Origin of the sequence: Paenibacillus rhizophilus (assembly GCF_003854965.1) — a bacterium.
Lineage (GTDB): Bacteria > Bacillota > Bacilli > Paenibacillales > Paenibacillaceae > Paenibacillus_AQ > Paenibacillus_AQ rhizophilus.
This window is the reverse complement of record NZ_RQPI01000006.1, coordinates 230687-287910: the sequence shown is the minus strand read 5'-3', so window position 1 is coordinate 287910 and position 57224 is coordinate 230687. Positions and strand designations below refer to the sequence as shown.

The 57224-nt window shown below is 54.1% G+C and carries 47 protein-coding genes, 1 tRNA gene and 1 pseudogene (1 of these 49 cut by a window edge); 37 read left to right on the top strand and 12 right to left on the bottom strand.

The genetic code is table 11. The features are described from left to right. Positions 1 to 302 precede the first annotated feature (302 nt). From EH198_RS13535 to EH198_RS13475, 13 genes are all read left to right on the top strand, one after another. Positions 303 to 1631, top strand: a complete 1329-nt coding sequence (locus EH198_RS13535) for an ABC transporter substrate-binding protein (protein ID WP_246014282.1) — start codon at positions 303 to 305, stop codon at positions 1629 to 1631. Positions 1632 to 1826: 195 nt separating this feature from the next. Beyond that, positions 1827 to 3608: a cache domain-containing sensor histidine kinase gene (locus tag EH198_RS13530; RefSeq protein WP_124696049.1), complete on the top strand. Its 1782-nt coding sequence runs from the start codon at positions 1827 to 1829 to the stop codon at positions 3606 to 3608. A 5-nt stretch (positions 3609 to 3613) separates the two neighbouring features. Further along, on the top strand, positions 3614 to 5230 hold the full coding sequence (locus EH198_RS13525; protein WP_124696048.1) for a response regulator transcription factor: 1617 nt from the start codon (positions 3614 to 3616) through the stop codon (positions 5228 to 5230). Between the two features lie 223 nt (positions 5231 to 5453). Further along, entirely contained in the window at positions 5454 to 7322 is a 1869-nt protein-coding gene (locus EH198_RS13520) for a glycoside hydrolase family 32 protein (protein WP_124696047.1), read from the top strand. A gap of 195 nt (positions 7323 to 7517) precedes the next feature. Then, a complete protein-coding gene (locus EH198_RS13515) occupies positions 7518 to 8366 on the top strand; it encodes a carbohydrate ABC transporter permease (RefSeq protein WP_179035215.1) in 849 nt (282 codons plus the stop codon). 11 nt (positions 8367 to 8377) lie between these two features. Then, positions 8378 to 9217, top strand: coding sequence for a carbohydrate ABC transporter permease (locus tag EH198_RS13510; protein ID WP_124696045.1), 840 nt, complete (start codon positions 8378 to 8380; stop codon positions 9215 to 9217). 215 nt (positions 9218 to 9432) lie between these two features. Further along, positions 9433 to 13236 (top strand): GH32 C-terminal domain-containing protein, encoded by a 3804-nt coding sequence (locus EH198_RS13505; RefSeq protein ID WP_124696044.1) that lies wholly within the window; start codon positions 9433 to 9435, stop codon positions 13234 to 13236. 251 nt (positions 13237 to 13487) lie between these two features. Then, complete coding sequence (locus EH198_RS13500; protein ID WP_124696043.1) at positions 13488 to 15515, top strand: methyl-accepting chemotaxis protein; 2028 nt, start codon at positions 13488 to 13490, stop codon at positions 15513 to 15515. Positions 15516 to 15710: 195 nt separating this feature from the next. Then, a tRNA-Leu gene (locus EH198_RS13495) sits at positions 15711 to 15795 on the top strand. Positions 15796 to 16045: 250 nt separating this feature from the next. Next, positions 16046 to 16645 (top strand): RNA polymerase sigma factor, encoded by a 600-nt coding sequence (locus tag EH198_RS13490; protein WP_124696042.1) that lies wholly within the window; start codon positions 16046 to 16048, stop codon positions 16643 to 16645. Next, a complete protein-coding gene (locus EH198_RS13485) occupies positions 16581 to 17366 on the top strand; it encodes a hypothetical protein (RefSeq protein WP_124696041.1) in 786 nt (261 codons plus the stop codon). Before EH198_RS13490 ends, EH198_RS13485 begins: the two co-directional genes overlap by 65 nt. Before the next feature lie 52 nt (positions 17367 to 17418). Beyond that, positions 17419 to 18312: an ABC transporter ATP-binding protein gene (locus tag EH198_RS13480; protein ID WP_342772036.1), complete on the top strand. Its 894-nt coding sequence runs from the start codon at positions 17419 to 17421 to the stop codon at positions 18310 to 18312. 12 nt (positions 18313 to 18324) lie between these two features. Continuing rightward, positions 18325 to 19563 (top strand): ABC transporter permease subunit, encoded by a 1239-nt coding sequence (locus tag EH198_RS13475; protein WP_124696040.1) that lies wholly within the window; start codon positions 18325 to 18327, stop codon positions 19561 to 19563. A gap of 179 nt (positions 19564 to 19742) precedes the next feature. Here EH198_RS13475 and EH198_RS25350 read toward each other — a convergent pair whose 3' ends face one another. Continuing rightward, a complete protein-coding gene (locus EH198_RS25350; protein ID WP_185702880.1) occupies positions 19743 to 20129 on the bottom strand; it encodes a hypothetical protein in 387 nt (128 codons plus the stop codon). A 283-nt stretch (positions 20130 to 20412) separates the two neighbouring features. Between EH198_RS25350 and EH198_RS13465 the strand changes: the two genes are divergently transcribed. Beyond that, entirely contained in the window at positions 20413 to 22338 is a 1926-nt protein-coding gene (locus EH198_RS13465) for a methyl-accepting chemotaxis protein (protein WP_185702879.1), read from the top strand. A gap of 222 nt (positions 22339 to 22560) precedes the next feature. Beyond that, on the top strand, positions 22561 to 26052 hold the full coding sequence (locus EH198_RS13460) for a PAS domain-containing hybrid sensor histidine kinase/response regulator (protein WP_185702878.1): 3492 nt from the start codon (positions 22561 to 22563) through the stop codon (positions 26050 to 26052). 85 nt (positions 26053 to 26137) lie between these two features. Here the strand turns inward: EH198_RS13460 and EH198_RS13455 are convergent, their stop codons facing one another. From EH198_RS13455 to EH198_RS13445, 3 genes are read right to left on the bottom strand one after another with little or no spacing between them, the layout of a single operon-like run. Further along, positions 26138 to 27004, bottom strand: coding sequence for a TIGR03943 family putative permease subunit (locus tag EH198_RS13455; protein ID WP_124696037.1), 867 nt, complete (start codon positions 27002 to 27004; stop codon positions 26138 to 26140). A 59-nt stretch (positions 27005 to 27063) separates the two neighbouring features. Further along, complete coding sequence (locus EH198_RS13450) at positions 27064 to 28053, bottom strand: permease (RefSeq protein WP_124696036.1); 990 nt, start codon at positions 28051 to 28053, stop codon at positions 27064 to 27066. Positions 28054 to 28073: 20 nt separating this feature from the next. Next, complete coding sequence (locus EH198_RS13445) at positions 28074 to 29090, bottom strand: CobW family GTP-binding protein (RefSeq protein ID WP_124696035.1); 1017 nt, start codon at positions 29088 to 29090, stop codon at positions 28074 to 28076. A gap of 225 nt (positions 29091 to 29315) precedes the next feature. On the opposite strand from EH198_RS13445, the gene EH198_RS13440 reads away from it, so the two are divergent. Continuing rightward, entirely contained in the window at positions 29316 to 29954 is a 639-nt protein-coding gene (locus EH198_RS13440) for a class I SAM-dependent methyltransferase (RefSeq protein WP_124696034.1), read from the top strand. A gap of 124 nt (positions 29955 to 30078) precedes the next feature. Here EH198_RS13440 and EH198_RS13435 read toward each other — a convergent pair whose 3' ends face one another. From EH198_RS13435 to EH198_RS13425, 3 genes are all read right to left on the bottom strand, one after another. Then, positions 30079 to 30885: an MBL fold metallo-hydrolase gene (locus EH198_RS13435; RefSeq protein WP_124696033.1), complete on the bottom strand. Its 807-nt coding sequence runs from the start codon at positions 30883 to 30885 to the stop codon at positions 30079 to 30081. Between the two features lie 150 nt (positions 30886 to 31035). Continuing rightward, the gene (locus tag EH198_RS13430; RefSeq protein ID WP_124696032.1) at positions 31036 to 31221 is read right to left on the bottom strand and encodes a hypothetical protein; all 186 of its coding nucleotides are present in this window, start codon (positions 31219 to 31221) and stop codon (positions 31036 to 31038) included. Positions 31222 to 31302: 81 nt separating this feature from the next. Then, the gene (locus tag EH198_RS13425; RefSeq protein WP_124696031.1) at positions 31303 to 31896 is read right to left on the bottom strand and encodes a helix-turn-helix domain-containing protein; all 594 of its coding nucleotides are present in this window, start codon (positions 31894 to 31896) and stop codon (positions 31303 to 31305) included. 172 nt (positions 31897 to 32068) lie between these two features. Between EH198_RS13425 and EH198_RS13420 the strand changes: the two genes are divergently transcribed. The 10 genes from EH198_RS13420 to EH198_RS13375 all read left to right on the top strand — a co-directional run bounded on the left by EH198_RS13420 (position 32069) and on the right by EH198_RS13375 (position 38965). After that, entirely contained in the window at positions 32069 to 32356 is a 288-nt protein-coding gene (locus tag EH198_RS13420; protein ID WP_124696030.1) for a Dabb family protein, read from the top strand. 182 nt (positions 32357 to 32538) lie between these two features. Beyond that, entirely contained in the window at positions 32539 to 32976 is a 438-nt protein-coding gene (locus tag EH198_RS13415) for a DUF86 domain-containing protein (protein ID WP_124696029.1), read from the top strand. 53 nt (positions 32977 to 33029) lie between these two features. Beyond that, entirely contained in the window at positions 33030 to 33671 is a 642-nt protein-coding gene (locus EH198_RS13410; RefSeq protein WP_281278010.1) for a helix-turn-helix transcriptional regulator, read from the top strand. A gap of 112 nt (positions 33672 to 33783) precedes the next feature. After that, on the top strand, positions 33784 to 34179 hold the full coding sequence (locus EH198_RS24670; protein WP_185702877.1) for a YtxH domain-containing protein: 396 nt from the start codon (positions 33784 to 33786) through the stop codon (positions 34177 to 34179). 354 nt (positions 34180 to 34533) lie between these two features. Continuing rightward, on the top strand, positions 34534 to 35355 hold the full coding sequence (gene racE, locus EH198_RS13400) for a glutamate racemase (protein ID WP_124696070.1): 822 nt from the start codon (positions 34534 to 34536) through the stop codon (positions 35353 to 35355). A gap of 281 nt (positions 35356 to 35636) precedes the next feature. Then, positions 35637 to 36839: a M14 family zinc carboxypeptidase gene (locus EH198_RS13395; RefSeq protein WP_124696028.1), complete on the top strand. Its 1203-nt coding sequence runs from the start codon at positions 35637 to 35639 to the stop codon at positions 36837 to 36839. 137 nt (positions 36840 to 36976) lie between these two features. Beyond that, the gene (locus EH198_RS13390) at positions 36977 to 37228 is read left to right on the top strand and encodes a hypothetical protein (RefSeq protein WP_124696027.1); all 252 of its coding nucleotides are present in this window, start codon (positions 36977 to 36979) and stop codon (positions 37226 to 37228) included. Between the two features lie 92 nt (positions 37229 to 37320). Continuing rightward, on the top strand, positions 37321 to 37623 hold the full coding sequence (locus EH198_RS13385) for a HesB/IscA family protein (protein ID WP_124696026.1): 303 nt from the start codon (positions 37321 to 37323) through the stop codon (positions 37621 to 37623). Between the two features lie 51 nt (positions 37624 to 37674). Beyond that, complete coding sequence (locus EH198_RS13380; RefSeq protein WP_124696025.1) at positions 37675 to 37914, top strand: YuzB family protein; 240 nt, start codon at positions 37675 to 37677, stop codon at positions 37912 to 37914. 226 nt (positions 37915 to 38140) lie between these two features. After that, positions 38141 to 38965, top strand: a complete 825-nt coding sequence (locus EH198_RS13375) for an aldo/keto reductase (protein WP_124696024.1) — start codon at positions 38141 to 38143, stop codon at positions 38963 to 38965. A 161-nt stretch (positions 38966 to 39126) separates the two neighbouring features. Here EH198_RS13375 and EH198_RS13370 read toward each other — a convergent pair whose 3' ends face one another. Further along, the gene (locus EH198_RS13370) at positions 39127 to 40284 is read right to left on the bottom strand and encodes a THUMP domain-containing class I SAM-dependent RNA methyltransferase (protein ID WP_124696023.1); all 1158 of its coding nucleotides are present in this window, start codon (positions 40282 to 40284) and stop codon (positions 39127 to 39129) included. A 215-nt stretch (positions 40285 to 40499) separates the two neighbouring features. On the opposite strand from EH198_RS13370, the gene EH198_RS13365 reads away from it, so the two are divergent. Next, complete coding sequence (locus tag EH198_RS13365) at positions 40500 to 41147, top strand: O-methyltransferase (RefSeq protein WP_124696022.1); 648 nt, start codon at positions 40500 to 40502, stop codon at positions 41145 to 41147. A gap of 27 nt (positions 41148 to 41174) precedes the next feature. Here the strand turns inward: EH198_RS13365 and EH198_RS13360 are convergent, their stop codons facing one another. Then, positions 41175 to 42401 (bottom strand): MFS transporter, encoded by a 1227-nt coding sequence (locus EH198_RS13360; protein ID WP_221621520.1) that lies wholly within the window; start codon positions 42399 to 42401, stop codon positions 41175 to 41177. Positions 42402 to 42608: 207 nt separating this feature from the next. Here EH198_RS13360 and hemE point away from each other — a divergent pair, with 207 nt between their 5' ends. The 10 genes and pseudogenes from hemE (at position 42609) to EH198_RS13310 (ending at position 54629) form a co-directional block, all read left to right on the top strand. Further along, positions 42609 to 43676 (top strand): uroporphyrinogen decarboxylase, encoded by a 1068-nt coding sequence (gene hemE / locus EH198_RS13355; RefSeq protein ID WP_124696021.1) that lies wholly within the window; start codon positions 42609 to 42611, stop codon positions 43674 to 43676. A 39-nt stretch (positions 43677 to 43715) separates the two neighbouring features. After that, positions 43716 to 44672 (top strand): ferrochelatase, encoded by a 957-nt coding sequence (gene hemH / locus EH198_RS13350; protein WP_124696020.1) that lies wholly within the window; start codon positions 43716 to 43718, stop codon positions 44670 to 44672. Next, positions 44669 to 46150, top strand: coding sequence for a protoporphyrinogen oxidase (hemG, locus tag EH198_RS13345; RefSeq protein WP_124696019.1), 1482 nt, complete (start codon positions 44669 to 44671; stop codon positions 46148 to 46150). Before hemH ends, hemG begins: the two co-directional genes overlap by 4 nt. Positions 46151 to 46446: 296 nt before the next feature. Next, positions 46447 to 47859 (top strand): CapA family protein, encoded by a 1413-nt coding sequence (locus tag EH198_RS13340; protein WP_124696018.1) that lies wholly within the window; start codon positions 46447 to 46449, stop codon positions 47857 to 47859. 173 nt (positions 47860 to 48032) lie between these two features. Beyond that, on the top strand, positions 48033 to 48764 hold the full coding sequence (locus tag EH198_RS13335; RefSeq protein ID WP_124696017.1) for a glycerophosphodiester phosphodiesterase: 732 nt from the start codon (positions 48033 to 48035) through the stop codon (positions 48762 to 48764). A gap of 38 nt (positions 48765 to 48802) precedes the next feature. Beyond that, positions 48803 to 49426: a fumarylacetoacetate hydrolase family protein gene (locus tag EH198_RS13330; RefSeq protein WP_124696016.1), complete on the top strand. Its 624-nt coding sequence runs from the start codon at positions 48803 to 48805 to the stop codon at positions 49424 to 49426. 34 nt (positions 49427 to 49460) lie between these two features. Further along, on the top strand, positions 49461 to 50264 hold the full coding sequence (locus tag EH198_RS13325) for a DUF92 domain-containing protein (protein WP_124696015.1): 804 nt from the start codon (positions 49461 to 49463) through the stop codon (positions 50262 to 50264). Between the two features lie 39 nt (positions 50265 to 50303). Further along, positions 50304 to 52244, top strand: a complete 1941-nt coding sequence (locus tag EH198_RS13320; RefSeq protein ID WP_124696014.1) for an ABC-F family ATP-binding cassette domain-containing protein — start codon at positions 50304 to 50306, stop codon at positions 52242 to 52244. Between the two features lie 27 nt (positions 52245 to 52271). Next, the gene (locus EH198_RS13315; RefSeq protein WP_124696013.1) at positions 52272 to 53453 is read left to right on the top strand and encodes a MalY/PatB family protein; all 1182 of its coding nucleotides are present in this window, start codon (positions 52272 to 52274) and stop codon (positions 53451 to 53453) included. 162 nt (positions 53454 to 53615) lie between these two features. Then, positions 53616 to 54629: pseudogene (locus EH198_RS13310) on the top strand (aldo/keto reductase). Positions 54630 to 54753: 124 nt separating this feature from the next. Here EH198_RS13310 and EH198_RS13305 read toward each other — a convergent pair. The 3 genes from EH198_RS13305 to pepF form a co-directional block, all read right to left on the bottom strand. After that, positions 54754 to 55800: a M42 family metallopeptidase gene (locus EH198_RS13305; protein ID WP_124696068.1), complete on the bottom strand. Its 1047-nt coding sequence runs from the start codon at positions 55798 to 55800 to the stop codon at positions 54754 to 54756. Between the two features lie 27 nt (positions 55801 to 55827). After that, entirely contained in the window at positions 55828 to 56160 is a 333-nt protein-coding gene (locus EH198_RS13300) for a LapA family protein (RefSeq protein ID WP_124696012.1), read from the bottom strand. 132 nt (positions 56161 to 56292) lie between these two features. Next, positions 56293 to 57224, bottom strand: the 3' portion of a protein-coding gene (gene pepF, locus EH198_RS13295; RefSeq protein ID WP_124696011.1) for an oligoendopeptidase F. Its footprint extends 859 nt past the window's final position; 932 of the gene's 1791 nt are visible here — the last part of the coding sequence; the start codon falls outside the window, past its right edge — the gene reads right to left on this strand; it ends in the stop codon at positions 56293 to 56295.

The window sequence follows — 57224 nt, the reverse complement described above, 5'->3', positions numbered from 1 at the left end:
ACTTCCCTACTCAGTACGAGCGTCTACGTCAATTGCACTTAAACGGTTGAACCGCCGTATACCGAACGGTACGTACGGTGGTGTGAGAGGTCGGCTACTCAACTAATGGGTAGCCTCCTACTCGATTATGAAGCCTGCTCTATATTCCGTAGTTATTCCTTCGCCTTGGACTTATTGTCTGCCCAGGCATTATTCCCGAATATTTTATAAAGACGAAGCAGAAAATAATGAATTTTATGATGAAGAGGGTCTGCTATGATTGCAATGTAAGGGTATTCAATAACAGAAAGGGGAGAACAGTATTGAAAAAGAAAACAAAATTGGCTATAAGCGCAATGCTCATTACCGGTCTGCTGGCCGGATGTGGAAATAGCGGAGGAGGCAACAGCTCGGCGGAGGGGAATTCTTCCGGGACAAAAAGCGAGAAGGTAACGCTTACCTTCTGGAGAAACTCCGGCAACGATTCCGAGAACTCGGCGTACGATAAATTGGTGGCATCCTTTAATGAGAGCCATCCTGACATCAAAGTGGAGATGAGCCCGATCCCGTATGCGGATTACGATACAAAGCTTAGAACGTCCATCGCTTCGGGCAACCCGCCGGATATTATGGCGATCGATGCGCCGAACATGGCTTCCTATGCGCAGGCGGGCGCTCTACAGCCGCTGACGGAATACTTTAAAAAGGATGGCAATCTGGAAGATATTCCGGAGTCCACCATCAAAACGTATACTTACAAGAACGAGATTTACATGGCGCCGCTGACCGAATCATCGATCGCCTTGTTCTACAACAAGAAGATGTTCGAAGCAAAGGGCATTCCGCTTCCTTCCAAAAATCCGGATGAGCCGATTACCTGGGATCAAGTGCTTGAAGCGGCCCAAAAGCTGAACAATCCGGATGGCGGTGTCTACGGCATCGACCCTGCTCAAGGCTTCGGCAACGCGGGCGGAACGGCTTACTTCAAATACCCGATCATCTGGCAATTCGGCGGCGATATCATGAGCCCGGACGGAACGACCTCCAAAGGCTATCTGGATAAGCCGGAAACGAAAAAAGCGCTGCAATTCTTCTCGGATCTGTATAACAAGTCCAAGGTATCCTCTCTGGAATACCCGCCGGACCCGTTCCCTAACAATCAGCTTGCTATGACAATCGACGGGTCTTGGTCGCTGGGCAACTATGCCGAGAAGTTCCCGAACTTCAAGCTGGGCGTCGATTACGACATCGCCCCGCTGCCTAAAGAAACGCAGCAGGCCGTTGCGAACGGAAGCTGGTCGCTGGCCGTCTCCGCGAAGAGCAAGAACCCCGAGGCCGCTTGGCAGTTCGTCAACTATGTAACGGGAGCGGAAGGCTCGAAGACTTATTGCTCGATTACCAAAGACATTCCGGCCCGCTATTCGGTAGCCAAGCAATTTCCGGAATTGAACGAATATCCGAAGAACATCTTTGTCGTGCAGAACCAAAAATACGGCAGACCGCGTCCGATTACGCCGATCTTCCCGCAAATGTCTGAAGCAGTTAACAAGATGATTGAGGAAGTGACGATCAGCGGACGGAACGTCGACGCCGCCGTTGCCGATGCCATCACCAAGATCGACAAGGCTTATGCCGATCTGCCGCAAAAATAAACGCCTTCCCGGGATAAGCGGGGGAGCAGTGAATACGATTGAAGAGAGGCGTCCGGAAATCCGGCCGTCTCTTTTCGGACTTCGGAACGGAAAGAAGATGGAGCACATTTCTTTTTGGGTAAAAAGCGTCTATACTGATTAAAGTTTGCCGGCCCGAAAGCGCCAAGCGGGGCCTTTAGATAGGAGCTGTAATGGATGCCGTACTCGCTGCGAAGCCGATTGATGCTGACTTTTTCCATACTGCTGATTATTCCTTTTACTGCGGTAGTCTTCATTCTGAGTAAGGAGTCCGCGAAGCTGATCCAATCTTCCATTGAGACTTCAACGCTTCAGACGATTGACCAGTTCGCTTCCCATGCCGATACACTGCTCATGCAGATCGAAGACACGGGCAAGCAGGTGCTCAGCAGCACGTTCACCCAGCAATGGATTACAACCCGATTAAACAGGGGCAGTTCAACCGGGGAACGATATTTGGCGATGCAGCAGCTGCGGAATTTTTTCTCCTCCTATGCCATCAATAACTCCAACATCATCTCCATTTCCGCGTTTAAGGAAGATGGCGGGGGAATCTGGACGCAGGATCGAAGCTATGAAGGCAGCGAATGGTATAAGCAATACAAGCATATGAATGTCCGCTGGACCGGGGCCCACAGTGATCCCGATCAAAGCGATGCAAGCATGCGCGAGAGCGAAGTGAACAGCCTTATCGTTCCGCTCGTTCAGCTTCAATCGCTGAGCAACATCGGACTTCTCAAGATCAACTACCCGACCAGCCTGCTGCGCGGAGATATTGACAAGATCCGGTTCGGCAGCAGCGGAAGAGCTTTTTTGCTGACCGAGGAAGGAACCAGCGTGCTTGACCAGAACCTAGGGAGCAGCAAGCAGGTTCTCAGCGAGGGATTGGATTATGTGAAGGCGCATTCGGCCGGACTAATCAGCGGAATCATTCCGCTCCGGCAGAAGGATAGGGATTATCTGCTGTTCTACCGAAAGCTGCCGGCGCAGAACTGGATTATTATCGGCGAAGTGCCCGAAGCCGAGCTGTATGCGAAGATCACCCAAATTAAACAGACGCTGCTGCTGGGAAGCCTTGGTCTGCTGGTAGTTGTTATCGCGGTAGCCCTCTGGTTGTCTATCGGGATTACAAGGCCGCTGAGCGCCATGGCGCGGGCGATGAGGCATGTCAAGCACGGGCGGTTCGATCTTGCCCTGCAGCATATGCCCAAGGCCGGGAAACGGCAGAGCGAGGTCAATTATGTCGCCAGCGTATTCGAGCAGATGACCCACCGGCTTAAATATTTGATCGAGACCGAATTCGAGACGGACCTGCGGCGCAAAAATGCCGAATACAAGGCGCTGCTGCTGCAGATCAATCCGCATTTTTATTACAATACGCTGGAGATTATAGGCGGGCTGGCGGCGATGAAGCGGGAGGATCTCGTCATGGACGCGACGGAAGCGCTCGCCAAGATGATGAGATATTCGCTCAGGCTGGACAGCGACCTCGTGAAGGTAAGCGAGGAAATGGGCTATATCCGCGATTATTTGTTCATTTTGCAGCTGCGTCATCAAGACAGTCTGACCGTCTCCATCGACTGCGATCCGCAGACCGAGTCACTAAATATTGCGAAGTTCATTTTGCAGCCGCTGGTGGAGAATGCGGTGAAATACAGTCTGGAAAAAGGAAACATCGCCGAAATTACGCTTACCTCCGAGCTGCGGGACAACTTACTGTGGCTGACGGTCCAGGATAACGGAATCGGCATGTCGGAGGAACTGATCCGCAGCGTGCTTGCGGATACGGAGCTGAGGAGCGGGGTCGGCATATTGAACGATAAAGGAAACAGCATCGGTCTGCGAAATGTGCTCTCCCGCTGCCGTTTATATTATGGCGATCTGTTCGAAGCGAATTTGAAGTCCGAATTGGATGTAGGTACTTCCATTACGCTGAAGCTGCCGCCTGTAAGGAGCTGAATGCAATGTATACGATTATGCTGGTCGATGACGAAAAGGGCATCCGCGACAGCATCAAAGCCAAGATTAACTGGGAGGAAGCCGGTTTTCGGATTGCATATGAAGCATCCGGCGGCGGAGAAGCGCTGCAGCTGCTGGAAGAAGGGCCGCTGCCCCATCTTCTCATCTCCGATATCCGAATGCCGAAAATGAACGGCATCGAGCTCATCACGATCTGTAAGGAACGGTATCCGGGACTGCGCACGGCTGTGCTGTCGGGTTATTCGGACTTCGAATACTTGAAAGCGGCTATCCAGTTGGGCGTTAAAGACTATCTGCTGAAGCCCGTCGCACGCGGCGAACTGACCGAAATGCTAGGCAGAATCGCCACCGACATTCGCGCGGAGCAGGAAAGGCTTCGCGATTCGGAGCTGGAGCGTCATCAGAAGAATGAGCAGCTTCAGATGCTGCAGGAGCATTACTTATTGCAGCTGGTCAAAGACGAATGGTACAGTCTTTCCGCCGTGAAGGAACGGCTGCAGCAGCTGCAGCTCGCCCCTCTGGCTGCGGACGGCTTTAAAGCCCGCTTCGCCGCGGTGGAGATGCGGATTCCGCCGGACAGGCTGGGCGTTACCCGGGAACGCAGGGATCTTATGAATCTGGCCTTCCAAATGCTGTGTAGGGAGACGGCTTCGCGCCGGGATGGCGTCTATCCGTTTCCGGAAATTGCGCATTCCTCCATGATGTATTTTCTAATCGTGATGAAGGACGGGGTGCCGGAGAACAGCGCGGAGAACTTCGTCGCCGAATTAAAACGGAATATCGCCGAATATCTGAATGTGGACAGTGTGGCGGGAATCGGGGAGAAGGCGGAGGGTTGGGACGCCTTGAAGAACGGCTATGCCTCCTGTATGCTGGCCTGGAGCCGGAGCACCGTGCATGAACAAAAAGACAGCGGACAGACCGGGCTGCTGGAGCTGACGAACGCTTTTACGCCCGAGACGGAGCGCAAGCTGGTGCAGGCGATCGAGAACCTCGATATGCCGGCGTTCCGAAGACAACTGCAAGCCGTCTTTTCCGCCGACCGGGATACGCCGGTATTCGCCTTCACCTTTCTGGCGCTCCGGCTGCTGCTGCTGTTCAGTTCGGTGGCGAAGAAGTTCGAGCTGGGCGACTCTTCACTGCAAAAGCATTTATGGAACTGCCAGATGACCATATCGGATTATCAATCCAGGGAAGGCATTATGGGGCAGATCGACGAGCTGGCCGGCCTTGTAATGGAAGAGGTCAAGAAGACACGTTTTTCCAGCGGCCAGCATATCGTGGAGGCGGTCCGTCAATATGTGGAGGAGAACTTCTGTTACGAGCTGAATCTATCCTCCTTGGCGGATATGTTCCACTTGAACGAGACGTATCTCTCGGGCCTGTTCAAGCAGCATGTGGGAGTCACCTTCAGCGATTATGTCACGGGTCTGCGCATCGCAAAAGCCCAGCAGCTCCTGAAGGAGAACGAGCTGAAGCTTACCGATATCGCGATGCTTGTCGGCTACTCCAGCTCCAGTTATTTCAGCACCGTCTTCAAGAAGGCGTGCGGCAAAAGCCCGAAGGAATACAGGGAAGACTATTTGCAGAACGCACGGTGACGCGCTCTTCGCGTTAGCCGACATACTGCCGCTGTCATTTAATCAAAAACCGTACCTTGGCGGGTGAACCGCTTTGGGTGCGGTTTTTTGCTGTCCACAAGCGGGTCAAAAAATTGCAAGTCAATATCCAATGATATTGAAATTTTTAAGCCGGCCGGTCGTCTACAATGATATCACAAGGGAAGAATCTTATATTTTGAACCCAAGGATAGGAGTAGACGGCATGAGCGGAAAAACAAAAAAGCTGTTATGCCTGATGGCTCTGGCGCTAGTTATGGCGGTGTCGGGCTGCGAAAAGGGAGGCCCGTCCAAAGGCGGAGAGGCGGAAGGAGAAAGTACGCCAAATGAAGTGACGCCGGCGCCTTTCACCTTCAGCAAGGACCCGAATTATTACACCGAGCTGTATCGGCCGCAATATCATTTGTCCCCTGAAACGGGCAATATGAGCGACCCGAACGGGATGGTCTTTTTCGAGGGGGAGTATCACCAGTTCTATCAGAACAGCGGACAGTGGGGGCATGCGGTCAGCACGGATCTCATTCATTGGCAGCATCTGCCGGTGGCGCTGCTGCGCGATTCGCTCGGAGAGATTTGGTCGGGCAGCGCGGTGGTGGATTGGAAAGATACTAGCGGTTTTTTTGACGGCAAGCCGGGTCTCGTAGCGATATTCACGCATTTCAAGGGCGGCCAGCAGTCGCAGAGCATCGCCTACAGCGCCGACAAAGGGCGGACGTGGACCAAGTATGAAGGGAATCCCGTCATCCCGAATCCCGGACTTAAGGATTTCAGGGATCCTAAGGTGTTCTGGTATGAACCGTCCAAATCTTGGACGATGGTCGTCTCTGTGGATAACAAAGTCAGGTTCTATTCCTCGCCCGATCTGAAAAAATGGGAAATGACCAGCGAATTCGGAGCGGATCAAGGTTCTCACGCCGCGGTCTGGGAATGTCCGGACCTGTTCGAGCTTCCGGTTGAAGGCACGAAGGATAAGAAGTGGGTGCTGGCCGTGAGCATCGGCAACAATGCGGCTACCAAAGGCTCCACCGCACAGTATTTCGTCGGATCTTTCGACGGCAAGACCTTCACGAATGAAAATGATCCTTCCAAGGTGCTCTGGACCGATTACGGAAAGGATTTCTACGCCGCCGTCTCTTATTCCGACATTCCCGAAAGCGACGGCCGGAGGATTTATACAGGCTGGATGTCCAATTGGCGCTATCCCTTTAATATGCCGACAGACCCCTGGAAGGGCAGTATGTCCGTGCCTCGCGTGCTGACGCTTAAAGAAGTTCCGGGTGAAGGACTGCGGCTTGCGCAGCAGCCGGTCAAGGAACTGGAAGCTCTGCGCGGCAAGCCGGCGGAGATACCGGCACAGGAGCTGAAGCCGGGCTTAAACCCCTTCTCCTCGCTGCTGGGCACATCCTATGAGTTGGATACGGCTTTCATTGTCGGAGACGGGGCGGAATTCAGCATTAAGGTAAGAAAGGGAAGCGGTCAGGAGACGGTCATTTCTTACAACGCCGCATCTTCCACCTTAACGGTCGACCGAACCAAATCGGGGGAGAGTTCGTTCGAGCCGGACTTTGCCGAGAAGGTTGAAGCGCCGCTGAAGCCGGAGAACGGGACCGTCAAGCTGCGCCTCTACGTGGATGAATCCACGCTGGAAGTGTTCTCGGGAGATGGCACCGCGGTAATCTCCAGCATTATTTTCCCGAGCGCCACGAGCAGCGGCCTCGAGCTGGTTCTCTCCAAAGGCAGCGTTAAGCTGGAAAGCGCAACGCTCTATCCGATGAAGTCCGTTTGGCGGGACGAAGCGCCGGATGGTATAACCCCGCTGAGGGTCGTGCTGAACAAGAGCAGCCTGGATGTGCCGGTCGGAGGCAGCGCGCAGGCGATGGCGGCGGTGCTCCCGTATTCCGCGCCACAGAAGCTGGTCTGGGAATCATCCGACGAGACGGTCGCTAAGGTTGTGAGCGACGGAGGAACGTCAGCCGTCATCAAGGGAGTCAAGGAGGGCCAGGCGGAAATCAAGGCGCGTACGCAGGACGGCAAAGTCTTCTCCGTGTTGAGCGCGTTCGTTTACAAGCCGTAGCCTGCCCATGAAAATTGTTTGAGTCAATAAAAATATCCGCCGCACGGGAGCTTCCTTGCAAGCCGGGGGCTGCGTCCCGGAGCGGCGGAAGGATTGGAGATGAGGTAACATATGGCAAGCCCTACAACAACCGCTAAACCCGCGGCAAATATCTTACCGAAAAAGAACCGTAACTCCTTTTTGAGAGGCGAAGAGATGACGGCATGGTGGTTTGTACTTCCTTCGTTCGCCCTCCTGCTTATCTTTGTCTTCTATCCGATGCTGCAGGCGTTCATTATCAGCTTTCAAAATTATAATCTGGTCGGCGGCACCAAAAGTTTTGTCGGACTGGACAACTACAAATCGCTGATGACGGATCATTCTTTCCTTGCCAGCCTCGGGCATTCGTTCTATTTCGCAATCATCGTCATCCCGATTCAGACATGCATTTCGCTCGGTATGGCGCTGCTGATTCAGAAAAAGGTGGTCGCGACCGGACTGTTCCGGACGCTCTACTTCATTCCGGTCGTCATTTCAACGGCGGTGGCCGCGACGGTCTTCAAGCTGATTTACAACAAGGAATATGGCCTGCTGAATAATTTCCTCGAGCTCTTGCATTTGCCGACTACAAACTTCCTGTCCAATCCGGACACGGCGATGAACGGGGTCATTATGCTCGGCATGTGGAAGGCCGTCGGATTTTTCATGATCATTTTTCTCGCGGGGCTGAACAATATTCCCCAGGATTTATACGAAGCGGCTAAAGTCGACGGCGCAAGCAAAATCCAGCAGTTCTTCCGGATTACGCTTCCTATGCTTAACCGCACCACAGCTTTTGTTGTCATCATCACGACGATTGATGCCATCAAGATTTCCGGTCTGGTGTTCGTTCTTACCAACGGGGGGCCCAACGGAGCGACCGAAACCGCAGTCTTCTATATTTATCAAATGGCATTCAAGCAAATGCAAATGGGATACGGAACGGCGGCGGCGTTTATTCTGTTCGCGATCGTGCTCGCCATTTCGCTTGTGCAGATGAGACTGTTCCGGAATCAGGATTACTAGGAGGGATAGCTATGAACCGTTTTGCAAGCTTTGCTAAATATACAATCATGATCATCATCGCCATCGTGTCCATCATTCCGATTATCTGGATGATCTCGGGGGCGTCCCGTCCCTATGCGGAATTGTTCAAATACTCGAACAGCTTTAATATCCATTTGTTCGTGCCGGTGCAGCCGACTCTGCAGAACTTCAAAGATGTCATCTTTAACGAGCGGAATCCGTTCCTCACGTATATCGGCAACACGCTATTCGTCGCTTCCATTGTCACGGTGCTCGTGCTGCTGATCAACTCTATGGCCGCGTTCGCTTTTGCCAAGCTGCGTTTCCGGGGCAAGGCGATCGTATTCGCCCTGTTCATGTCCGCCATGATTATTCCCGGTGAAGTGACATTGGTTCCCAACTATTTGCTCATGCACAATTTCGGTTGGCTTGATTCGTACAAAGCGCTGATTATTCCCTCGATGCTGTCCGTGTTCGGCATTTTCCTGCTCCGGCAGTTCTTCGCCGAGGTTCCGGATGAAATTCTGGAGGCGGCCAAAATCGACGGCGCAACTATGACGCGCACCTTTGCCCGGATTGTACTGCCCGCGGCCGTACCTCCGATGATCACGCTGGGTCTTATGACCTTTCTCGGCAACTGGGACTCCTATTTATGGCCGCTGATCGTCATCAACGACGACAAGAAGCAGATGATCCAGGTCGCCATTGCCGCATTCTCTTCGGCGGAGGGTACGGACTGGTCGAAGATTCTGGCGGCGAGCACAATTTCAACCGTTCCCATTCTGATTCTGTTCCTGTTCCTCCAGCGTTATTACATTCAGGGGATTACCATGTCGGGTGTAAAAGGCTGACCAAAAGCTTCAACCGGGGAGTTGGCCGGACTTAAAAGGATCAGCCGGTACCGGAATGAACTGGCGCAAGCCTTCTGACGGACCGTCCAATTCGAGGCAACTCGATCCATATCGGCAAGACTGAGGATTGCCAAGGGCATGTCCTCGTTGCAATAATGCAAGACCGCGGCGGCAATCCGCCCGGTCTTGCTCATTTGAGTTAAAGGAGCGAATGTATGAGAAGGACGAAAGGTAAATGGGCAGCATTTTTGTTAGCGCTTGCATTGGGGGTTTCCGGTCTGTACACTTCTTCGACCGCCCACGCGGCAGGATTAGTCGGCAACACTCCCGGGTATTTGCCCGTATCGGGGACGTGGACGCAGGATGCAGGCGGACTGAGAGGGGTCAGTTCCGGAGCGGATAACGCCTTCAATATGTCGACAGCGGCTGTGGGGGCGAACTTTGTATATGAAGCCGACGTAAAAGTGGATGCCTCATCGCCATACGGCGTGGCTTCGCTGATGTTCCGGGCTAGCGCAGACGGTTCCAAAGGTTATGTGCTGAGCCTAGACCCCAACATGGACCGCATCCGTCTGTTCGATTATGCCACGGGAACGGACGTGGCGGCGCCTGTTTCCAAGGTGATGAGCGAGGGGACTTCCTATCATTTGAAGGTGGTTGCCGATGGAAGCTCGCTGAAGGTTTACGCAGACGGTACACAGGCCTTTTCTGTAAGCGATTCCAAATACAGCTCGGGACTAACCGGCTTTCATGTCTATAATGGCACCGCCTATTTCCAGAACGTGTTCGTAAATGTGCTGAATACGAATGTGACGGGCTGGAACACTTCAGGAACATGGAATCTTACATCGCAAGGCTGGAAGGGCACGGCCGCTTCCAATCAGAATATTTCGGCCATTTCCGCGACAAGCTCGGACAATTTCACCTATGAATCGGACGTGCTGATTAACGATGCGTACGCCCTCGGCACGCTGCTGTTCCGCTCGAATGCGGACGGATCGCAGGCTTACGGACTGCAAATCGATCCTAACCTTGACCGCATCAGGCTGTATAAGACGGCGGGAGACGTAACTCTGGCGCAGGCGACTGCGCAGATTGTCCCCGGCAAAGTCTATCATGTCCGGATCAAGGCGCAAGGCTCATCAATCAAAGTATACTTGCAGAGCGATTTCATAAACACGAGCGGTTACAATCCGCTGCTTTCGGCCACGGATACTTCATATACACAGGGATTTACGGGTCTGGGTGTTTATAACGGTTCGGCCGTGTTTCAAAATATTCTGATGAGCACGCTGAACACGAATCTGGAAGGCTGGACGTCTCCAAGCGGGACCTGGATTCCGCAGCTTGGAGGCTTCAAAGGGACAAGCGCCGGAAGCACGGACGCTTTTAACGTATCAGCGACGAGCCTGTCCGATTTTGTACTGGAAGGTGATCTTTCGGTTGATGCCGGAACGCCGCTTGGCACGGCGGGCCTTGTCTTTCGGGCCGCATCCGCGTCAAGCGGGGGCTATGTGCTGAATATCGATCCGAATCTGGACCGTATCCGCCTCTTCAACCGCAGCGGGGGAAGCACGATCGCCACGGCCAACATGAGCATAGATTCCGGACATGTGTATCACATTGAAATTAATGTAAACGGTTCCAATATTAAGGTTTATGTTGATGGCTCGGCGTCTCCGGTCATCTCGGCAACCGACACGGCCTATACATCCGGCCAAATCGGGCTGAACACGTTCAATGGCACCGCCTATTTCCAGAACGTCTATGCTACGGATCTGAGCCAATACTATAACGAGACGTACCGTCCGCAGTACCATTTTACCGAAACGAGAAACCGGACGAGCGACCCGAACGGCCTGGTCTATTACCAGGGTGAGTATCACTTGTTCCATCAGCAGGACGGGCAGTGGGCTCATACGGTGAGTACCGATTTGGTCAACTGGAAGCACCTTCCTATCGCCATCCCGTGGAATGACGCCGGGAATGCCTGGTCGGGCGGGGCTGTAGCGGATTTGAATAACGCTTCCGGTCTATTCCCCGGAGGCTCCGGCCTGATTGCCTACTATACTTCATTTAATCCGGACAAGCCGAACGGCAACCAAAAGATCAGCATCGCATACAGCAGCGACAAAGGACGAACCTGGACCGATTACGCGAGCAATCCCGTGGTGCAGAATCCCGGCGGAACCGACGGCGGCTGGGATTTCCGCGACCCTAAGGTAGTCTGGGATGCGGATCACTCGAAATGGGTCATGGTCGTCTCGGGCGGAGACCATATCCGCTTCTACACATCGACCAACCTCCTCAGCTGGACGTTCGCCAGTACATTCGGGTACGGAGCAAAACTTCACGGCGGCGTGCTCGAATGTCCGGATTTGTTCCAACTGCCCGTCGACGGCAGTTCGACCAACAAGAAGTGGGTGCTGATGCTTAGCACCGGCGCAGTCGCCGCCACGCAGGGCTCGGCAATGGAATATTTCGTCGGCAGCTTTGACGGTACGAACTTTTCTAGCGACAATCCTGATTCAACCGTGCTGCGGAGCGAGAAGGGCAAGGATATGTACGCGGCGATGACGTTTGACGGTATTCCCGCAGCCGACGGCCGCCGGATTTCCATCGGTTGGATGTCGAACTGGGACTATCCTTTCAGCTTTCCGACTTCGCCCTGGAACGGGCAGATGTCTATCCCGCGCGAGCTGAAGCTGACCAACATCGCCGGAACCGGCGTCCGGATGACGGAGACGCCGGTTGCCGAAATGAACGCGCTCCGGGGCACGGCAACCTCGCTTAGCAACGTTACCGTCACCCCTTCGAGCGCCAATCCGCTCGCGGCGGTCGCGGGCACGGCTTACGAGATCGAAGCGGTGCTCGAGCTCCCGGCCGGAAGCTCAGCATCCGAATTCGGCTTCCGCCTGCGGGAGGGAGGCAGCCAGAAGACAGTCGTAGGCTACAAGACCGGCACCTCGGAAATGTTCGTGGACCGCACATCTGCAGGGGCAAGCGGCTTCACGGCCGACTTCCATCCCGTACAGAGCACGGTTCTTCCGCTGGAGAGCAATAGGGTCAAGATGCATATTTACGTCGATCAGTCCTCTGTCGAGGCATTCGGAAACGACGGTAAAGCGGTCTTCTCCGATATGATTTTCCCCGGTTCGGCGCGCACCGGACTGAGTTTTTATACAACCGGCGGCAATGTAAAAATCGTCTCGCTCAATTATTATCCGGTTGGCAACGTCTGGCGTTCCGAGCCCGCCTCCGGTTCAACGCCTCAAAAGGTCGTCATGGACCAAACCCGCGTTCAACTGGCCGCAGGCTCCGTCTACCGGCTGTACGCGGATGTGCTTCCTCGCTCGGCAACCAATAAAACGCTGGTGTGGAGCTCAAGCAATCCGGCGGTGGCGTCGGTATCCCAGGCCGATTCCGTCAGCGCGGACGTCACGGCGGTTGCACAGGGCAGGGCTGTTATTACCGCAACGACACAGGCGGGCGGAATTGTAGGAACGACAGTCGTCGAGGTAGGTGCGTTCACGACGAATTTGACTGGCTGGAACAGCCTGCCGGCAGCCTCTTGGACGGTAACGGGCGACGGAATCTCCGGCACGTTCGACAAAGACAGCAATTACATGTCCGGCATCAGCGCCGCCAATTTTACTTACGAGGCTGATGTCAAGCTGGACCGGACTGGAGGAGCGGGCTCCATAATCTTCCGCGCCACAGCCGACGGCTCAAGCGGTTATTTTTTCAATATCGATCCCAATATCAGAGCGCTGAGATTGTTCTATAAACTGAACGGCAGCTTCTCTGATACCCAGGTGCTCGCCAACATTCCGGCAACCCTTACTTCCGGCACGGCGTATCATGTTAAAATCGTGACCTCCGGGTCGAATATCAAGGTGTACTTCGACGGCGCGTCTACTCCGGTCATCGATGTTAACGACTCCACGTTCACCAGCGGATATTTAGGCCTGAATGTATTTGGAGGCACAGCCAGCTACCAAAATGTAATTAAAAATTAGACCTGAAAAAAGCGGTTCCCTAAAAATCCGTCGGACGAATTATATTCGTTTCGGCGGATTTTTTGCTGTTTATAGGCCTTTTGCTTTATCAGCACAGCAATTGTGGAGCTTCCCAGCAGAATTCTCGATTTTTGTCGATTTATCTGTTCATTTTTTATAGTATATATCCGATAAGAATCAATATTAACAATTTGTACATTGAGCGTATTTCGACAGAAGTATCGACCGTGTTGAAAGGGAGTTAGAGAAAAATGAAGATTCGTTCCAAGCTTTCACTTATGGTTCTTGCTGTAACCCTGCTATCCACCGCCCTGATGGGGTACTTCAGCTATTCGAAGTCGGCAGATTCTCTGGCGTCCATGTCCGACGAGTCGATGCTGGGACTTAACAAGAACCGTGGCGAAACGATTAATGCCATGGTCGAGAAAGAGCAGAGAAGCGTGGCTGTTTTCGCCGGGGAGGTTGGGGTTACGGAACTGCTTGCCGCTGAGCGGAACGGGTCCGTGGACGGAGGGACGCATGCGGAGGTCACCGCCAGGCTCAAGAAGCTGGTGAAGGATGCGGGAAATCTGGAGCATATGTTTGTCGTCGGAATGGACGGAATTATTGTGGCGGACAGCGACCCTTCGCTGGTCGGCAAAAACATCAACGACAGAGCGTATGTAAAAAAGGTGCTTGAAACCGGAGAACCCGTAATCAGCGAGACGCTGAAATCCAAATCGACGGGCGCGTTTATTCTCGCCATAGTGCAGCCGGTAAAGACGGGTTCCGAGATGGTCGGCTTTGCGGTTTCCGCGGTTTACGCGGACAGCCTGACGACCTATCTGAAGGGCGCCAAGGCGGTGAACGGAGCGACCAGCTACGCCTACCTGGTTGACGCTCAGGGAACGATGCTCTATCATCCGACTAAAGAGAAGATCGGCCTGCCGGTGGAGAACGAAGGCATCAAAGGCGTTGTGGCCCGTGTCCAAAAAGGAGAACAGCCCGCCGACGGAATCGTCGATTACGATTATTTAGGCAAGGCGAAAAAAGCGGCCTATACCGTTCTTCCGGGCACGAAATGGACGCTGGTTCTGACGGGTGATGTGGGAGAGATCATGCAGCCCGTACGGCAAATGACGATCTTTATTGTCATTCTCGGTCTGATCAGTCTGGCGTTGACCCTGCTGATTGGCATGTTCGTTTCCCAGAAAATTACCGCTCCGATCATTAAACTGACCGAACTGATCAACAAGACGGCCGAGCTGGATCTGAAGTTCGACGACCAATACGTATATTTGCAAAAAAATAAAGACGAGACCGGCACCATCGCCAAAGCGATGTTCCGGACCCGCAGCGTGCTGAGAGATATGGCGGGCAGCCTCATCGGCATTTCCAGCCAAGTGCTGAATAATGCGGAAATGCTTGAACGAGTGGCCGTCGAGGTCAGGGAAAATGCTCACGATAACGGGGCGACCACCGAGGAGCTGTCCGCAGGCATGGAGGAGACCGCCGCTTCCACGCAGGAAATGACCGCCGCGATTCAGGAGATCGACAGCAATGTCGGCGCCATTTCCGAGAAGGCGAAGGAAGGCGGCAGAGTGTCGGCGGGCATTACGAGCCGCGCCTTGTCCCTGCGCAAAGACGCGGTGGAATCGGCGGAGCATGCGCAGGATATTTACAATTCGGTCCGTTCCAAAATGGAGCAGGCGATAGAGGAATCCAATACGATTACCCAAATCAATGATTTGGCGAAGACGATCATGGACATCACGAGCCAGACGAATCTTCTGGCGCTCAATGCCGCGATTGAAGCGGCGCGGGCGGGAGAAGCCGGAAAAGGCTTCGCGGTGGTGGCCGGGGAAATCCGCAAGCTGGCGGAGAAATCGTCGGCGACCGCATCAGGTATTCAGGATATCGTGAAAGGGGTCCATCATTCCGTCGGCCAGATGAAGGACAGCTCGGAGGATCTGTTGTCCTTCATCGACCGGAATGTGCTGAGCGACTACGAGAAGCTGAAAGAGGTCGGAGAGCAGTATAATCAGGATGCGGATCTGATCAATCATCTGATGGGCGATTTTGAAACCTCGGCCGGGCATTTGAGCGAGACGGTCTCGGCGATTACGATCGCGATCAACGAGGTTGCTGCAACGATTACCGAAAGCGCCGCGGGCGTACAGGATATTGCCGAAAAGACCTCCGATATCGTGGAGAAGACGTTCAAGGAAGCCGAAATGGCGGATGAGAATACCCAAAGCGCGAAAGAGCTTCAGGAGCTGGTGGAGAAATTTAAAATCTAGGGGCGGCGTCCCGCACCCGCAGGGAAATTTTATTTTAATAGAGCGTCTCTGCCGGGTGGCAGGGACGCTCTTAACGTGAATTGGATGCGGTCGGTGTTTCAGATCATCGTCAGTCCGCGAAAAAAAGTATTGCTTTTCATATGGAAAAAGTGTATATTCTTAATTACGGCGATTACAGCCGTGATTACATAACATGCGGTCGTGGCGGAATTGGCAGACGCGCACGGTTCAGGTCCGTGTGGGCTAACCCCCCGTGGAGGTTCGAGTCCTCTCGACCGCACTTTCAATAACATCAGCAGGTTCCTAAAATGGCTTGAGAAGCCGTTAGAGGAGCCTTTTTTTTTGTAAATCCAGGAGGTTCAAGCTGCTGCTCATCACCTGGGCTAAAGAAATCTTGATATTAATCTATCCTATGCAGGCAGATTCTTACGAAAACTTATAGGTTAGTGAATTTCACGAAAAAGTCACAGTATGAATTCACTTTTTTGTAGCAAAAAAACAGTTATACATAATAGAGAGGAGGGGATGTAGTGGATGAGAGTGAATGGATTCGGCGAATTCAGGAGGGGGAAACCGAGTATTTGTCACCGCTGATTGAACGCTATTACGCCGGAATCCAGAAGTATTGCTACTGGCGGGTTCGGAGCGAGGAAGAGTCGAAGGATTTGACTCAGGAAACCTTCTACCGCTTTTGCAGGCACATTGAGAATTACAAAAATACCGGAAAATGCCGCGCTTACTTATACACGATTGCCCGCCATCTGTGCAACGACTATCTGCGGAAATGGCCGATCCTGTCCTGGGAGGAAGCAGAGGCGGCAACGGACAAGGCGGCTTTGCAGCAAAGCAGCTCCATAGAGGAGCAGGTGGAAAGGGAGCAAATGGTACATGAATTGCTCCAGTTGTTGCCTGAGGAGCATAGTGAACTGGTGTTCATGCGGTTCTGCCTGGATTTGACCTTTCGCGACATTGCCCGCATAACGGGAGTGAATGTATGTATGGTGCAATATCGGGTAAAGCGTGGGTTGAGTATATTAAGACGCTACTTGGAAAGGAGTGAGTCCGGTGAACAAGAAATCGCAACATGCCATCCTCGCCGCCCTAAGGAACTACCCCTCGCCCCCCATTGACCGTCAGGAGTTGGAGGAAACCGTAAAAGGGGCGGCGGAGGCGCTCCATCGAACACAGTCGAGCCGGAGGACGTCCTTTGGAGAGTTTTATGTGGCCCAGCTTCGCTTTATTAGCTGGAAGGTGTGGGCTGTGCAATTGCTGATTGTTCTAGGGATGGGGCTGCTGCTGCACAACTCTCTTCAGCAATCAAATAGAAATGTTCAGCTTGTTATGTTGACTTCTACCGCTGCACCGTTGCTGGTAATTGCGGGTATACAGACACTGACCCGCTCGCTGAGCTGCCATATGCTAGAGATTGAATTAAGTACCCGCCATATTTTAGAGAAACTGACGCTGGTTCGGATGAGTCTGTTCGGGATAGCGGACCTTATAGGTCTGACACTGTTGGCCGTCATAATGAGTGCCTGGATGCAGATGGAAATTGCGGTCGTGCTGCTCTATTTGCTGGTGCCTTTCAATCTGACTTGTATTGGTTGCCTCTGGCTGCTGAATCGGGTTCGCACCCCAAACTGTGGATATTATTGCCTGTTCTACTGCGGCCTATTGGTGATGATACAGATGATTTTAATGTTTCATCCTTCTCTCTGGCTGTTTGAATCATCGGCAATCGGAGTGTGGCAGGCATTGCTGATACTCACAGTCATAGGAATTGCCTTCGAGGTACTTGACGTGCGGAAGACTTGCCGAACTCTGGAAACTGCATTCAGAATACAGGTATGACATTCCGGAAAAGGATGCAGAAGATATAGGAATTACAGGGAGGAAGCATAAGATGCTGGAACTGACCTTGAATAAAGTGAACAAACATTTTTCCACCAAAAAAGCGGTGAACGGTATTTCGATCCGGCTGAACAGCGGGGTGTACGGTTTGCTCGGGGCTAACGGCGCGGGGAAAACAACGCTGATGCGGATGATCTGTGGCATTCTGAACCCGACATCCGGAACGATTCAGATGAACGGCCAGGAGATCGACCGCATGGGGGAACGATACCGCGATCTGCTGGGCTATCTGCCCCAGGACTTCGGCTATTACCCCGATTTCAGCGCGGAGGAGTTCCTTTGGTATGTTGGATCGCTTAAGGGACTGACGCTGCGAGCATCGAAGGGAAAAGCCCGGGAACTGCTGCGAACGGTGGCTCTTGAGGAAGTGGCCCGCAAGAAAATCCGCACTTTCTCAGGAGGGATGAAGCAGCGGCTGGGTATTGCCCAGGCGATGCTTAACGATCCCCGCGTGCTGGTGCTGGACGAGCCGACGGCGGGACTTGATCCCAAGGAGCGGGTACGTTTCCGCAATCTCATCGCCGATCTGGCCCGGGACAAGATTGTTATTCTTTCGACGCATATTGTGTCGGATGTGGAATACATAGCCGACCAGATTCTGGTGATGAAGCAAGGCGGGCTATTGATGACCGGCACGGTGGAACAACTGACGGCAACAATAGAGGGCTGCGTTTGGTCTTGCCATATTCCACCCCGGGAGGTGGAGGTATGGAACGCACGCTACTGCGTGAGCAATCTGCGGCATGAAGGGGATCGGGTGGAGCTGCGCATCGTTTCCACGGATAAACCGGCGGATCAAGCAGCAGCGGTTCCGCCGACGCTGGAGGACTTCTATCTATATCATTTTCAGGATGAACCTGCTGTAGGAATTGGTGAAAAAAAATAGGGGGCTTGTCCGATGGATACTTTAACCCGGTTTGAGCTGCGCAAGATCATGCGCCGGAGATCATTTTATGCAGGGATTATAATTTTGGGAGTAATGGTCATATTCGCGACAAGTGTATTGGTTACGGGTGCGGATATAACGGGTAAGGACGGTAAGGAATTGAAAGGACTGGCGGCCATCCCTCTGCGTATGGAATACGACCGTCGTCTTGCCGGTCCTCTAACCGCGGAAAAAGTAACAGATGCGGTCAAAAGATACCAAAAAGTGATGCGTGATCCAAAAAATTTGAATGAAAAAGGAGAGATTACCAATGAGCCCTATGCAAAATATATAGTAAAGGATTACCAAATAACGGGTTTGATTCGTTCAGCTTTTTCTCCCGTGAGGGAGTACAATTATTTTATTATCGACAAATTGAAGCCCAATGACGCAAAAACGTTTTATCAGAAACGGATGGAGAAGGTTAACGGTTATTTGAATTATGATTACTCCTACGGCAATTATTCGGATAAGGACAAAGTCTTTTTTATAAAGATGAATGAGAGCATCCCGGTTCCTTTCCAAATGGACTATGTTACCGGTTGGGAAAATGTGTTTGAGAATCTACAGTTTGTCTTTTTAATCAGCGCTTTTGTGATCGCGATCTGCCTTGCTCCCGTGTTTGCCGGTGAATACCAGAGTGGAGCTGACTCTATCATCCTATCTTCCCGCTATGGTCGCAATAAACTCATCGCCGCTAAATTGAAAGCAAGTTTCATCGTTTCTATGGGACTGCTCATCCTATCACTTTCGACCTATACGCTTCTGATGCTCGTGATATTTGGATTTGATGGCGGGAGTGCCAGTGTGCAAATGATTGATCTTTTGGCTCCTGTTCCCTACACGGTTCTTCAAACATATTTGTGGTCGGTTTTCATTGGTGGCCTGGCCTGTCTGCTTGTGGGAGCGGTGACGCTGTGGCTGTCCAGCCGGATGAGGAGTCCATTTCCCGTTATCATTGCAATCGTCCTGTTCCTTATCGGCCCTCTGTTTTTTCCGGCCAGTAAAAGCAGCCGATTGTTTAATCACATGATGGATTTGCTGCCGGGAAATATGATCGACAGTTTTGAAAAGGTAACCGGTTACGAAGTGTTCCATATTCTTGGACAGTTGATTCCGGAGTACAAGGCCATGGCGGGATTTTCAATAATTGTTATAGCGCTGCTATTGCCTCTTTCATATCGAGCATTTAAAAAGCATCAGGTTGTTTGACTGATGAATTCCTTCCACAATTATTGAACGGGATTAAGGATACGATGGAATCTCCGAAATGACCCATCAGCCTATATCCCGTATGTCCATAAAAATGAACACTCCCAACACCTCTACAGATGGTGGGAGTGTTCGATGTTTCAAGATAATCCCATGACATGGGCGGAAGAGATTACTTATTAATATCCTCCACCGTATCCATACCCAGGGGAGTATGGGGAGTATGGGGAGTATGGATAGTAATATGGATAAGGTGCGAAAAATGGAAATGCGAAATAAAAAAATGGGAACTGGCGCCGGCGAAACCGGCGAAATCTCCTTTGACCATAGCCCAATTGTCTGTTGGTATTATCATTTTCCCGTTCTTCACCATCAACCTCTTCAGGAACTAACATAGTGACGCCATTCTCGTCCATACCTTCGATAATTCCATCAAACTGTGCCCCGTCTTTCGTGTGTGCGATGACATGGTAGCTCATATACCTTTGACTTAGTAATTTTACATCGCCCCCCATAGGGTAAGCTGCCTTACATTGACATTGATTAGGATATGTTGGATTGTTCATTTCGCCTAACCTCCTTTACAGCGTTATGATATTCGCCCATTCCGGAAAATGTTACTGGGATACAGAAATAGAAAATGGACATGCAAGCTAAAGTTTCGACATTTATCTTGTTTTCCGGAAAAGTCCTGCCGATATATATTCTAGTGTTTGTATAAAATCAAACCGAAAATGGGGTTTATTGCCTTTAAAAACAGAGAGGATGGGTTTTTTGAAAAAAGTTCGAAGTAGGAAGTTGAATTTTCATTCGGTCAAAAGCAAGCTGATTTTGTCTTTTTTATGCATCTTGCTTCTGCCCAGTCTGGCGATTGGCAGCGCCGCTTATGTTACCGCCAGAAACAAAGTAGATGAGGAGATGAGAAGCTCCGCATCCTCCAACGTGAATCTGCTGAATCAAATGATTGACAAGTACATACGCGAAAAAATGAATGCCATTGATTTTTTGTCCCAGCAGGTGCCGGTCGATAACCTGATTTCGGAATCGGGCGCTGAAAATGCCGAATTAAAAGCGCTGCTTGTCGGCTTCAAAGCGCTCCATCCCGATCTGGAAACGGTATTTGCTTCAAATAATCAAGGGGAAATACTTAGCGCAACAAAATTGAACCTTCCCAAAGGGTTTGATCCACGGACAAGACCTCAATACATCAAGGCTATGGAGAATAAAGACCGGGCGATTATCACGGACACTTACATATCCGCGTCAACGAACAGTACGGTGGTGACCATAGCCAAGGCGACGAAGGACGGACATGGAATCGTCGGGGCCAATTTAAGCCTTGCCGAGCTGAGTGAGTCGGCAAGGGGAGTGAAGATCGGCAGACAGGGTTATGTCATCATGATCGACAACCAAAAGAAATATTTGGTGGCTCCGGGCGTAAACATCGGGGATACGGCTAAATTGGGGATTATCGATCCGATGTTTAAATCCGCTTCGGGCGAGCGGGAATATGTGAACGAAAGGGACGGGAAGTCCAAAAAAATGGTGTTTGTCACCAATGCGCTGACCGGATGGAAATTAGCCGGCACTTGGTACGTCGACGAAGTGAAGGAAGAGGCGGCGCCGATTTTCCGCACGACGCTTGTTGTTCTAATCGCCGCTATGGCAGTGGGTTTAGCCGTTATTCTGTTAATTATCCGCTCAATCACTTCTCCGCTCCGCCTGCTTACGGGGGCGTCCGAGAAGCTTGCCGAGGGAGATTTGACTGTACACGTACAGGTGGAGACCAAGGATGAGCTGGGGCAGCTTGGAGCGACCTTTAACCGGATGACCGAATCGCTACGTGGGGTCCTGAGCGATGTGAGCGAGCTGTCCAATCAATTGGCCGCTTCGGCGGAGCAACTCGCGGTTAGCTCGGAGCAGACCGTCAAGGCTACCGAGCACATTGCCGGCGCGACGGAGAAAATGTCGGATGGAGCTGAGCATCAGGCCGCCACGGTGGAGAAAGGGGCCCGGACCGTCTATGAAATGACCGCACGAATCCAGGAAATCGCCGCCGCCGCCCAATCGGTCGCGGACTCGTCAAGCAAGACGTCTTCTCTGTCGGCGGAAGGGGCTGTCGCCATCGGAAGCGCCGCCGAGCAGATGAATTCCATCGACCATTCAGTGGAACATCTGGCGCGGCTTATTCATGTATTATCCATGACTTCAGAGAAGATCGGCGAAGTGACGGATGCAATCAACAAATTTTCCCGGCAGACGGGAATGCTTTCGCTGAACGCTTCCATCGAAGCGGCGAGAGCGGGGGAGCATGGACGGGGATTTGCGGTAGTGGCCGAAGAAGTGAAGAAGCTGTCGGACCGGTCCTCGCGCTCGTCGCAGGAAATTTCCGAACTGGTTCACAGCATAAGGGATGAAATCGTCAACGTCGAAGCATCCATGGAAGCCTCAACGAGCGAGGTAAAAGGCGGGATGCTCACCGTGGAAACGGCCGGCAGCCTGTTCTCACAGATTGAACGGTTTATCGGCGAGGTTAACGGTCAAATCGGCGAAGTCTCCTCGGCCGCACTGCAAATTTCCGAGGGAGCGGCGGAAATGAACGAGGCGATTGAAGCCATTGCGGACGTTGCCCGGTCGAGCGCGGCCGAAACGGAGAGTATTTCTGCTGCGGCCCAGGAACAACTGGCATCCATGGAAGAAATATCATCGTCATCGGCTGATTTATCCCGGATGGCGGGGGAAATGAGTGATCTCGTCGATAGATTCAAGTTATAAATCACGGCGATCATTGTCGCTCTCAGCTGAGACAAAACGATGTCCTTCATACGGGCCTCCGGGGAAGAGTTCTTCCCCGGAGGCTTGTTTTTGTTAATATTCGAAGTTGAGCGCTCCCCTGTTCCTTTTTGTGGAAAGTTCTTAGATTATTTTGTCGAAACCCGGTATACTTAAGGTAGTATTTCAATATACCGCCGCATGCTTGCAGAGGAGGGCTCCTTTGTGTCAGATATCATATTTGAACAGATTTATCTTCGCTCATCCAGCGGAATAGCCGTGGTTTTGTTGCAAGAAGGGGCGATGATACGTTGTAATCCGGCTCTTTGCCGCATGTTCGGGTATACCGAGGATGAACTGACGGGCCTTCGTTATGGGGATCGTATGATGCCGGGTGGAGAGTACACATCCGATCCCTCTTCCATTGTTACCTTTTTGCTGTCGCTCCCAGGGGAGGAATGCAGCAAAGAAAAGCGGTTCATCCGCAAAGACGGCGGGCTGCTGTGGACACAGCTTCATTTATTCTTGATCCGGGAACAGCCGGACGGCGACCCTTCTTGCCTGGTTGTCGAAATGACCGATATTACGAACCGCAAGCTGGCCGAAGAGAAGCTGCGGGAACGCGAGCATTTATATAGACTGATCACTGAGAACAGCCCCGACATGATTTCCTTAAGCAAGCCGGACGGCACGCTGCTTCATGTTTCCCCTTCCGTCGAGCAGCTTCTCGGTTACTCAGTGGATGAAGTTATCGGAAAGAAGCGGCCTCTTTTCTACCACACAGACGATGCGCTGGATGTAACACAGTACGGTGAGTATAACTCGTTCGGCAAGGTCTTCACCCGCAGGGTCCGCCACAAGGACGGCCGCTATTTATGGATTGAGAGCAGCTGCAAGGTGATGCGGGACGAAGAGGGTGATATGCAGCAGATCATGACCATCGCCCGCGATGTCTCGGAGCGCAAGAAGCATGAGGACATGCTCGCGAAAGCGCAGCATTTGGCCCGCATGGGCTCTTGGGAATGTGATGCGGGTACGGGCCGTTTGACGGTATCAAAAGAGCTGCGGCATATATTTTGGATAGACGAAGAGGAAGGAGGCTCCCTCGGACACGGAAGCAGCGATCCGGATTTGTTCCTGTCCCGTATGGAGCCGGGCGATCGCGAAAGGTTCCTGGAAGTGTTGTGCCAGTCGGTAGAGGATGGAATAAGCGGCCAGATGGTTATCCGCATTATAAACGGCGATAGCCTGAAATACATTGACTGTCACTGGGAAGCGGTAAAGGATGAAAACGGTAGAATGCTTTCTGTCAGCGGTATTATGCAGGATGTCACCGAGCACCACCAGATGGAAGAGAAGCTGCGGATAAGCGAGCGGAACTACCGTCTGATCTCGGAGAATTCACTGGATTTCATATCGCGCAACGCGGTTGACGGATATGCGACTTATCTGTACGCTTCGTCGATCTGCCTGCCGATGTACGGCTATACGCCGGAAGAGATGACAGGGACCCGGGGGATCGATTATATCCATCCGGATGATGTGGACAAGGTGAAGCATTATTTGGAGGAATGCATCGAGGGTAAAGAGAATCTTCCGATTCTGTTCCGCTTTTTATGCAAGGACGGAACCTATATGTGGACCGAGACGACGATCCGCCATGTCTATTCGGAAGAGAGGCAGGACTATGAGATTATTGCGGTTTCACGGGACGCCCGGGAGCGCAAGCAGTATGAAATGAGGCTTGAAGAGAGCCAGAACCGTTATAAATCCTTGTTCGAATACAATCCTTCCGCTATCAGTGCGATGGACCTGCTCGGCCGGACCTTGTCCGTGAATTCCAGCATGGAATATTTGACCGGCTACAGCTACTCCGATCTCCTGATGTCCTTCTTCACGGAAGTAATCGATACGGATGAACTGGAACATGTGAGCGAACGTTTCCGCCGCGCCGCGGGGGGCATTGCCCAGACATTTGAGAGCCGAATCGTTCACCGGGATGGGCATATCGTGGAAGCCAGCGTTATTTTGGTGCCCATACTGGTGGACGGCGAGGTTGTGGGCGTGTTCAGCATTACAAGCGACATTACGGAACATAAACGCCATCTTCGGCAGATCGAGAAGCTGAGCTATGAGCATGCGCTGATCTTGAATTCGGTATCCGAAGGAATATTCGGCATCGATACGGAAGGGCGGACGATGTTCATCAATCCCGCTGCAGCCAGTATGCTGGGGTACGGACCCGGAGAATGGACGGGGCGCAGCCACGGAGGCTCCATTCAGCTGACGCAGCTGAGCGGAGAATATGCGGGCGAGCAAACGAGCCTGATTCGGACCTTTTCGGAAAGCGGGATGTACGATGAGCGGGAAGGCGTCTTCTGGCGGCAGGACGGCTCAAGCTTTCTCGTCAAATACCGTATGACTCCGCTGTATGACAATGGCATAAGAAAAGGAACCGTCGTCGTATTCCGGGACATTACGGAAGAGAAGGAGATCAGACGGGCCAAAGAGTCCGCCGAGCAGGCGGACCGTGCCAAATCGGAGTTTCTGGCGATTATGAGCCATGAGCTGCGCACGCCGATGAACGGCATCATCGGGATGACGGATCTCCTCAAGGATACGGAACTGGATGAGGAACAGCGCGGATATGCCGAGATCATCAGCCAGAGCGGCGAATCGCTGCTGCATATTTTAAATGAAGTACTGGATTTCAGCAAAATTGAAGCGGGCATGATGACGCTCGAACTGAAGGAAGTGGACTTGCGAAGCGTGCTCCAGGGCGTGAGGGATCTGTTCTATCCTAAGGTAACGGATAAGAAGCTGAATCTCAGCTATGACATTGATCCGGCTCTTCCGAATACGCTGATCACCGACGAGGCCAGACTGCGGCAAATTCTCGTCAATCTGGTTGGCAACGCTGTTAAGTTCACGGATAGCGGCAGTATTGACATTGAAGCGAAGCTGGCCGCGGTCCGGGATTATTCACGAATCATCGTACAGTTCACGGTAACGGACACTGGTATCGGCATTCCAGAGAACAGGCATGGACAGCTCTTTCAATCCTTTACGCAGCTCCATCCGTCCATTAACCGGAAATATGGTGGAACGGGCCTTGGGCTTGCGATCAGTAAAAAGCTGGTCGAGCTTCTCGGCGGTACGATCGGAGTGGACAGCCGGGAAGGCGAAGGTTCTTCATTTTATTTTACAGTAGAAGCCTCCCTTCCGGGCGGAGCCCCGGCATCCGGAACGAAGGCGGCTGAGGATAAGAAGAACAAACGGATTGCCGTAAAATTGGCTGCGGAAGGCCTGTATGGTCCGCTGTCCATCCTGATCTCCGAGGATCATCCGGTCAACCGGCATTTGCTCAGAACTTATTTGCGGAAACGGGGATATCAGGCGGATATTGTGGAGAATGGAGAACAGGCTGTGCGAGCCGTCGGCTCAAAGGACTACGATTTGGTCTTTATGGATATTCAAATGCCGGTCATGGACGGACTTGAGGCGACCGCTCTGATCAGGGAGAAGCACGGCTCCCATCCGGTCATTGTTGCGGTAACGGCTTTTGCAAGAAAAGAAGACAGGGAGATGTGCATCAATGCGGGAATGCAGGATTTCATTTCCAAGCCCATCCACGGCGATGATCTGGACAGGGTGCTGAAGCAGTGGGGGGCAGGGAACGCCCTGACCGGCAAAGCGATTTCGAAAGAGAGTGATTGAGACCGATGATCATCATCCCGGATCATGGATCGATGACAGCGATCCGTGCCAGGGACGGCGGCCTCGGTCGACGATCAAAATGCCGTCATTTAGCGGCAGTCTGCAGCTCGTTCCATTCTTCTACGGAATCGGAGCTGGTATATACGTACGGAGTGGAAGGCTGGTTAAGCGGCGTTACAGATTCGGCGTCGATCTGCAGCGTTTCCTTTCCCTTATAGACTACAACTTGAAGCTTGCCCCGAATCTTGATCCAGGTATCCGCGGGCAGGCTTTTTTGCCGTTCGGCGTTTACGAGGATACCCAGCGGCGTTGCATCCGCGGTGCAGCACTGCACCAGAAAGCGGCTTACCACAAAGCGGCCGCCCGAGGAGGCGGAATCCTCACGATACAAAAAGCCGCTGACCACAATTTCCTTATCCTTGAAATCATGTTTATACATATCAAGCGCCCCCAACGTTTCCGAGAAGATTTGCGGATATACGGGAATGACCGGCTGAGTGTACAGCTTCCTGGCCAAGGCGGAGAACTCCGCCGCGAACGGATCGTCGGTCTGAAACTTGGCGGCTTCTTTGGGGCGGTCTGTTGAAAAGGTTAACGAAACTCCCTTGTTGGCCGCGGCGGCGCTTCCAAGCGCGCGGTCCGGCAAAGCGAACCCGAGCAGCAAAGGGAACAGAAAGGTGCCGTAAATCGCGGCGCTGCGGGCCCTTGACCTCGGAAGCTGGTGGCCGCAATCGCATATGGCGCTTCCCCTGCCAAACAAGGCCTGAGCCGCCAGCCCGAGCGCCATGAAGGAGAGCGGGATCGGACAGAGCTTGACCCAGAACGCCAGCCCCGGAGTGACATAATAGTGGAGCGCATCTTGCCGCGACAGGTGTTCGATATAGACGGCGAATGTCAGCAGAACGGCTGCCCGGAATACGTAGTGGCGTTGGATGCTGCCGTAGTTATTCATGAGATTTCCTCCCCAAAAAATACATCGCAAAAACTGGCCGGATCATGGTAATGGGGCCGTCACAGCCACCCGGATAGCAGGATCGCGCCGGTAAACACAATGGAAGCGATCAGAAAGAACAAATAGAATGCAAAACGGGTCTTGAATAGCGACAGCAGCATCATGGCATTTTTGAAATCGAGCATCGGCCCCAGCACCATAAAGGCGAGCAGCGATCCGGATGGGAAGGAATGCAGGAAAGCCGCCCCTACGAAGGCGTCGGAGGTGGAGCAGAGCGACAAAATAAAAGCAAAACCCATCATAAACAGATAGGAGCCAAGCGGTCTGGCGCCGATGGAAGCAAGACTGCTCTGGACAACGAACGTCTGGATCAGGGAGGTGAGCAGACAGCCGAATATCAGGTATTTTCCCATTTCAAAAAAATCATCCGCAGCATGTGTGAACACAGCCGCCAGCTTGCCCCCCCTCATGCCGTCGTGATGCTCAGCCTCGCCGCCGCGCGGAATCGAAAGCCGGAGCGGCGAACTTTTGACAGTAATATATAGGATAAGTCCTATAATGAAAGCCACGGCGAAGGCAAGCCCCATGCGCGCGTAAGCCAGGCTCGGATGACTGCGGAAGGCGGTCAGTGTGGCGGTGAAGACGATCGGATTCAGAATAGGGCCGGACAGAATGAACGCGACCCCGACATGCAGCGGCATGCCCTTGCGCATCAGCCGCCGGACGAGCGGAATCATTCCGCATTCGCAGATGGGGAAGATCACGCCCAGCAGACAGGCGAACAGCAAGGCCGGAAACACTCGCCGCGGAATCCAGCGCGTAATCGCTTCATCCGGCACGAATACGCCGATCAGCGAGGAGAGCAGCGCGCCGGCCAGCACGAAAGGCAGGGCCTCCAGCAAAATGCCGATAAAACCCGTTTTAAACGTATACAGATAAGCATTGTCCAGCAGCTCAAGGTGATAGGGCAGCCACAGGACGACGGGAATGATCAGAAAAGCCGCGGGAAGAAGCAGCGGCAGCATTTTGATCGGCGAAAAGGCGGCCATGCGGCGGCTTCCTCCTTTGCTCAGCGGAACAGGGCGGACCAACGCTCAGCCAGCTGTTCCCTGTCGATGTTCATGCCGATAAATACGAGATAAGGTGTACCCGGATAACTGGAATTTTCCCACGTTGTCCGGGAGCCTGCATGCTGAACAAGCTGCACCGGCTCCCCGCCCGGAAGCCGGACATGCCCTTTGGCGCGCAGCAGCCTGTCCGCCCATTCCCGGAAAAAGCTTTCCAGCACCGCCTTGGGCAGCGCCTTCCCCTGCGGAAAAGCCAGCGTAACTGCGCCAACCTGCGAAAATGAATCGCTGTGCTGGGCTGGCGCCGGGCCCGGTTCGGCTTTTTTTTGTTCCGCAGCCGCTTTTTTAAGCAAGCTTCCCTTGAATTCCGCCGGCGCCCGCTTCGGCAGGGGCTGCTTCTCCCTTGGAGCTATTCCATCCAGCAGCGGGTTCAGCCCAATCCGGCTAAATATGGTGAATTCGATGTCCGCTGCGGCGTTTCGCTTGCGGATCAGCTTTTCAATTTTCCAGAGCGTTTCCTGCTCTACGAGGTCGCTTTTGTTCACGATAATGAGATTCGCGGCAGCCAGTTGGCTGCGCAAAGTCCGGACGAGCTGCTTGTCGGCGGACAGCCGGCTGTTGTAGTCCAGCACATTTTCGGCATCGACCATCGTTACCAAAGAATGCACCGACAGCCTGCTTTCCCAGCAGGGTTCCCGAAGCGCCTGCGCAATTTCAACGGGGTCCGCCACGCCGGTAAGCTCTATATAAATAACGTCGGGGCGCCGTTTGATCAGCAGCTCAAGATTAGCCCCGAGCTCTTCCTTGCGGCTGCAGCATACGCAGCCGTCCAGCAGCTTCTCAACCGCCGCGCCGGTCTGCTCCTCCAGAATATAGCCGTCCACATCCTGTTTGCCTAGCTCATTCATCAGAACGCCCGGCTGCAGACCTCGCGCATAGCTCTCTTTCAGCAGAGACAGCAGCAGGGTCGTTTTTCCGCTTCCCAAAAATCCGCCCAGGACAATAACCGGTATTCTCATACTTCCTTCCGCTCCTTCAATTCTTCGTAAAGATGATATATTCCCGATTCTATCTATACGTGTCCAGCACTCTATAAAGACCGATTTTGTTGTAAACCGCGGAGGGAGAACGGCCTTTTTTCATGCACTGCATAAGCTTAAACTCTTCCTTCAAAGGGAGGATTTGGAAGCCGAAGGGGCGAAATAATTGAGCATAGGGATGCGAAAAAATCAACGGGAGGCTGTATGCGGACTTACGAACAATATTGGGAACGAAGATTCGGCAGCGAAGGCATGATTTGGGGTACGGAGCCCAGCCCAACCGCCTGGAAGGCAAGAGAGCTGTTTCTGCCGCATAACGTACGAACGGTATTTGTTCCCGGGGCCGGTTACGGGCGCAATACAAAGGCTTTTTCACGGGAGTTCATCGTGGAGGGAGTCGAACTTAGCGAAACCGCCGTGAAGCTGGCGAGTGAGTGGGACCCGGACAGCGAGATCCGGTGCGGCTCCGCGCTGGATGACCGGGAGCCAGACGAATTCTGCGACGCGGTATACTGCTATGATTTGCTGCACTTATTTCTGGAGCCGGAGCGCCGGAAGCTGGTGGCGGCCTGTCTGAACCGCCTTCGGCCGGGAGGATTTTTGTATTTCACCGGTTTCTCCGACGAGGACCCATGCAATGGGCGCGGGGAGAGTCTTGAACCCGGAACTTACCGGTATAAAGAGGGGAAGTACGCACATTTTTTCAGCGAAAAAGATTGGGCGGCCCATTTCTCCGGAACGGATATTTTGGAAACCGGCACCTTGCACGAGAGTCTGAACGGTGCGGCTGAAGGCAAGCATGACTATATTCTGAGAACGATGTTCGCGAGGAAAAAAGGCTAGAAGGAGCCGCCGGAGCCCTTGCGGCCAGCCTTCCGGGCCATTGTCTCCCAGCCCAAAAAGACCGCGCCGGATCGGACGACCATCCATCTGTCCGCCGTACGGTCTTGTTCCTGGTCCGATACTGTTACCTCAAATATTTCCCATGATCCGGAACAGCCATTTCTTTAAAATGGACCGCCAAATACTCAAGCCGGGCGGACAGCTCCGCGCCGCTCACCGGCAAGCCGTGGCCGGTGAGTGCAAACTGCGGCTTCAAACCGGCCAGTCTAACGACCGACTTCTCGGCAGCCGCCCAATCAGGTGTAAAATAGGTCGGCGGTCCATGAATTTCCTTATCCTGCCGGACAACCGAGAGCGCGGATTCCTGCTTCACGGTGATAAAGGCGTCCCCGGCAATCAGTGCCTTATCGGCGTCCCGAAACAGAGAAATATGCCCCGGGCTGTGGCCGGGCGTATGCACCCAGCGCCAGCCCTCGGCTCCCGGCACGCTGCCGTCCTCCGGCAGCGCGGCTACAGCGCCGCCCAGATCCATTCCGCGGTGCGGATAGAGAGGGGATATTTCCGCCATCATCCCCCCGTCTACGGAAGGATCGCCCGGAGGATAATCCTGCTTGCCGGTCAAATAGGGGAGCTCCAGCAAATGAGCGTATACGGGGACGCTCCATTCTTCGATCAGTTCGCCTATCGTGCCGACATGGTCGAAATGGCCATGTGTCAGGATAATCGCCGCCGGCGGACGGCCGAACCGTTTCTGTGCCAGCTTGCGGATGCTGCCGGCGAACATCCCGAGCCCCGCGTCCACCAGAATCCAATCGCCTCCTGTCCGTCCAAGGAAGGCGACGTTGACAAACAGCGTCCTGAGTCCGACGATGCCGGAAGCGACTTCCCACGAATCCGTTAAGCCCGTTTTCAGCATACTACCCGATTCCATGACTTACCTCCTACCTCCTGTGATTCTCATTTGGTATGATGAGCTTCCGCTTATCTTTTACCACAGGAAGAAAGATTAACCCTGGATTTCAAAAGCAGCTGCCTCAAAAAGAAAACAGACCGTCCTTGGCAAAGGAATCGGTCTGGCTTATTATGTATTGTCCTTATTCATCTGTGCGGGGACCACGGCTCCGCAGAGGATTCCCAAGAGTGCGCCGAACATCGCGAATTCCAAAGAAACCGGGTCCTGCCAGCTGAATAATACGCCAAGACTGTGACCCAGCGCCGTTCCTGCCATATACCCGAGAGACATTCTCAAAGTTCTGCTTGTTCTCATTCCGATCCACCGCCCTGCTAAAGAATAGGGTATGATCTTAATTAACCGGGTGGCACCGGAATTTAACAGCGGAATTAAAAATTAATTATGTTTCTTGGCAGGAACGCAGTCGGCAAATAAAATGGCGCGAGGTATCCGGAAAAACGCTTCCGCTTTTTCCTGCAGGGATGGAGCCGGAAGCAAGCTCTGGTGCATCCATTTGCGGAAGGTGCCGGGATGAACCCCGATCCAGCGGGCGGCATCGGTCACCGAAAGATCATGAACCATGCATAGTCCGGTCAGAATGTCGCTGCGATGCGGCTGTGCCGCGCTTCGTTTCATAAAGCGGGAAGAAGACGGCTGGCACAGGATCGGGCTCTGCCGAAGCAAAGCTTCGTTAAACAGTACATGCTGGGGGTAACCGAGAAAGCGGCAGGCTTTGTCCATATTCGTCTTGGACGGAATGCGGCTTTCATATACCCAGGCGCTGACGCTCCGCGAAGATACGGAGAGTTCCTCTGCAAGACGGGACAGCTTGATATCCCGGGACATCAGCACGGCGAGCAGCACGCGGTTGCGGATCTGGCTTCTTTGGGGACGGCGGAATCTTTTGATCCGGACGCCCTTTCCCAAATACTTGCGGTTGACCAGAGACCACGCCTGTATCATATAAGGCTCTGACTGATTTGTAGGCATACAATCCTCCGATTTTTTAAAGATATACTACAATACTTGTCCGTTTGAAGGCAATGGATATTCCTTACACTTCACATCCTGGCGCGGATTCCTTTCGGAAAACGGGGGGGTATGATATATTTTAATAAACTTGTAAGCAGCAGCTACAATCCAATTACAGGGAGCGAATGAAATGATAAAGCATATCGTATTTTTTAAGCTAAAGGACGGTTCGGAAGACAGCGTGGCCAAGACTGTTGCCGTATTGCGCAACATGGAAGGGAAAATTCCGCAGCTGCTCTCGCTCGAGATCGGTTCCGACATCCTGCGTACCGAGCGTTCGTTCGATATTGCCCTGACCGCGACCGTGGCCAATCTTGAGGATCTCGAGAAGTACCAAGTACATCCCGCGCACAAGGAAGTCATCACTCATATCAACGAGGTCAAGGAGCTTTCATTGGCCGTGGATTACGAGCTCTAAACGGGATTTCACCCGCCGTAGGCACAGCCATCTCATGACGGAAAGCGGTGACTGGTATGCGTGAGCTTGAATATCCGATGGAAGCGTTAACGTATCTTGTCGTATTTTTTGCGGCTTGTCTGATCATGCTTTTTTGGCTGAAGCGCCGCGGCAAACGCCGTAAATAGGAAGGAGAGCCCCGAATGTACTATGTCAATCGAGAGCAAATTGAGCACATTTTGCGGCAAATCCCCGATATTGCGGACGGGCTGCGAATGGCGGCGTCTTCCTGGGACGGAGGTAAAATCTGGGGAATGGTGCAGGAACGCTGCCTCCATCTCGCGATTGAAGTCGTTACCGATGCCGGAAGCTGTCTCATAGACGGCTTTATTATGCGCGACGCCGGCAGCTACGAAGATATCGTCACTATCATTTACGAGGAGTCGGTATTTCGCGACCAAGAGATGTACGACCGGCTGATCGAGCTGGTGTCGCTGCGGAGGCCGCTTGTTCAGGAATATTATGCCTGGGAGCGGGGGCGTCTGCATCCGCTGACAGCAGTGCTGCCGGAACTGCTGACGCGCTTCGCCTCCGAGGTCGGAAGTTATCTGAATCGAGAGCTAGGGGCTCCCAGCCGGTGAGCTAAGTCCCGCCGAAACCCGGATAGAATCTTTAGCAGAAGGGAGGTCCGAGGGTGAAAAGAGGGCAGGAGAACGGTTCGACCAGGCGAATCATTATGACGCTCCTAAAGATGAAAGGACCGTTGACCATCGGCGCGCTCGCCGAGGAACTCGGCATTACGGAAATGGGAGTAAGACGCCATGTCCTTCAGCTTGAGAGAGAGGGTCTGGCAAGAAACAAGATTGTTCGTCAGGCCATGGGCCGACCGATGCATATGTATTCGCTGACGGAAAGAGCCGAGGATCATTTTCCGAAAAATTATCATAATCTTGCGCTGGAGCTTCTGCGCGAACTGGATCATACCAGCGGAACCGAGGCCGTAAACGTCCTGTTCGAAGGGCGGCGGCGCAGGCTGCTGGCGCAGTACAGTCCCATGATGGAGCGCAGAAACCTCGAAGAGCGAGTGGCGGAGCTGTCCGCCATCCAGAACTCGGGTGGGTATATGGCAGAGTGGGACCGGGAGGCTGACGGTTCATATGTGCTCAGGGAGTACAACTGCCCCATCCGTCAGGTTGCAGTTCAGTACAGTAGAGCCTGCCAGTGCGAGCAGCATTTATTCGAGGAGCTGCTGGGAGCGACGGTCTCGCGCAGCGAGTGCATGGCCGATGGCGGACAGTGCTGCAAATACTCGATCAAACCGAAGAACCCGTCATAAGGGAATCTCACGCTAATCTTTTAAAAAAAGTTCTTCACCAGTCACAGGACAAACTCTCTTTGCTTATGATAAAGCAGGATCTAGGCATTCGCCCGTAAAGGAGAGATGAAAGATGAAGAAGAACACGAAAAGCCTGCTCTGGGGGATCGTAGCCGGCGGTGCGGTCGGTTCGGTGACCGCCCTGCTGTTCGCTCCTAAAGCCGGAAAAGAGCTGCGCAAGGATATTTCGGACGGAGCCTCGGCCACGCTGGATAAAGCCCACGACCTTGTCCAGCAGACTACGGATAAAGGCGCGGAATGGTACGGCAAAGCGAAGGATTCGGTGGATCAGGTGATTCAGGAGATATCCGAATGGAGCAAGCAGTTCACCGGAGCCGAGGATGAAACCGAAGCGGCAACGGTCAGCTCCATTGCTGATACCGAAGCATCTGCCAGCGTGTCTTCGGACGATGAAGCCGCCGCGTCCTCGGCAGATCTTGCGGGCAATGAGGCCGGGAAACAGGCTTAGCGCTTTGGGCCCCGAGCGGCGGTGAAGGCCGGGCTTTTGAAGCCGCTGCATCTTCAATGTCTCTAGCAATCGCTTCCCACAGCCGGACGGTATGCCCTTGAAAGGCCGCTGCTTCGCTCCCCGCGAACAGGCGCTTTTCAAGGGCATTCATCTTTTTCGAAAGGCCCGATGAACGCCCCTGGCATGCTTGAAGACAAAGCTGGACTTTGCAGGATTTTGGCGGAAGGCGCGGTTTCTCCCCTTGAACTGGGAAGCCAAAAGGAGTATTATCTGCAATTGGGACAGGAAGCCCGGTACAATTTGCTTCCGCCTTACATAAGCTACTCAAAACAAGATGAAGGAAGCGGTGTGTTCGTGCAGCAAGCTATTGCAATACTAGATTCAGGCGTGGGAGGATTGACGGTTGCCAAGGAAGTTATGCGGCAGCTCCCGCGGGAAAAAATCATTTATTTCGGAGACACCGCCCGCGCCCCGTACGGACCCCGTTCGTCAGAGGAAGTAAAATTGTTTACCGAGCAAATTGTCGATTACCTTATTCAATTTGATCCCAAAATGATCGTAATCGCCTGTAATACGGCGACCGCGGCAGCACTCGATTATATATCGGCGAAAGTGGACATTCCGGTCATCGGTGTTATTCATCCCGGGGCCAGGGCAGCCATCAGCGCGACAAAGACGGGCCGGGTAGGCGTTATCGGCACCATGGGAACGATCGGCAGCGGGGCATACACCTCGGCGCTGAAGCAGTTGTCACCTTACATTGAGGTTGTCAGCCAGGCATGTCCGGCGCTTGTCCCTCTGGTCGAACAGGGAATGTTCCGTTCGAAGGAATGTGATCAGGCGGTGCGGGACTCGCTGAACGGCATTAAGCTTGAACCTATTGATACCTTGATACTCGGATGCACGCATTACCCGTTTCTGGTCGAACCGATCGGCCGGGCGATGGGACCCGGCGTCAAGCTGATCAGTTCAGCGGACGAGACGGCGCGCGAGATCAGCACCATTTTGTACGATAAGGGAAAGCTGGCTAGCGGGGACGCCAGTCCCGTGCATCAGTTCTTCTGCAGCGGCGACGCCGGCATATTCCAGAAAATCGCTATGGACTGGCTTGGCGAGCAGATCAAGCGCACTCCGGTCGTTTGGCAGGTATCGTCGCTTGAGCCTACGGATGCTTGAGCGGAATCGGGACAACTCTGACAGAATTAATTTTAATATACTTTCCTTTTTGAAACGGCCGGGCTGCCCAAGCCCGGTCTTTTTTTGGTATTGTGGAGGGCCGCAAAGGATTTGGAATAAGCTTCGGGTGCAAGGCTCCGTTTCGTTGGGATCTTGCGCATTTGGGACAAGAGAATCCGCATACAATAAGAGAACTCCTATTGAACTCTTGCCGGATTTGCCGTCCAATTCTTCATATCGTCACAGCCATCATAAGAAAAGCAGCGGAGAGGATGAGGGGTATGCTTCAATATATTGTCCGTAAAGGAGATACCGTGGCGCGGATTGCCGCCGCGCACAGACTTACTCCGGGGCATGTGATCCAGGGCAATCCCTGGGCGGCGGACCAGCCTTATCTCTTCCCCGGACAGGTGCTGTTTCTGCCTACCGTCCAGCGCAGACGGCATGTCGCGCAGGAAGGGGAATCTGCGCGGGAGGTGGCGGCTTTATATGGAGTCGGCATGGAATCGCTGATAAAGCTTAACCCCGGAATATTTCCGGACGGGTTCTGCGCGCCCGGAACAACGCTGGTTATCCCGCCGTCCGAAGGCGCGGCGATCGTGAAACTGCGCGGGGAGTATGGGCCTGGAGAACTGAACGCCGATATCAACCTGCTGTCGGCCAAATATCCGTTTATTTGGGCTGACACAATAGGCGAAAGCGTCCTTGGCCAACCGCTTCATTTGCTGCGGATCGGCAGCGGCCGCCGAAGGCTGCATGTGAACGCAGCGCTCCATGCCAATGAATGGTTGACCTCGCCGTGTCTTCTGTCCTTTCTGGAGCAGTATGCCGAGGCCTACGCGAACGGCCGGAAATGGAACGGTCACAGCCCGGCGGACTGGTTCAGCAACTGGACGGTATGGGCCGTTCCAATGGCGAACCCCGATGGCGTGGAACTGGTGCAGGAGGGAGCCGGCCCAGGGCATCCATACCGCCGGGAACTTGAGGAATGGAACGGCGGGCGCCGCAGCTTCCGCCACTGGAAAGCCAACATCCGGGGCATCGACCTGGGGGATCAGTTCCCGGCCTTTTGGGAAGAGGAGCGGTCACGGCGGGGAATCACCGGGCCTTCTCCAAGAGACTATGGAGGCCCCTCGCCGCTGAGCGAGCCGGAGGCCGCGGCGCTCGTCTCGCTGTGCGAGAAATCCCCAGCGGATACGGCGGTATCGCTCCACAGCCAGGGCCAGGAGATCTACTGGAACTACCGCGGATATGAGCCGCCGGAGAGCCGGGAGCTCGCGGAACGTCTGGCGCAGGCCGGCGGCTACCGGGCAGTCGCGTTGACGGGGAGTGACGCCGGTTTCAAGGACTGGTTCATTATGAAATTTCGGAAGCCGGGATTCACAGTGGAACTGGGACTGGGAAGAAACCCGCTCCCGCTTGAAGATTTTGAGGATATGGCTTTGGAAACGGGGCGCATTTTGGCGTCCATTTTATCCGGGTGAAAGAGATTGAAACATTTTCAGGAAAGCTGCGTAATCTATTGTAGAGGGTATTGCCGTAACTTCGCGTAAAATTGTTAAACGGCCATACCCTTTTATAATCAAAGAAGAAGTAAGGTTTTACGGAAAGGAGGCCGCAGGTGAAACTGAAGAAGCTGCTGTCGCTAAAAAGCTGGTCCAAAGTGCTGAGAGGCACCTGGCAGTATATAATCTCTCCTCAGGTTGCAATGGGGGACAAGCTGTTGTTCACGATTCCGGCCCTGCTCTACTGGGTGCTCCCCGATGTCATGCCCTTTATGCCGGTTGACGATATCGGCGTATCGATGCTGCTGATGGCTTGGTTCGTTTCCAGAATGGATCGCAAATACCCGTCACTGCACCGTGGAAGATAAAAATTTGAAGCTTGACGGTTGCAATATACGGCTATTTTCCCTAAAATAGATTACTGAGTATTTAAATCCAGTTGTCAGGAGATGGACGGATCATGAAAGTCAAAATTACCCGCAACGCGGCTAAAGTTATAAAGAAGCAGATGGATTTGGAAGAAAACAAGGATTTGAAGCTGCGGGTGCTGATTACCCACTCCCATGGCGATCATGCCCATTATGGTCTTGATTTGGACACGCCTAAGGAGAATGACGAGATTATTCCAACGGATAAGGACATCGACGTTATTCTGGAGAAAGGCCAACCGCTGCTCGACGGCGTAAAGGTTGATTATCTGTATTTTCCGCAGGAAGGCTTTGTCATTACAAATCCTTCCCAGGGCAATCACGGCGACCATTAATCCGGCCCATGGCAGGCTTGGACAGATCGGATCGCAAAGAAGGGAACAGCAATGGCTAACGATATACGCATCTGCGACAAATGCAATCATATGAGCATCAAGAGCGTGCTTCCGAAGCTTCGCAAAATGGCGCCGGACGCCGAGATCAAAATTGGCTGCAAGTCCTACTGCGGTCCGTGCGGCAAGCGTGCGTTCATTTATATTAACGGCCGCTATGTGAGCGCTCCGACCGAAGACGAGGTATTGAAGAAAGCGGAGCCCTTCGTTAAGCAGCCCGTTGTAAAAGAGTAGAATTATTATATAGATGGTGCGGGCTTCAACGGACTTTGAAGAACGCCGGCATGGATAAGGCCGTTTTCACAGATTAAGCTGCGAAAACGGCTTTTTTGTTTCGGGAACGGTACAGCAATACAGCTGCGCCCTGCAACCTAGGAACGTTTTTGATAGAAAAGTACAGCGTGATATAATAGCCTTGTTGTATTGAAATCGAGCGTGTACATAGAAAGGGGTTAAACGAATGAAGCAATTATCGGGTACCACTTTGCTCAACAACGGCGTTGCCATGCCATACTTTGGCCTCGGAACGTATAAAGCGGAAGGCGATGCGGTGGAAAAGGCGGTTACGGCCGCGCTTGAACTGGGCTACAGGGCCATTGATACGGCCTCTTTGTACGGGAACGAGCATGAAGTGGGACGGGCCATTCGGACGAGCGGTCTGAAGAGAGAAGATGTGTTCGTCACAACGAAGGTGTGGAATGACGATCAGGGCTATGACCGGACGCTGGCTGCTTTTGAGAAGAGCCGGGAGGCGCTGGGACTTGATGTGATCGATTTATACCTGATTCATTGGCCGGGAGTGAACAAATACAAGGAAACGTGGCGCGCGCTTGAGCGTCTGCACGAAGAAGGCAGCGTCCGTGCAATCGGCGTCAGCAATTTCCAGATTCATCATCTGGAGTCGCTGATGAAAGACAGCAATACCGTTCCGGCAGTAAACCAGGTAGAGCTGCATCCCCGTCTGAGACAGCGGCAGCTGCATGATTTCTGCTTGCTGAACAATATCCAGATTCAAGCCTGGGCACCGCTTATGAAGGGAAAGCTCCAGGATAACGGAACGTTGACATCCATCGCGCGCATGCATGGTAAATCGGTCTCCCAAGTCATCCTCCGCTGGGAACTGCAGCATGACATCGTCACGATTCCGAAATCCATAACGCCTTCCCGTATTAAGGAGAACAGCGAAATCTTCGATTTCAACCTGTCCCAGGAGGAAATGAACGCCATCGACACTCTGGATACCGGAGAACGCATCGGCAGACATCCGGACGAGCTGGAGTTCTGAGAAGTCGTCAGCTGGGACGGCATGAGAGAATATGAAACGACGGACTATTGCAAAAAGAAACAGGCAGGCTGCGGGAAAACCGCAGCCTGCCTGTATTTCGTCAGACAATATCAATGAACCGGCGATTATCTGCCGATCTCGTCCGGACGGATTCGGTTCGACTAAGTAGCATCCGTTTCCTTCCTCGGCGCTCTTGGCGGCAGTGGTCCGAAGTACTGATAATACTGGCACTCGATCCGTCCGTTATACAGCTTGCGGCGTTTGTCCGCCTTGCGGCCAAAGTGGTGCTCAAACTGCTTGGAAGGACTGATGGCGAAGAACGACCAAGTAGGCAGGTGCAGCATCATTTGCCCGAATTGGCGGGTGAGCTTCTCCACTTCCTTATCGTCGCTCAGCCGCTCCCCGTAAGGGGGATTGGTGATCATACAGCCGTATTCGCCCTCCGGCCTTGCTTTGGAGGCAGGCAGGACGGAGAAGGCGATTTCGCCGGACAGGCCCGCGCTCTTCGCGGCGGCCTGCGCGATCTCGATCGCCTTCGGATCGATGTCGCTGCCGGCAAGCTGCAGCGGAGAGTCGTCGCGCACGGCGTCGAACGCTTCCTCGCGGGCGGTGTGCCACGCTTCCTCCGGGATCGCCGGCCAATGCTCCGATGGAAAAGAGCGCCGGAGTCCAGGCGCGATATTCCAGGCCATCATGGCCGCCTCGATCAGAAATGTGCCCGAGCCGCAGCAGGGGTCGTAGAGAGGGCGGCTGCCGTTCCAGCGGCTGAGCTTCAGCATCGCGGCGGCCATGGTCTCTTTGATCGGCGCTTCCGTAATCAGTTTGCGGTAGCCCCGTTTATGCAGCGCGGGACCGGTTGTGTCCAGCGTAATCAACGCGATGTCGTTCAGCAGCGTGACCTCGATGACGTATCTCGGCCCGTTCTCGGGGAACCAGTCGGTGCGGTAATACTGCTTCAGCTTTTCGACGACCGCTTTTTTGACGATGCCCTGCGCGGCCGGAACGCTGCTGAGCTGTGATTTGTGCGAGCGTCCCTCCACAGGGAATTCGCCGTGCTCGGGAATCCAATCCTGCCAGGGAAGTGCCTTGACGCCTTCGAACAGCTCGTCGAAGGTTTTAGCTGGAAATTGTCCCATGTTGATCAACACCCGGTCCGAGGTGCGCAGCCACAGGTTGCAGCGGCAAATGTCGATGACATCTCCGCTGAAGTGAACGCGGCCGTTCTCGGTAGTCGTTTCATAACCCAATTCATTTAATTCGCGTGCGACGATAGCCTCCAATCCCATCGGGGCGGTGGCAATCAACTGCAATTTGCTCAAGAATCTCAACTCCGTTGCTTGTAGGTATGTGCGTAATGCCGTTACAATCGAGAAGAAACATTTTGTCCGTAGGTATAGGTGCGGCACCCGTTTCTCGAAAATTTGTACTTTTCTAAGTATAGGCGAAGGAAGGACGCATCACAACGTCCCGTTTCGGCCGGGAATGCCGGATGCCTGCTTCAAGATAAAGAAAGTGATGATAAAGGAGATCAGACATGCTTAATCAGGACCAATACTTAAATCAAGAACAATACAGCGAGCAGCTTTATGAGGAGGATGAACTTCTGCTGTCGGTAAAAGAAGCCATCCGGGAAAGCGGTATGCCCGAAGTGTCGATTGCCCCGGGTTACGGAAGGCTGCTGGGCATGCTCGTCTCGCTGTCCCGCTCGGCAAGTGTGCTCGAAATCGGAGCGCTCGGCGGCTACAGCGGCATTTGCCTGGCCAGGGGGCTGGCTCCGGGCGGAACGCTGACCTCCCTGGAGCTGAAGCCGGAATATGCCGATATGGCGCGCCGCCATCTGGAGCGGGCGGGGTTCGGCGGCATTGCCGAATACCGCACGGGACCCGCTCTGGACAGTCTGGCAGGCCTCCAGGAAGAAGGCCGGACCTTTGATTTCTTTTTTATCGACGCCGACAAGGAGAATTATCCGAACTATTTGGAATACGCGATCCGGCTGGCAAATCCGGGAGCGGTCATCGCCGGAGACAATATCTTCCTGCGCGGCCGCACGTTGAACGAGGGCAAGAACGGACCGGCGGTGCAAGCGATGCGCCGTTTCAACGAAATGATCGCAAGTGACAGCCGGCTGACCAGCACGCTGCTGCCCGCCTATGACGGGCTAGCTCTTGCGATGGTGAAATAACAAGATCGGCCGGGCGGTAAGCCGCGGTTAACGGAACAGCCTAATCGGGGTAGCCTTGTACAACATGAAGCGCACCCATACCGTATTTAGCAGCAGCATGCAGCCGGAGACGATGAACAGGCCTTCGATGCCGATGTAGCCGGCCATGAAGCCGCCGATTAGCGAGCCTGCCATATTGCCGAGGGCCAGCGTGCTGCTGTTAAAGCCGAAGGCCCGGCTCTCCTTGCCGTCCGGCGTATAGGAACGGATCAAGGCGTTAACGCTCGGGAGCAGACCGCCCATAAAGACGCCCATCAAAAACCGGACGAGAATAAGCTGCCAGACACTCTCTACGAGCGCCTGCGGAATGAGGAACAGCGAAGCGCCGATCAGGGCGTAGGTCAGAATCCGGTGAGCGCCGACCTTGTCGCTCAGCTTGCCGAGGACCGGCGAGGCGATCATATTCGAGACTCCGGTTACGGCGCTGACGACCCCTGCCCAGAACGCGATGTTGACAGCGGTCCCATGCAGCCTCTCGACATAGAGCGGTAGAAGGGCCATAGGGCTGATCATGGCGAACTGAATTAGGAAGGTGACGGCGAACAACGCCGGAAGCTGCGGAACCTTGATAAGATCCTTAAGTCCTTCGAATGTGGATACCTGCGGCTTATGGGCGGCTTCCTCACGGTTGAAATTTTCTTTGACGAGGAACAGGGCGAGCAGAGAAGCGATGAACAGCAGCAAACCGATCACGTAAAAAATCGGACGGAATCCGATCCAGTCCGCGAGCAGTCCGCCGATCAGCGGCCCGAGAATCGTTCCGGCTACGGAGCCGGACTGCATCAGACCCATGGCGAAGCCCATCCGGTGCTTCGGCGTCGTGCCGGAGACAAGCGAGATGGAAGCGGGATTGAAGCCGGAGATGGTGCCGTTGAGCAGTCTCAGAAGGAGCAGCTGCCAGGGCGTTTGAGCAAAGCCCATCATCGTGATGACGATCGCCATGCCGAAGCCGGAGCGAAGCAGCATGATTTTACGGCCGTATTTGTCGGAAAGCGATCCCCACAGCGGCTGGAACAGAAACGAAGTCATAAAGTTGGCGGAAAAAATAATACCGGCCCATATCCCGACGGCATCTCCCTGCACACCGAGGTCCTTGGCCAGATAAAGAGACAGAAACGGGGTAATCATTGTCATCCCGGCATTGACCAGAAATTGTCCAAACCAAAGCACATAGAGATTGATCTGCCAGGGGTCCCAAGATTTCCATTTTTTCAATGTGCTTCACATCCTTTCAACATTCAGGTGAGTTCACGAAGATGACATTCCAAAAGTATACCATATTTTTCTGCGCAACTTGAGACGCATTTCGCCCGTTGTCAAAGAATTGTCATCCCTTGTAAGGTGTGACGGTTGTTACATTCTTTTAAAAAGGGCATAATATATTTTGAGAAAAATTTTATCTAATCATATGGAGACCTTATCATGACCTATAACGATACATTTATCCGCGCCTGCAGGAAGCAGGAGACGGAGCAAGTCCCCGTATGGTATATGCGGCAGGCCGGTCGCTACGATCCCGAATACCGGAAGATCAAAGAAAAATATTCGCTGCTTGAAATCAGCAGACAACCCGAATTGGCGGCGGAAATTACGATGATGCCGGTGCGCAAGCTGGGCGTAGACGCGGCCATTTTGTACTCCGATATCATGAATCCGGTGGCTTCCATCGGCGTGGAGTTCGACATTGTCAAAAATATCGGGCCTGTGATCGAGCATCCGATCCGCAGCGCTGCTGACGTGGAGCGGCTGCGGCCGGTGGACGTGGAAGGCGATCTCGGCCATATTCTGGAGACGATCGCGATTCTGGACAAGGAGCTGGAGGTGCCGCTGATTACGTTCGCAGGCGCACCCTTCACGATCGCCAGCTATCTGATCGAAGGCAGACCCTCCAAAAGCTATATCCGCACCAAAGAGCTGATGTACAGTGAACCTCTTGTATGGGAGAAGCTGATGGACAAGCTAGGCGACATGGTTATCGCATATCTGCGGGCCCATGTCCGCAGCGGAGGCAAAGCGTTCCAGCTGTTCGACAGCTGGGTCGGAGCTTTGTCGCCCCGGGATTTCGAAATCTTCGTTCTGCCGACGGTCTCCCGTATTTTTGCCGAATTATCCGATTTGGATGTGCCCAAAATTTATTTTCCGGGCGTGAGTTCGGGAGAATTGCTGCCCGCTCTTTCCGGACTTCAAGCGGATGTGATCGGACTGGACTGGCGGGTGTCGCTGGATGAAGGCCGCCGCAGAACCGGAGGCAAATTCGCGGTGCAGGGCAATCTTGATCCTTATATCCTGACCGCTCCGATGGAACTGATCAAGGAGCGCGCCAAAGCGCTTATTGACGAAGGCATCCGTGAGCCGGGCTACGTGTTCAATCTGGGACACGGTCTGTTCCCCGAGGCGTCGCTGGAGAAGCTGAGTGAATTGACGGAGTTCATCCACGGCTATTCCAAGGAAGCGCTGGCGCTCCGGAAAGCCGCAAGACCGCGCTCTTAAATATCCGCTCATCATTAATCGCTAAGAGGTGATCCATACGTGACAACGAAAATCGGTGTACTCGTCATGTCATACGGCACTCCTGAAAGCATGGAGGGTGTTGAGTCTTATTACACGCATATCCGGCGCGGCAATCCGCCATCGGCTGAACAGCTGAAGGAGCTGCAGGACCGATATAAAGCGATCGTAGGCGGCGTATTCCCTTTGCGGGAAAATACGGACCGTCAGACGGAGGCGCTCCAGGATGCGCTGAACCGGGATAATGAGGATAAAGATTTCGAATATATTTGCTGCCAGGGGCTGAAGCACGCTCATCCGTTCATCGAGGACGGGATACAGCGGCTGGCGGAGGGCGGAATCAAGCAGGCGGTAGGCATCGTGCTTGCGCCGCATTATTCCGCCATGAGCGTCGGAGGCTACATAAAGCGCGCCAAAGAACAAGCGGAGAGCCTTGGCATCCAAATGGTCTTTGTGGAAAGCTACCATCTTCATCCGCAGCTGATTGACGCTCTCAGCCGCCGCGTATCGGCAAGGCTGGATCAGTATGAGGAAGCGGGCGCGAAACGGGAAGATGTGCGGGTGCTCTTCAGCGCCCACAGTCTGCCGGAACGGATTCTCGCCATGGGCGATCCGTACCGGGACCAGCTGCTGGAAACCTCGAAGGCGATTGCAGAACAGGCAGGCGTAACCTCTTGGCAGTTCACCTGGCAAAGCGCTGGAAGAACGGCAGAGCCGTGGCTCGGGCCGGATATTCTTGATACGCTCCGCGGGCTGAGCAAGGACCAGGTGGAATACGTGCTGTCCGCCCCGATCGGATTCGTGTCCGACCATCTGGAGGTGCTGTACGATCTGGATATCGAAGCCCAGGCCATTGCGGCCGAGCTGGATATGCGCCTGCTGCGGATCGAATCGCTGAACAGCGACCCGGCCTTTATAGCGGTGCTGAGCGACGTGGTGCGGAGCCGGGCGGGCGAACTGAAGGCGAGGCGCCAATGAGCGGAACTTCACGCAAGGTCGTCATTATCGGCGGAGGACTCAGCGGATTAAGCGCCGCTTTCTATGTCCGCAAATATTATAAGGAAGCGGGCGTTCAGCCGGAGATCGTGATCCTCGAGAAAGAGCGCAGCCTCGGAGGGAAAATCGAAACCCTGCACAAGGATGGCTTCGTTATCGAAAAAGGACCCGATTCATTTCTGGCCCGTAAGAAGGAAATGAGCGACCTGGCGAAAGAATTGGAGATCGATCATGAGCTGGTGACGACGAATCCGAACGCCAAAAAAACGTATATTTTGCAGCGGGGCAAGCTGCACCCAATGCCGGCCGGCCTTGTGCTGGGCATTCCGACGGATCTTAAGCCCTTTATAGGGACGAGGCTCATTTCCTTTCCCGGCAAACTGCGGGCGCTGATGGATTTTGTTATTCCGCCCCGGCGGTCGGAGGAGGACGAGCCGCTTGGAGAGCTGATTGAGCGCCGTTTCGGCACTGAGGTGCTGGAGAACTTGACGGAGCCGCTGCTGGCCGGTATTTATGCGGCGGATATGCGCAAAATCAGTCTGCAGGCGACCTTTCCGCAATTCGGCGAGATGGAGCGGCAGTACGGAAGCCTGATTCGCGGCATGTTGACGGGCAGGAAGCCCCAGGAGACACATACCGGCACGAAAAAGAGCATGTTCCTGACCTTCCGTCAGGGGCTGCAAAGCCTCGTCCACACGCTTGTGCATGAGCTGCATGATGTGGAGCAGCGGACGGAAGCCGCCGCCGTGGCCATTCACGACCGGATTGCCGATACCTTCACCGGAACGGCCGATATTAAGGAAGGTTCTCCGGGATTGCCGGATTCTCCGCAGCCGCGCTACGCGGTGGAACTGGGAACCGGCGAGCGGCTGCCTGCGGACGACGTCTATATCACGGTTCCCAACTTCGCGGCGGCCGAGCTGCTGCGGCCTCATGTAGATGTATCTGCGCTGGACGCGGTGAATTACGTGTCGGTCGCGAACGTGGTTATGGCCTTTTCCGGCGATGAGATGGACGGCAATTTTGACGGCTCGGGCTTTCTCGTTTCCCGCAAGGAAGGGCGCAATATTACGGCCTGCACCTGGACTTCGGCGAAATGGCTGCATACAAGTCCAGAGGGCAAAGTGCTGCTGCGCTGTTACGTGGGGCGTGCGGGCGATGAGCAGAACGTCCAGCTGCCGGACACTGCGCTGGAAGAACTGGTCCGCAAGGATCTGCGCGAGGTTATGGGCGTTACGGCGGAGCCGCTGTTCGCGGAAATTACGCGTCTGCCGGACTCGATGCCGCAGTATCCTGTCGGACATCCTTTGGCAATCGCCGGACTCCGGAGCGACCTGGCCGCCGTTCTTCCGGGTGTTTATGTATTTGGAGCAGGGTATGACGGCATCGGCATGCCGGACTGCATCAAATTTGCGAAGCTGACGGCGAAGGCGGCAGCCGAAGGCCTTCAAGGGAACTGATTTTCATACTTTTATCATCGGGCATGTTGCCTTGATTGACGGCGAAGCGAGGGTTCAGCCCGCGCTTCGCCGTTTATTTTTAAATATAAGAATGTATAAGCTGTGCGCTTATCATTTTGTCTTATATTTCTACGAGAAACGGTACCGTCCCTAAAAGGACGGCGTAGCCGTTTCTTCTTGAATGCGGCTTTTGAGTGAACGTCGGCTTCTATAGACCCAGATTCCTGCTTTTCGGGGAGGATTGATAGATATGATATAATAGAGCGAGTTTAGCAGGAAAAGGAGCCCGAACACCAATGTATTCCCCTAGATCCAGCAGAAAAAGGAGCAAAACGACCAGAAAACAGAAAAGAAACCGCATCTGGTCATGGATCAACATCAGTCTGCTGTTGCTGATTACGGTTATGCTATTTTATTTCTTCTACACCGGAGAAGGACGCGGAAGCGTTCCTCCATCCGCAGCGGGGGCGGCTTCGCCTTCGCCGGAGGCATCGGCGGAAGCAGGAACCGGCCCCTCCGCGGGGCCTGGGGCCGCTGGCGGAGCGTCGGCCGCTCCATCCGTGGAGCCGCTGCGGTCCGCTTCGCCGGAAGCGGGCCCGACTATAGGCGCCACGCCGCCGCCGTTACCCGAAGCAGGCGCGGACAGCACGTCGCCCCCGGCAAGCGCCGGAGCTTCCAGCCCGGCCCCTGACAGCAGCCCCGCTGCCGATGGAGCCGGGGGCCAGACGGCCGGGCTTCCAGTCGGCCAGGAGGGGAGCGGAAGCACGGTGACGCTGAATTTTGCCGGAGACGTCATTTTTGCCGGCAAGGTCGGCGAACTGCTGAAGCAGAAGGGCTATGATTATCCGTACGCCCGCCTGAACGGCCTGTTCCTGAAGGACGATCTGTCGGTCGTCAATCTGGAAACGCCCGTCACCGACCGGGGTGCGGAGGCGAACAAGACCTATGTGTTCAAGTCGCCTCCGGAGGCTCTGAATGCGCTGAAGGCGGCTGGAGTGGATGCCGTCAATCTGGCGAACAACCATACGCTGGATATGGGCGAGCAGGGACTCCGGGATACGCTGGACAATCTGGACGCCAGAGGCATTCCGTTCGTCGGAGCGGGCGTGGACGCCGCTCAGGCGTACTCGGCGCAATATTTTACCCGAAAAGGAATTACCGTCGCCCTGCTCGGCTTTACGCGGGTCATTCCCGAAGCCGGATGGACCGCTGGAGCGGGCAAGCCCGGCGTAGCCTCCGCTTACGACAGCGGCCCGGCGCTTAAGGCGATAGCCGAAGCCCGGAAGAAAGCGGATATTGTTGCCGTTGTCGTCCACTGGGGACAGGAACGGATGAATGAGCCGAATGCGGTTCAGCAGTCGTTGGGCAGGAGCTTTATCGACGCCGGGGCGGATCTTGTCATCGGAGGACATCCCCATGTCCTTCAAGGCCTTGAGCCGTACAAAGGAAAGTGGATCGCGTACAGTACGGGCAACTTTATTTTTACAAGGTCAACCTCGAAGAGCACCTGGGAAACGGCGATATTTCAGGCCGAATGCAGCGTTAAAGGACAATGCTCGATGAAGCTTTCGCCTATCGACGCCGAACTGGGCCAGCCGGTGCCGATGAGCGCACCCGATGGGCAAAAGCTGCTGAAGCGGATAGAATCGCTGTCTGCCGGCAAAGTCAGGATCGACGAAGAGGGCAGAGTAACGGACGCCAGGCGTTAACCGAATTAGCTGTTGACTACGCGCTGACCTTTGACAAGAAACAATCCGCTTTTTAGATTGATCGGAAACATAAAGCAACTTATTCTTTATCGGGATCCCCGCAAAGATTCTGGGCAGGCTTCGAAGCCTGCCGGAGCTTATGCGGGGCTATTTTACGGGAGGGCTGCTCTAAGATGAACAACTTGTGCGTCGCCCATCGGGGGTTTTCCGGCAAGGCTCCGGAGAATACGTTTGCCGCAATCCGTATGGCGATGGAACTTCCGTATGTATCCTGGATGGAAATCGATGTTCAGCTGACGAGAGACGGGGTTCCCGTTGTGATCCATGATTACAGTTTGGACCGCACCACCAACGGCCACGGCAAAGTGAAGGACATGGATTGGAGCCAGTTGCGGCAGCTCGACGCCGGAGGGTGGAAGAGCCGTATTTTTCGAGGCGAAAAGATTCCTTCGCTGGAGGAAGTGCTGGAGCTGTGCAAAGAACGGCTGCGGCTCAATATCGAGCTGAAGAATGCAGGCAACCTGTATCCCGGCATCGAAAAGACGGTAACAGAACTGCTTGCCTCCAAGGGGATGACAGGGGAGGTCGTGCTGACCTCTTTCGATCCCGGGACGCTGCGCAGATGCCAAGAAGCCGATCCCGCTGTCCGCCGGGGACTGATCTTCGATTCAAGGTGGGGCGATCCCGCCGGGCGTGTGCGGGAACTGGACTGCTCTTTTTTATCCATCGGCTTTTCTCGTCTGACTCCAGGATTGGCCCGATTTTTGTCGGCCCGCGGAGTGGGAATCATGGCCTGGACGGTGAACAAAGCGAAGGAGATGCGTCGCCTTGCGGACATGCATTCTGATATAATGATATGTACGAACCGTCCGGATGTATGGGGCGATACGTTTTTGGGAGTATGAATGATAAATAAATCGAGTGGAAAGAGAGCTGAATGTCAATGTGCGCTGCTGTAAACACCTTATACTGTGTGGGACGAAACTATAAACTCCATGCGGAGGAGCTCGGCAACCAAGTGCCGGCAGAACCGCTGATTTTTTTGAAGCCGTCCCATGCCGCCGTTCCTCTCGACAAAAAAACCATTCAGCTGCCTCAGGGTTCTGGACAGGTGCATTATGAAGGGGAGCTTGTGCTGCGCATCGCGCGCGACTACGTTCCGGGCATCAGTGTGGAAGAGCTGGTGGATACCATGGCTTTGGGGCTTGATTTCACGCTGCGGGACATCCATAACGATCTGCAAAAAAGAGGACTTCCCTGGACGCCAGCCAAAGGTTTCCGGAATGCCGCGCCTCTGAGCCCTTACATCGCTTTTCCTTCCAAAGAAGAACTGGAGAATACCGATTTTACGGTCCGCAAGAACGGGGAAGAAGTCCAGCGGGGGAATGTGAAGAACATGATCTTTTCGCTGCAGACGATTGTGGACTTTATCGGCACCCGCTACGGGCTGGGCAAAGACGATGTGATCTTTACCGGGACGCCTGCAGGCGTCGGTCCAACCCTTCCGGGCGATACGTTCGAGCTGTATTGGGGCGATCGGCTGATGGGCACCTGCCTGATCGGCTAATGGGATCTTGGGACATATTACTGGAGCTGAAGCCATGCAGTGGGTAATCGGCATCTTGGGCGCATTGTTTGTTGCCGGAGCCGCGTATATCAAGGGATCGCTGAGCCTCTCCGGCATGCTTGCCGCCGTGGTCATGGGTGCCATTTATTTTGGAGCGGGTAACGCTTTTTGGTTCGGGATACTGCTGCTGTTTTTCATCTCCTCCAGCCTGCTGTCGAAACTCAGAGCAGAGCACAAGGAGGAGCTGGAACGGTCGTACGCGAAGACGGGCAGGCGGGACGCGGGCCAGGTATTCGCCAACGGCGGCCTCGGCATGCTGCTTGTTCTGCTGAACGCCTTTAATCCTCAGCCTGCGTGGGAACTGCTCTTCGTCGGCGTAATGGCGACGGTCACCGCAGATACGTGGGCGACAGAAATCGGCACCTTGAGCGGAAAGCCGCCGCGCTCGATATTGACCGGCAGGAAGCTTCCGACCGGGGCATCCGGCGGCGTCTCGCTTCCAGGCACACTTGCGGCAGCGGCGGGCGGCGTCATCATCGGCGCGGCTTCGTGGATTCTTCAGCAGTTATCGGGAATGACAGGGCAGTCTTTCACTGCCCTGGCGGCTGCGGGCCTCTTCGGAGGATTCGTTGGCGCTTTTGCCGATTCCCTGCTTGGCGCAACGGTTCAGAAGATGAACCTTTGCGCCGTATGCGGGCGTGAAGTGGAAAGCGAGGTCCATTGTGGCATCCCTACCGTGCATGCCAGAGGCTGGCGGTGGATGAACAACGATGCCGTGAACGCGATCAGCTCAATCGCCGGTGGAGCTGTGGCGCTGCTGATTAGCAGGCTGATTTGATTATCAGTTTCAAATATATAGGGAAGGCGAACAACAACCATGAATATTATGACCGTGGAGCACCTTGTCAAAAGCTACGGAGAAAAAGTGCTGTTCCAGGACGCATCCTTTGGAATGGAAGACCGTGACAAGATCGGCGTCATTGGCGTGAACGGGACCGGCAAATCGACGCTTCTGCGGATTATCGCCGGACTTGAAAGTCCCGACGAGGGGCAAATCGCCATCGGCAATGATGTGCGCGTACAATTTCTGTCGCAGAACCCGCCTTATAACCCGGAATATACCGTGCTTCAGCAGGTATTCGCCGGGGACAATCCGGAGCTGGCCGTCATGCGGCGGTACATGGAGACGACGGCCCGGTTGGAAGCCGAGCCGGGCAATGACGAATTGGAGCAAGAGCTGATCCGCCTAGGTCAAGATATCGACGCCGCGGGAGTTTGGCATCTGGAGAGCGAAGCGAAAAGCGTGCTGTCCAAGCTTGGCATCCAGCAGTTTGACGCGCGCATGGAGTCGCTCTCCGGCGGACAGCGCAAGCGGGTCGCGCTGGCGGCGGCCCTGATTACCCCGTCGGAGCTGCTCATTCTGGACGAGCCCACCAACCATATCGACACATCCTCGGTCGCCTGGCTGGAGCAGTATTTGCAGAAGCGGCGCGGCGCGCTGCTGATGGTTACCCATGACCGCTACTTTCTGGAGCGGGTGGCGGGTGTTATGCTGGAGCTGGATCAGGGACGGCTGTTCCGCTATGAAGCGAACTATTCCCGCTTCCTGGAACTGAAAGCCGAACGCGAAGAGCGGGAAGCCGCTTCCGAACAGAAACGGCAGAATCTGCTGCGCAGCGAGCTGGCCTGGATCAGACGCGGCGCCAAGGCGCGGTCCACGAAGCAGAAGGCGAGAATCGACCGCTTCGAGAAGCTGAAGGATCAGCAGGGCGTATCCTCCGGCAGCCAGCTGGAGATTTCCGCCGCCTCGACCAGATTGGGGCGGAAAATACTCGAAATTGAGGATATGACGATGTCCCGGAGCGGGCGGACACTCATCGAGAATTTGAGCTATATCGCCGTTCCACAGGACCGCGTAGGCATCGTCGGCCCGAACGGCAGCGGCAAATCGACGCTGCTGAACCTGATAGCAGGCAAGCTTCAGCCGGACAGCGGCGAGGTTGTGCTGGGTCCGACCGTGAAGCTGGGGTATTTTACCCAGGAGCATCAAGACATGGACGATTCGCTGCGGGTGATCGAATACATCAAGGAAGAGGCGGAGGTCGTGCGTACGGCGGACGGCTCCGCCATTACTGCGGCCCAGATGCTGGAGAGGTTCCTCTTTCCGCCCGCAATGCAGTGGACACCGATCTCGAAGCTGTCCGGCGGAGAGAAGAGAAGACTGTATCTTCTTCGCGTACTGATGAGCGCTCCCAATGTGCTGCTGCTGGACGAGCCGACCAATGATCTGGACATCGGCACGCTTGCTATCTTGGAGGACTATCTGGATGAATTTCCGGGAGTCGTCCTGACTGTCTCGCATGACCGGTTCTTCCTGGACCGGACGGTGGACAAGATCATCGCGTTTGAGGACGGGGGGATCCGTGTTCATGTCGGCGATTACAGCGAGTATGAAGAGTGGCTGGCCAAGAACGCGCCCGCCCGCGGTTCAGCAGCCGTCGGGAAAGAGGATGCGGGGCCCAAACGGAGCGAAGGCGGTCAATCTTCCCAAGGGAACAGCGCTCAGGCGCCGGCCCGTGAAAAGCTGAAGTTTTCTTTCAAGGAACAGCGGGAGTATGAAGAGATCGACGGTCTCGTCGAGAAGGCCGAACAGCGTTTAAGCTCCATTGCGGCGCAGATGGAAGCGGCTTTTGCCGATTCCGCGAAGCTGCAGGAATTGGTGGAAGAGCAGCGCGCGGCCGAGGCGGAGCTGGAACGGCTGATGGAGCGCTGGACGTACTTGAACGAACTGGCGGAGAAAATCGCGAACAAATCGTAACCGAAATCTAAAGATGGGGTGACTGCTTTGAAGTATGATTTTGACCGTGTCCTGGACCGTAGCAATACGCATTCCTACAAATGGGATCAGGCGGAGAAACTGTTCGGTAACAAGGATATTTTACCGCTGTGGGTGGCGGATATGGACTTCGAGAGTCCTCCGGCCGTAAAAGAAACGCTGGTTCGCCGCGCCGAGCACGGCATTTACGGATATTGCGTCCCCAGCGGCTCGTACATAGAGTCGATTGTCGGATGGTTCCGCCGCCGACATGACTGGGAGATATCAAAGGATTGGATCGCTCAATCGCCCGGCATCGTGACTACACTCAGCCTGGCGGTCGAGCTGTTCAGCGATCCGGGAGCCGAGGTTATTTTGCAATCGCCGGTATATTATCCATTCTATGATGTCATCAAAATGAACGGCCGCAAAGTTGCAGACAATCCGCTCGTGCTGCGGAACGGACGCTATGAGATGGACTATGAGCAGCTGGAAGGGCTGATGAAGGGCGGCGCCAAGCTGCTGCTGCTGTGCAGTCCGCATAATCCCGGAGGACGGGTATGGGAGCGCGAGGAGCTGCTGCGGCTCGGGGAGTTATGTCTGCAGTACAGGGTCACGGTTGTTTCCGATGAAATCCACTGCGATCTGGCGCTGCCCGGGTACAAGCATATTCCATTCGCTTCGCTGTCCAAGGAACTGTCGGACATTACGCTGATGGCGCTGGCTCCAACGAAAACCTTCAATTTGCCCGGCATTCATTCCTCTTTTATCGTGGCGTCGAGCCCGGAAATCAAGCGGAAATTTGAGACGCGGATCAAAACGCTTAGTCTGCATATGGCCAGCTTTTTCGCCCAGGATGCCGTTGAAGCGGCCTATAACGAAGGCGCCGAGTGGGTCGATGAGCTGATCTCCTACATCAACGGCAACATCGACTACGCTACCTCTTATCTCGCAGAGCACCTGCCACAAGTCAAAGTCATGAAGCCCGAGGCTACCTACCTGCTGTGGATCGACTGCCGGGCGCTGGGCCTTAACGGAGCAGGACTCAAAAAACTGATGTACCAAGAGGCCGGCGTTGCCTTCAATGAAGGGTCGGTGTACGGAAGCGAAGGGGAAGGTTATCTGCGGATTAATGTGGCCTGCCCGAGATCCATTTTGGAGACGGCCCTGGAGCGTTTCTGCGCTGCGGCGGCAGCTTATCCCGTCAAATAATTTGAGATCCGTTTAAAAAGTAATAAGCCTGCACATCCCTACGGGGGTATGCAGGTTTTTTTATTCCTGACTCCTATCGCTATCTTTTCGCGTTTAAATTTACTCAGAGCGGGTACTCACATAAAAGGATTTGATTTTACAACAAGAATGGAGTGGAGAGACATGGAATATACTCAAATCCCGGGAATCGGTATGAAAGCCTCGCGAATTGGACTCGGCACATGGCCGATCGGAGGCGTAATGTGGGGCGGCAGCGACGATAAGGAAGCGATCCGTACCATCCATACAGCGGTTGACAAAGGCATCAATGTGATCGATACCGCTGCCGATTACGGCCTTGGTCACTCCGAAGAACTGATTGGCGAAGCTCTTGCCCAAAGCGGAAATCGGGACAGTCTGATTATTTCCGCCAAGCCGGGCCTGCGCTGGAAAGGCAAAACGATATACAGGGATGGACGCAAGGAGCGTATTATCGAGGAAGTGGAGGAGACGCTGGGACGTCTTCGGACAGACTATATCGATGTATACCTGGTACATTGGCCCGACCCTCTGGTAGATATTGAAGAAACGGCGTAAGCCATGAAAAAACTATATGATGACGGCAAAATCCGCGCGATCGGTGTCAGCAATTTTACGGTTGAGCAGATGGAAGCTTTTCGCTCCGCGGCCCCGCTGCATGCGGCCGAACCGCCGCTGAGTTTGTTTGAACGAGGAGCGCAGGAAGAAGTGCTGCCATGGTGCCGGCAGGAAAAGGTGACGACTTTTCTGTACAGCAGCCTGTGCCGCGGTTTGCTCTCCGGGTCAATGACGCGGGACCGGAAGTTTAAGGGTGACGATATGCGCGGCGGGATGGACCCGAAATTCCAGGAGCCCAGATTCGGCCAGTATTTGGCGGCGGTCGACCAACTGACCCGGCTGGCCCGGGAAAAATACAGCAGATCGATGATCGAGCTGGCCGTTCGATGGGTGCTCGATCAGCCGGGCGTGGGAATCGCTCTTCGGGGGGCTCGGCATCCGGAGCAACTCGAGACGCCGGGAAAAATCGACGGCTGGCATTTGACGGATGAAGATATGCAAGAAATCGACCAAATACTCCGGCAGACGATTGCTGAACCGATCGGACCGGATTTCATGGTGCCTCCGACAAGAGAACAGATGAAGGCAATGGCGCGTTGAGTGAGTGGAGTCAATGACAGGAAATAACCGCACAAAAAGCCGGCGCCGGGAAACCGGACGCCGGCTTTGGAGTTCAATCAAGTGCCTTTATACCGCAGCCATCAGCAGATAGTACAGATTTCTTTCAATTCGCTCCCACATAAGCCGCAAGCAGCTTGGCCGTATTGAATACGGCCTGCTTGTGCGTACGCTCCATGGAGTGGGATGCATGAACACCGGGGCCAATCAGCGCGGCCCGGATATTGGCGCCGCCATGAAGCGCCGCTGAGGCGTCGGAACCGTAATGCGGATAAATATCGACCGCATGAGGGATGCCAAGGCCCTGAGCCAGCTCGATCAGCCGTCCGGTCATCGTATAATCGTACGGGCCGGTGGAATCCTTGGCGCAGATGGATACATCGGTCTCCTTGCAGCTCAAATCGTCGCCCAGGACGCCCATATCGACGGCGATCAGCTCGCTGATTTCGCCGGGAATCCAGGACGCGCCGTGGCCTACCTCTTCATAATTGGAGATCAGCAGAGACAGGTTGTAGAGCGGCTTCCAGCCTTCGCGCTTGATGCTTTCCAGCAGGCCGAGCAGGGCGGCGACGCTCGCTTTATCGTCCAGATGGCGCGACTTGATATAACCGCTTGGCGTGAACACGGGCCGGGCGTCAAACGAGATGAAATCGCCCACGGCGATTCCCAGCTTTAGCACATCGTCCTTGCCTGAAACCACTTCGTCGATGCGGACCTCCATATTTTCTTCCACGCGCTTAATATCACGGGCATCGGCAGGATAGGCGTGGGCGGATGGGCGCGTCGACAGAATCGTTCCGGTATAGGTCTTTCCGCTGCGCGTGTGAATAACGCAGTATTCATTTTCGATGCTGTACATCGTGAAACCTCCGACGGTGGTCAGGCGCAGAGTGCCGTCCGGACGGATGGAACGGACCATCGCTCCGAGTGTATCGACATGGGCGCTCAGTCCGACGGTGCGGGAAGGATCAAGACCGTCAACACTCAGGATAAGTCCGCCTTTTTCGTTCCAGGACATGTTTACGTTAAGCGCTGCAGCCTCCTCGGCGACGAGCTTCAGAACGGCATGGGTGAAGCCGCTTGGGCTCGGCGTTTCCAGCAGTTTTTTAAGAGTGTTCAGGATGTAATCTTCATTGGGCTGAATCGTAAGGATTGGCAAAGGTGGTCCTCCTGTCTATTATCAATTAAACGTGGTCGTTCCTTCGGAAAGGGGGCTGTCGGGTACCGTAACCGCTGTGTTTGCCGCCTCAAGGCCGGCAATTCTTTCCTGCGCCTGAGCCAGCTCGGCAGTCAATGATTTGATCTTCCTCTGCTGCTTGTACTGGCGGAAAATACCATACGAGCCCACAATTACCCCGCCGATCAGCGCGCAGCTGAGTATGACCAGGATCAAGGGGAGCGATACAATGCTGAAACCGAAGTTCACCTGCACCGGATCTACGTTAATGACGGCAAAAAGGGCAATCAGCAGCGCAAAAATCAGGCCGAAAATTATAGACCATTGCATTCTCATAATAAACTTCCTCCTCGGGCAATTTGCGAACCGCCGATTCTAGGGGCCGCTTTACATTATAAAATCCCTTACCCCAAAAAGGGGCAAGGGACGACATGGACTTGCAACCGAAAACGCTTTGAGGCACACGTTTTACTTAGTTAACTGTTCCATCTGTTCGATCACATTCTCGAAGACGCTCATAGCTTCGCGGATTGGCTGCGGCGAAGACATGTCAACGCCCGCTTTTTTCAGAATATTGATCGAATAGTCACTGCCGCCGCTCTTCAAGAAACCGAGATATCGATCAACCGCCGGTTTGCCTTCCTCCAGAATCTGTTTGGAGAAGCTGGTGGCCGCCGAGAAGCCCGTCGCATATTTATAGACATAGAAGCTGTTATAGAAATGCGGAATCCGCGCCCATTCCATATCGATGTCCTTGTCTACGACCATGTCCTTGCCATAATATTTGAGGTTCAGATCATAGTAGATGGCGGACAAATCCTGCGGAGTGAGCGATTCGCCCTGCTCGGCGCGTTCGTGAACGATTTTTTCGAACTCGGCGAACATCGTCTGCCGGAACACCGTTGTGCGGAATTGATCCGCGTAATAGGTGAGCAGATACATTTTTTCCTTCTTGTCCGTCGATTTTTCCAGCAAATAATGCATCAGCAGCGCTTCGTTCGTTGTGGAAGCCACCTCTGCAAGGAAGATCGTATATTGGGCGTCACGGTATTTCAGCGTATTATCCGAATAATACGAGTGAAGGGCGTGCCCCATTTCATGCGCCAGCGTGAACATGCTGTTCAGATTGTCGTTATGGTTCAGCAGCACATACGGGTGCGTGCCGTAGGCTCCCCAGCTGTAAGCTCCTGTGCGCTTGTTCTCGTTCTCGTATACGTCGATCCAGCCGTTGTCGTAGCCTTCCTGGAGCGCCTTCAAATAATCCTCGCCAAGCGGCTTGAGGCCTTCCTTAGTGATTTTTTTGGCTTCGGCAAAAGGAATATCCAACTTGTATTCGTCCACGAGCGGCGCGAACAGGTCGTACATATGGAGTTCATCCACGCCGAGCAGCTTCTGGCGCA

What these genes read in the sequence shown, in the direction of transcription:
- EH198_RS13530 (WP_124696049.1), top strand. Translation starts at nt 1,827, where the DNA reads ATGCCGTACTCGCTGCGAAGCCGATTGATGCTGACTTTTTCCATACTG.
- EH198_RS13525 (WP_124696048.1), top strand. Translation starts at nt 3,614, where the DNA reads ATGTATACGATTATGCTGGTCGATGACGAAAAGGGCATCCGCGACAGC.
- EH198_RS13520 (WP_124696047.1), top strand. Translation starts at nt 5,454, where the DNA reads ATGAGCGGAAAAACAAAAAAGCTGTTATGCCTGATGGCTCTGGCGCTA.
- EH198_RS13515 (WP_179035215.1), top strand. Translation starts at nt 7,518, where the DNA reads ATGACGGCATGGTGGTTTGTACTTCCTTCGTTCGCCCTCCTGCTTATC.
- EH198_RS13510 (WP_124696045.1), top strand. Translation starts at nt 8,378, where the DNA reads ATGAACCGTTTTGCAAGCTTTGCTAAATATACAATCATGATCATCATC.
- EH198_RS13505 (WP_124696044.1), top strand. Translation starts at nt 9,433, where the DNA reads ATGAGAAGGACGAAAGGTAAATGGGCAGCATTTTTGTTAGCGCTTGCA.
- EH198_RS13500 (WP_124696043.1), top strand. Translation starts at nt 13,488, where the DNA reads ATGAAGATTCGTTCCAAGCTTTCACTTATGGTTCTTGCTGTAACCCTG.
- EH198_RS13480 (WP_342772036.1), top strand. Translation starts at nt 17,419, where the DNA reads ATGCTGGAACTGACCTTGAATAAAGTGAACAAACATTTTTCCACCAAA.
- EH198_RS13475 (WP_124696040.1), top strand. Translation starts at nt 18,325, where the DNA reads ATGGATACTTTAACCCGGTTTGAGCTGCGCAAGATCATGCGCCGGAGA.
- EH198_RS25350 (WP_185702880.1), bottom strand. Translation starts at nt 20,129, where the DNA reads ATGAACAATCCAACATATCCTAATCAATGTCAATGTAAGGCAGCTTAC.
- EH198_RS13455 (WP_124696037.1), bottom strand. Translation starts at nt 27,004, where the DNA reads ATGAATAACTACGGCAGCATCCAACGCCACTACGTATTCCGGGCAGCC.
- EH198_RS13450 (WP_124696036.1), bottom strand. Translation starts at nt 28,053, where the DNA reads ATGGCCGCCTTTTCGCCGATCAAAATGCTGCCGCTGCTTCTTCCCGCG.
- EH198_RS13445 (WP_124696035.1), bottom strand. Translation starts at nt 29,090, where the DNA reads ATGAGAATACCGGTTATTGTCCTGGGCGGATTTTTGGGAAGCGGAAAA.
- EH198_RS13440 (WP_124696034.1), top strand. Translation starts at nt 29,316, where the DNA reads ATGCGGACTTACGAACAATATTGGGAACGAAGATTCGGCAGCGAAGGC.
- EH198_RS13435 (WP_124696033.1), bottom strand. Translation starts at nt 30,885, where the DNA reads ATGGAATCGGGTAGTATGCTGAAAACGGGCTTAACGGATTCGTGGGAA.
- EH198_RS13430 (WP_124696032.1), bottom strand. Translation starts at nt 31,221, where the DNA reads ATGAGAACAAGCAGAACTTTGAGAATGTCTCTCGGGTATATGGCAGGA.
- EH198_RS13425 (WP_124696031.1), bottom strand. Translation starts at nt 31,896, where the DNA reads ATGCCTACAAATCAGTCAGAGCCTTATATGATACAGGCGTGGTCTCTG.
- EH198_RS13420 (WP_124696030.1), top strand. Translation starts at nt 32,069, where the DNA reads ATGATAAAGCATATCGTATTTTTTAAGCTAAAGGACGGTTCGGAAGAC.
- EH198_RS13415 (WP_124696029.1), top strand. Translation starts at nt 32,539, where the DNA reads ATGTACTATGTCAATCGAGAGCAAATTGAGCACATTTTGCGGCAAATC.
- EH198_RS24670 (WP_185702877.1), top strand. Translation starts at nt 33,784, where the DNA reads ATGAAGAAGAACACGAAAAGCCTGCTCTGGGGGATCGTAGCCGGCGGT.
- EH198_RS13395 (WP_124696028.1), top strand. Translation starts at nt 35,637, where the DNA reads ATGCTTCAATATATTGTCCGTAAAGGAGATACCGTGGCGCGGATTGCC.
- EH198_RS13385 (WP_124696026.1), top strand. Translation starts at nt 37,321, where the DNA reads ATGAAAGTCAAAATTACCCGCAACGCGGCTAAAGTTATAAAGAAGCAG.
- EH198_RS13380 (WP_124696025.1), top strand. Translation starts at nt 37,675, where the DNA reads ATGGCTAACGATATACGCATCTGCGACAAATGCAATCATATGAGCATC.
- EH198_RS13375 (WP_124696024.1), top strand. Translation starts at nt 38,141, where the DNA reads ATGAAGCAATTATCGGGTACCACTTTGCTCAACAACGGCGTTGCCATG.
- EH198_RS13365 (WP_124696022.1), top strand. Translation starts at nt 40,500, where the DNA reads ATGCTTAATCAGGACCAATACTTAAATCAAGAACAATACAGCGAGCAG.
- hemE (WP_124696021.1), top strand. Translation starts at nt 42,609, where the DNA reads ATGACCTATAACGATACATTTATCCGCGCCTGCAGGAAGCAGGAGACG.
- hemG (WP_124696019.1), top strand. Translation starts at nt 44,669, where the DNA reads ATGAGCGGAACTTCACGCAAGGTCGTCATTATCGGCGGAGGACTCAGC.
- EH198_RS13340 (WP_124696018.1), top strand. Translation starts at nt 46,447, where the DNA reads ATGTATTCCCCTAGATCCAGCAGAAAAAGGAGCAAAACGACCAGAAAA.
- EH198_RS13335 (WP_124696017.1), top strand. Translation starts at nt 48,033, where the DNA reads ATGAACAACTTGTGCGTCGCCCATCGGGGGTTTTCCGGCAAGGCTCCG.
- EH198_RS13330 (WP_124696016.1), top strand. Translation starts at nt 48,803, where the DNA reads ATGTGCGCTGCTGTAAACACCTTATACTGTGTGGGACGAAACTATAAA.
- EH198_RS13325 (WP_124696015.1), top strand. Translation starts at nt 49,461, where the DNA reads ATGCAGTGGGTAATCGGCATCTTGGGCGCATTGTTTGTTGCCGGAGCC.
- EH198_RS13320 (WP_124696014.1), top strand. Translation starts at nt 50,304, where the DNA reads ATGAATATTATGACCGTGGAGCACCTTGTCAAAAGCTACGGAGAAAAA.
- EH198_RS13300 (WP_124696012.1), bottom strand. Translation starts at nt 56,160, where the DNA reads ATGAGAATGCAATGGTCTATAATTTTCGGCCTGATTTTTGCGCTGCTG.